The organism is Fibrobacter sp. (genome assembly GCA_024398965.1).
Classification (GTDB): domain Bacteria; phylum Fibrobacterota; class Fibrobacteria; order Fibrobacterales; family Fibrobacteraceae; genus Fibrobacter.
The window spans coordinates 1-43,302 of record JAKSIF010000022.1 but is presented as its reverse complement, the minus strand read 5'-3'; the positions used below and the strand labels follow the sequence as shown (position 1 = coordinate 43,302).

The 43,302-nt window shown below is 49.5% G+C and carries 38 protein-coding genes and 1 tRNA gene; 14 read left to right on the top strand and 25 right to left on the bottom strand.

What is annotated here, in order from left to right; genetic code table 11:
• Nucleotides 1-354 precede the first annotated feature (354 nt).
• Both MJZ26_09850 and MJZ26_09845 read left to right on the top strand, forming a co-directional pair.
• The gene (locus tag MJZ26_09850) at nt 355-1,356 is read left to right on the top strand and encodes a hypothetical protein (protein ID MCQ2106083.1); all 1,002 of its coding nucleotides are present in this window, start codon (nt 355-357) and stop codon (nt 1,354-1,356) included.
• On the top strand, nt 1,350-1,715 hold the full coding sequence (locus MJZ26_09845) for a dihydroneopterin aldolase (GenBank protein ID MCQ2106082.1): 366 nt from the start codon (nt 1,350-1,352) through the stop codon (nt 1,713-1,715). Before MJZ26_09850 ends, MJZ26_09845 begins: the two co-directional genes overlap by 7 nt.
• A 12-nt stretch (nt 1,716-1,727) precedes the next feature.
• Here the strand turns inward: MJZ26_09845 and MJZ26_09840 are convergent, their stop codons facing one another.
• Entirely contained in the window at nt 1,728-3,227 is a 1,500-nt protein-coding gene (locus MJZ26_09840; protein MCQ2106081.1) for a YifB family Mg chelatase-like AAA ATPase, read from the bottom strand.
• 63 nt (nt 3,228-3,290) lie between these two features.
• Nucleotides 3,291-3,611 (bottom strand): SpoVG family protein, encoded by a 321-nt coding sequence (locus MJZ26_09835; GenBank protein ID MCQ2106080.1) that lies wholly within the window; start codon nt 3,609-3,611, stop codon nt 3,291-3,293.
• 251 nt (nt 3,612-3,862) lie between these two features.
• Between MJZ26_09835 and MJZ26_09830 the strand changes: the two genes are divergently transcribed.
• Nucleotides 3,863-4,411, top strand: coding sequence for a hypothetical protein (locus MJZ26_09830; GenBank protein MCQ2106079.1), 549 nt, complete (start codon nt 3,863-3,865; stop codon nt 4,409-4,411).
• Between the two features lie 5 nt (nt 4,412-4,416).
• Here MJZ26_09830 and MJZ26_09825 read toward each other — a convergent pair whose 3' ends face one another.
• The 10 genes from MJZ26_09825 to MJZ26_09780 form a co-directional block, all read right to left on the bottom strand.
• Complete coding sequence (locus MJZ26_09825; protein MCQ2106078.1) at nt 4,417-5,172, bottom strand: thioesterase; 756 nt, start codon at nt 5,170-5,172, stop codon at nt 4,417-4,419.
• A gap of 83 nt (nt 5,173-5,255) precedes the next feature.
• Nucleotides 5,256-5,999, bottom strand: coding sequence for a GNAT family N-acetyltransferase (locus MJZ26_09820; GenBank protein ID MCQ2106077.1), 744 nt, complete (start codon nt 5,997-5,999; stop codon nt 5,256-5,258).
• 196 nt (nt 6,000-6,195) lie between these two features.
• Nucleotides 6,196-7,980, bottom strand: coding sequence for an alpha-1,4-glucan--maltose-1-phosphate maltosyltransferase (locus tag MJZ26_09815; GenBank protein MCQ2106076.1), 1,785 nt, complete (start codon nt 7,978-7,980; stop codon nt 6,196-6,198).
• 127 nt (nt 7,981-8,107) lie between these two features.
• Complete coding sequence (locus MJZ26_09810) at nt 8,108-9,484, bottom strand: carbohydrate binding domain-containing protein (GenBank protein ID MCQ2106075.1); 1,377 nt, start codon at nt 9,482-9,484, stop codon at nt 8,108-8,110.
• Entirely contained in the window at nt 9,484-10,332 is an 849-nt protein-coding gene (locus MJZ26_09805) for a TIGR02147 family protein (protein ID MCQ2106074.1), read from the bottom strand. Before MJZ26_09805 ends, MJZ26_09810 begins: the two co-directional genes overlap by 1 nt.
• A 117-nt stretch (nt 10,333-10,449) precedes the next feature.
• A complete protein-coding gene (locus tag MJZ26_09800; GenBank protein ID MCQ2106073.1) occupies nt 10,450-11,034 on the bottom strand; it encodes a GNAT family N-acetyltransferase in 585 nt (194 codons plus the stop codon).
• Between the two features lie 235 nt (nt 11,035-11,269).
• Nucleotides 11,270-11,353 (bottom strand) — tRNA-Leu (locus tag MJZ26_09795).
• A 53-nt stretch (nt 11,354-11,406) separates the two neighbouring features.
• Complete coding sequence (locus MJZ26_09790; GenBank protein ID MCQ2106072.1) at nt 11,407-12,132, bottom strand: hypothetical protein; 726 nt, start codon at nt 12,130-12,132, stop codon at nt 11,407-11,409.
• Nucleotides 12,108-12,626, bottom strand: coding sequence for a hypothetical protein (locus MJZ26_09785; protein ID MCQ2106071.1), 519 nt, complete (start codon nt 12,624-12,626; stop codon nt 12,108-12,110). The genes MJZ26_09790 and MJZ26_09785 overlap by 25 nt, the downstream gene beginning before the upstream one ends.
• Nucleotides 12,627-12,633: 7 nt before the next feature.
• On the bottom strand, nt 12,634-13,434 hold the full coding sequence (locus tag MJZ26_09780) for a hypothetical protein (GenBank protein ID MCQ2106070.1): 801 nt from the start codon (nt 13,432-13,434) through the stop codon (nt 12,634-12,636).
• A 34-nt stretch (nt 13,435-13,468) separates the two neighbouring features.
• Between MJZ26_09780 and MJZ26_09775 the strand changes: the two genes are divergently transcribed.
• Together MJZ26_09775 and pheS are read left to right on the top strand one after the other, a co-directional pair.
• Nucleotides 13,469-14,695 (top strand): hypothetical protein, encoded by a 1,227-nt coding sequence (locus MJZ26_09775; GenBank protein MCQ2106069.1) that lies wholly within the window; start codon nt 13,469-13,471, stop codon nt 14,693-14,695.
• 77 nt (nt 14,696-14,772) lie between these two features.
• Nucleotides 14,773-15,795, top strand: coding sequence for a phenylalanine--tRNA ligase subunit alpha (gene pheS, locus MJZ26_09770; protein MCQ2106068.1), 1,023 nt, complete (start codon nt 14,773-14,775; stop codon nt 15,793-15,795).
• 73 nt (nt 15,796-15,868) lie between these two features.
• On the opposite strand, the gene MJZ26_09765 is transcribed toward pheS, so the two are convergent.
• The 4 genes from MJZ26_09765 to MJZ26_09750 all read right to left on the bottom strand — a co-directional run bounded on the left by MJZ26_09765 (nt 15,869) and on the right by MJZ26_09750 (nt 21,031).
• Nucleotides 15,869-17,245: a mannose-1-phosphate guanylyltransferase/mannose-6-phosphate isomerase gene (locus tag MJZ26_09765; protein MCQ2106067.1), complete on the bottom strand. Its 1,377-nt coding sequence runs from the start codon at nt 17,243-17,245 to the stop codon at nt 15,869-15,871.
• A 12-nt stretch (nt 17,246-17,257) separates the two neighbouring features.
• A complete protein-coding gene (locus tag MJZ26_09760; GenBank protein ID MCQ2106066.1) occupies nt 17,258-18,394 on the bottom strand; it encodes a polysaccharide biosynthesis/export family protein in 1,137 nt (378 codons plus the stop codon).
• 20 nt (nt 18,395-18,414) lie between these two features.
• A complete protein-coding gene (locus MJZ26_09755) occupies nt 18,415-18,861 on the bottom strand; it encodes a low molecular weight phosphotyrosine protein phosphatase (GenBank protein MCQ2106065.1) in 447 nt (148 codons plus the stop codon).
• 67 nt (nt 18,862-18,928) lie between these two features.
• Complete coding sequence (locus MJZ26_09750; GenBank protein MCQ2106064.1) at nt 18,929-21,031, bottom strand: polysaccharide biosynthesis tyrosine autokinase; 2,103 nt, start codon at nt 21,029-21,031, stop codon at nt 18,929-18,931.
• Between the two features lie 86 nt (nt 21,032-21,117).
• On the opposite strand from MJZ26_09750, the gene MJZ26_09745 reads away from it, so the two are divergent.
• A complete protein-coding gene (locus MJZ26_09745) occupies nt 21,118-23,718 on the top strand; it encodes a DUF3516 domain-containing protein (protein ID MCQ2106063.1) in 2,601 nt (866 codons plus the stop codon).
• 40 nt (nt 23,719-23,758) lie between these two features.
• Here MJZ26_09745 and MJZ26_09740 read toward each other — a convergent pair whose 3' ends face one another.
• Complete coding sequence (locus tag MJZ26_09740; GenBank protein ID MCQ2106062.1) at nt 23,759-24,481, bottom strand: hypothetical protein; 723 nt, start codon at nt 24,479-24,481, stop codon at nt 23,759-23,761.
• Nucleotides 24,482-24,704: 223 nt separating this feature from the next.
• Here MJZ26_09740 and nadA point away from each other — a divergent pair, with 223 nt between their 5' ends.
• The 6 genes from nadA to MJZ26_09710 all read left to right on the top strand — a co-directional run bounded on the left by nadA (nt 24,705) and on the right by MJZ26_09710 (nt 32,139).
• The gene (gene nadA, locus MJZ26_09735) at nt 24,705-25,721 is read left to right on the top strand and encodes a quinolinate synthase NadA (GenBank protein MCQ2106061.1); all 1,017 of its coding nucleotides are present in this window, start codon (nt 24,705-24,707) and stop codon (nt 25,719-25,721) included.
• A 70-nt stretch (nt 25,722-25,791) separates the two neighbouring features.
• A complete protein-coding gene (locus tag MJZ26_09730) occupies nt 25,792-26,478 on the top strand; it encodes a hypothetical protein (GenBank protein ID MCQ2106060.1) in 687 nt (228 codons plus the stop codon).
• A 43-nt stretch (nt 26,479-26,521) separates the two neighbouring features.
• Nucleotides 26,522-27,745 carry a hypothetical protein gene (locus MJZ26_09725; GenBank protein ID MCQ2106059.1) on the top strand — a complete coding sequence of 408 codons (1,224 nt, stop codon included), beginning with the start codon at nt 26,522-26,524 and terminating at the stop codon, nt 27,743-27,745.
• 104 nt (nt 27,746-27,849) lie between these two features.
• Nucleotides 27,850-29,385, top strand: a complete 1,536-nt coding sequence (locus tag MJZ26_09720; protein MCQ2106058.1) for a carbon starvation protein A — start codon at nt 27,850-27,852, stop codon at nt 29,383-29,385.
• Nucleotides 29,386-29,508: 123 nt separating this feature from the next.
• The gene (locus tag MJZ26_09715; protein ID MCQ2106057.1) at nt 29,509-31,662 is read left to right on the top strand and encodes an ATP-dependent RecD-like DNA helicase; all 2,154 of its coding nucleotides are present in this window, start codon (nt 29,509-29,511) and stop codon (nt 31,660-31,662) included.
• An 18-nt stretch (nt 31,663-31,680) separates the two neighbouring features.
• Nucleotides 31,681-32,139, top strand: coding sequence for a TM2 domain-containing protein (locus MJZ26_09710; protein ID MCQ2106056.1), 459 nt, complete (start codon nt 31,681-31,683; stop codon nt 32,137-32,139).
• Between the two features lie 135 nt (nt 32,140-32,274).
• On the opposite strand, the gene MJZ26_09705 is transcribed toward MJZ26_09710, so the two are convergent.
• Nucleotides 32,275-33,309 (bottom strand): branched-chain amino acid aminotransferase, encoded by a 1,035-nt coding sequence (locus MJZ26_09705; GenBank protein MCQ2106055.1) that lies wholly within the window; start codon nt 33,307-33,309, stop codon nt 32,275-32,277.
• Nucleotides 33,310-33,498: 189 nt separating this feature from the next.
• Nucleotides 33,499-34,452, bottom strand: coding sequence for an Rpn family recombination-promoting nuclease/putative transposase (locus MJZ26_09700; protein MCQ2106054.1), 954 nt, complete (start codon nt 34,450-34,452; stop codon nt 33,499-33,501).
• 271 nt (nt 34,453-34,723) lie between these two features.
• On the opposite strand from MJZ26_09700, the gene MJZ26_09695 reads away from it, so the two are divergent.
• Nucleotides 34,724-35,389 carry a hypothetical protein gene (locus MJZ26_09695; protein MCQ2106053.1) on the top strand — a complete coding sequence of 222 codons (666 nt, stop codon included), beginning with the start codon at nt 34,724-34,726 and terminating at the stop codon, nt 35,387-35,389.
• Between the two features lie 34 nt (nt 35,390-35,423).
• Here MJZ26_09695 and MJZ26_09690 read toward each other — a convergent pair whose 3' ends face one another.
• The 6 genes from MJZ26_09690 to MJZ26_09665 all read right to left on the bottom strand — a co-directional run bounded on the left by MJZ26_09690 (nt 35,424) and on the right by MJZ26_09665 (nt 42,131).
• Nucleotides 35,424-36,539 carry a hypothetical protein gene (locus tag MJZ26_09690; protein MCQ2106052.1) on the bottom strand — a complete coding sequence of 372 codons (1,116 nt, stop codon included), beginning with the start codon at nt 36,537-36,539 and terminating at the stop codon, nt 35,424-35,426.
• A 35-nt stretch (nt 36,540-36,574) separates the two neighbouring features.
• Entirely contained in the window at nt 36,575-37,198 is a 624-nt protein-coding gene (locus MJZ26_09685; GenBank protein ID MCQ2106051.1) for an N-formylglutamate amidohydrolase, read from the bottom strand.
• Nucleotides 37,199-37,251: 53 nt separating this feature from the next.
• A complete protein-coding gene (locus tag MJZ26_09680) occupies nt 37,252-38,502 on the bottom strand; it encodes a glutamate-cysteine ligase family protein (GenBank protein MCQ2106050.1) in 1,251 nt (416 codons plus the stop codon).
• Between the two features lie 116 nt (nt 38,503-38,618).
• A complete protein-coding gene (locus tag MJZ26_09675; protein ID MCQ2106049.1) occupies nt 38,619-40,121 on the bottom strand; it encodes a RimK family protein in 1,503 nt (500 codons plus the stop codon).
• Nucleotides 40,122-40,123: 2 nt separating this feature from the next.
• Complete coding sequence (locus tag MJZ26_09670; GenBank protein ID MCQ2106048.1) at nt 40,124-40,822, bottom strand: peptidase-C39 like family protein; 699 nt, start codon at nt 40,820-40,822, stop codon at nt 40,124-40,126.
• Nucleotides 40,823-41,096: 274 nt separating this feature from the next.
• On the bottom strand, nt 41,097-42,131 hold the full coding sequence (locus tag MJZ26_09665; protein ID MCQ2106047.1) for a hypothetical protein: 1,035 nt from the start codon (nt 42,129-42,131) through the stop codon (nt 41,097-41,099).
• 392 nt (nt 42,132-42,523) lie between these two features.
• Between MJZ26_09665 and MJZ26_09660 the strand changes: the two genes are divergently transcribed.
• A complete protein-coding gene (locus MJZ26_09660; protein ID MCQ2106046.1) occupies nt 42,524-43,084 on the top strand; it encodes a GNAT family N-acetyltransferase in 561 nt (186 codons plus the stop codon).
• Nucleotides 43,085-43,302: the final 218 nt, after the last annotated feature.

Sequence of the window (43,302 nt, the reverse complement as noted above, 5' to 3'; positions counted from 1 at the left end):
CAATAGAAAGCTTTGCCATGATTAGCACCTTCTGGTTAGAGTTAAAATTTACGGGCTATAATATAGCAAAGCGACCAGCCAAAGAGCAGCCCCAACCGCCACCTCTAGACGCCCCCACAAACGACGTTCAAACCAGCAATAAAGCCGATCCTCCTGCAGCCCAAAAGGCGTCCCCACACCCCACGCAGAGTCTTCCCACAAGCAAGAAACACCCAACTCATTGACAATCAAAGAGTTACACGTGTGTAACGCAAGTAAAGACATGCCCATTTTAGGGGGTAAAACGCACCTTTTGGGGTGGTATTATCGTCATTTTTTTATATATTTCGCGTAAATAGTCTTATGGAGCACAAGATGAAACGTTCTCTTATTTTGGCAATTTGCCTTTCTGTAGTCTCCGCATTCGCCGGAGCCTACGACATTAGCGACTTTGAAGCCAAGGATGCAGCAAAGTCCGACGATTATATTTCTGCAGAATTCGGTGGTGAACTCAAGACCATTCCTGCAGACGAAGTCGAATCCCTCCAGGATGGCCGTCTGGTTCTTCGCCAGAAGTTCGTCGATCCTTTTGGCGATACCGACCCTGCTTATCAGCTCTACCAGGGTAGCGCAGGCGACCTGAGCTCCATGACCGCTCTTACTGCAGATGGCGTTGACTACTCCAAGCTGGTTACCGCAAAGGTTTACAAGCGTCGCGGCATGAGCGCCGATGAAGATGAAGAAAAGGTTTACTTTGACGGCAAGTCCGTTTTTGCCCCGGGCCTTACCACTGCAATCGCCTTCGTTGACGGCACTCCCGTTACCCTGAAGGGCGACGCACCGGAAGAAGAACCGGTTGCCGAAGCTGCAGCAGCAAGCAAGGACGAATACTGCGACGAAGATGACGAAGATTGCGAAGACGACGAAGACCTCTCCGCATACAGAACCAACGCTCCCGTGGACAACACCTCCGCAGACAGCCGCGACTACGCAGCTAACGACGCCGCTGGCGACGTAGGCGACCGTTTCGGTATCGCAGACGAAGTCCGTTTCTGGAGCGCAGTTGGTCTTGCAGCTCTCGCCGCAACAAGCATTGTTATCGGCGTGATGCAGCACTCCAAGGCAAACGAAGCCAAGGACAACTACGACGAACTTGAAACCCTCAGCACCAGCCTGTTGAGCGCATGCGGTGGCGAAAAGAAGTGCGAGGATGTTGTTATCGAAAATGGTAACCACGACGGTTGGACCCTGTACAACCTCCAGCAGCGCATGAAGGAAAACAAGAAGACCCAGGATTCCTACACCTCCGCCCGTAACATTTGGTTCGGCGTTGCCGGTGCATCTATCGCTGGTGCCGTGGTCCTCTTCGTATGGTAATCAGCTCCGGTAAAATTTCAATCCGGGATCTCACGTTCAATTGTATTATTGGTACGCTCCCCTTTGAACGTGAAAACGAACAGCCTATTGTACTGAACGTTAACCTGTGGTTGGATTTTACCTTGGCCGCCCGTAACGAGGATTTGGCCCACTCCATAGACTATGCTCAATTGGCGGAAGACCTGAAGGGTTTTATCCGCCTTTCTTGTTTCCAGCTAGAAGAAACCCTGGTAGTAGAAACAGCCAAATATATTTTGTCTCACTATCCCAAGGCCGACGCCGTGGAAGTCAGTGTACGTAAGCCTTTGGCAATTCCCGACTGCGCCGGGGCGGAATCATCCATCAAGATCTGCAGATAGGATTCTGCATTTTTACGATCTGAAGGACCGGTAGCGAAGCGCTTCGGCCAGGTCGTTTATTTCTACAGAAGGCGCATTCCTAAGGTCCGCAATGGTTCGCCCGACCTTGAGCAGGCGATAGTAGCCTCGAGCGCTCAACCCCATCTTATCGGCTGCGGAGATGGAGAATCGTTCTGTTCCGGAAGACATCCTGCAACATTCCTTTGCGAATTCAGAGGACATTTCAGCATTGGTCTTGAACCGGGTATTGCGGAAACGCTCTCGCTGAAGATTTCGGGCAGCGCAGACCCTACGGCGAATATCGGCGGAACTTTCCGGAGCCACTGTAGGCTTGGCGAACTGCGACGGGTCTACCGGGGGCACGCTCACCTGAATATCGATTCTATCCAGAAGAGGGCCGGAGATCTTTTCCTGGTAGCGCTTTCGTGCCTCGGGTAGGCAAGTACAAACGCGCTTGGAATCCATAGAATAGCCACAGGGGCATGGATTCATCGCCGCCCCCATCATGAATCGGGCGGGCCATACAACGGAGCCACTGGCACGGGAAACAGAAATACAGCCTTCTTCCATTGGCTCACGCAAAGCTTCAAGAACAGTCCTGTTGAACTCGGGCAACTCATCTAGAAACAACAAACCATTATGGGCTAGACTCGCCTCTCCTGGCCTTAGGCGTGTACCGCCACCCACCAAGGAAACCATGGATGCCGAATGGTGGGGCATACGTATGGGGCGGTTAACCACCGGATTAAAATCACCAAATTCACCCAGGGCCCTTGCGCAGGAATGAATCCGCGTCGTTTCCAAAATTTCCAGTTCAGTCATCTCAGGAAGAATTCCCGGCAGGCACTTGGCACATAAGGTTTTTCCCGCACCTGGGGAACCAACCAGCAAGAAATTATGCGCCCCTGCGGCGGCAACTTCCAAAGCCCTTTTCACCCCTTCCATTCCCACCACATTCTTAAAATCCGGTACATCATTCAAAGCAAGAGCATCCTGCATCTGGTGTAAATTCGACTTTAATCCGGAAGCCTTACGACAAGACGTCGCCGCTCCCGCTTCAATTTTTTCTACGCACTCTCCCAGACTATCGGCGCAAATGTAGCGGATTCCGTCAACAAGGTTGACCTCTCGTTCATTAGCCCTGGGAATTACCATAACACTGTCTCGGTCCGATTCCATCAAAGCCATCGCAACCGAAAGAACTCCTCGAACAGGCTTCAGCAAACCGTCAAGAGAAAGTTCACCCACAAACACAAACTTTTCCAAATCAGGGACTTCAATTTCACCGGTTGCAACAAGCAGGCCCACAGCCAAAGGCAAATCAAGGGCACTTCCTTCCTTACGCAAATCCGCGGGTGACAGGTTTACCGTTGTACGGAAACCCGTCACCACCTTGTCGATGGAACGTATAGCGGAAACCACACGCTCCCTCGACTCCCTTACCGCATTGTCGGGCAACCCTACCAAAGTGAAACCCGGCAGCCCCTGGGATGCATCAACCTCGACACTCACAGGGACAGCCTTTATCCCAAACAGGCAATAAGAACGGATTCTGCGAAACAAGGATTACCTGCCTTAGGCTACAGAAGCCTGGTACTTTTCAAGGACACAATTTTCGATATGATCTCGAAGCTGGCGAGTAACCGGATTGCAAATAGTCTTGAAGTCTTCGCCCTTATAGAAAGGATCGTTGGGATAGCCCACAAAGAGACCGTTCTCGCCATCCATAACACGCAGGCCTCGGATTAGCATCTGGTCGTTAAGAACCACAGATGCCAAGCCTTTAATATGGCCAAAGCAAGAGCCTTCCTTAAAGGGATAAACATTAACGCTGGTGACCGCCAGGCAATCAAATGCCGGAGTCGTAGAATTATTCTTATTTTCTTTTTCAGCCACGATGGCCTCCTAGTTTATATGTAATCTTTATCCCAGTGCACCATTGCACCTTTGTAAAGACAACCCATAAATGCAAAAGCCGTGCCACAATTCAAAAGTCCCAATTTTTCTTCAAAATACGGATTTGTCTGAAAATAGGTCTGATCAATAAGTGATCAAACTCCTTTTTAACCACTGATTAATCAGCGTTTTAATCACCCTGAAAAACACAATCCAAAACCAGGTTTTGTTTTAAAAACTAAATTGGCAACATGATCCTAGAAGCAAACATGAACTGGACTCCCAATCAGGGAATTCAACTGCCCGCAGTCCTTGCAGAAACCGAAATTCAAAAGGACTACTTCGTGGTAAATTTTTCTGTAGAAGAATCAGAAAATTGTTTTCGAGCGGAAGTCAAGGAAGACAACGGTCGTAGCTGGGAAGACTCCTGCGTAGAAATATTCCTGCAGAATCCGGCAAAACCCGAAGAATACTTTAACTTCGAGACAACAAGTCGCGGTTTCTTGCTGGCCGCCCATGGTCCCGACCGTAACAACCGTCAGATACTCGCCCAGGACATTATCAACAAAATAATACGAACCAAGCAAGTGGCCAGCGTCGCCGGCAATCTCATTTGCTGGGGTATGACAGTGCAAATTCCAGCCAGCATTTTCGGCCTGACATCCTTTGAAGGCGTAGCTTTGCGAGGTAACCTTTACAAATGCGGAGACAAGGCGAAGACGCCTCACTACCTGAGTGCCTTCCCTATCGACACAGAAAAACCGGACTTTCACCGTCCGGAATTTTTCCAAGAATTCTAAAGATCCTATTTCATCTTGATTTTCATTTCGAAGACCAGGCGCCCCGTCTCGTCTTCGATTTTCATATAGGTAGCGCCTTTATGGTCTGCACGGAAAATTTTCAACAGCATGCCTTCGAGGGATTCACCCAGAAAATGAACTTCCATTTCTGAGGGAATGCAAAGTTCCCAGTCCACAGAAGGAAAAACGTTCATGGCTAGTTCCACATACTTGATGTTGTTCATGTGGTGGGACATGTCCAGATGCTGAGGCAAAACACGCTGCTGGTAAATTTCCTTATATTCTTCGACAGTAGGCTCAAACTTCGTGAACTTGTCGTCCAGAACCTGTTCCGGAAAGCCTTCTGTAGGGAAATCCACAGCGGACAGTTTCATGGGACGGTGACGGTTCAAATCCAAGCAGCAGGCCTCCTGAACCGCAAGGACAATAGGTTCACCTTCAACCGTAGTAACCGCTGTATTTTCGTAAGTACGAATCAGACCGTTATTCGCCGGGTAGGACGTTGTCACCACCTTATCGCCCCAGAACGGGCGCTGGAAAAACTTGAACTTGGCCTTGGTAATAACCCAGTAGCCACCCTTCTCCTTCACAAAGAAATTATCCTGCTTGATCTTACCGAAGTTCTCAGTAAAATTATCCTGAACCATGAGCACCGTCTGAGCCACGCCCATTTTTCCGGATACGTCAATGTAAGCCGACGTAATGGTACGGGGTTTCTGGAAAACTAGAGGATTCTTGGAGAGAGAGTAGATGTCGATCATGGTAGTGAACAGTGAAATTTTTCTTTCGTCATCTATAATATAAACTGCTTTTTTCCCGTGCGAATGCTTTTCAGGATTTTTATTTAAAATTTCAGTCGTAACACTCGTAGAGGGCGATCTTCGCCTCCATACAGTTCCGGGCAGAGACATTCCTCGCCAGTGGCTATAAAACCGCATTTTTCCATGACACGGCCAGATGCAGGATTGTCTACAAAATGTCCGCTGACAACGCTTCCATATCGGCCCCGTTCACGCATATAATCAAGCATCAACTCCAAGGCCTCGGTGCAGTAGCCCTGATTCCAGTAAGGCTTTCCCACCCAGTATCCAACAGTCGGTTCGTCTCCAACAGCAGGCAGCCCGCAATCGCAGGAAGGGCCATAGCCCATGGCGCCAATGACATCGCCGGATTCCTTAAGCACAATGGCCCAGGTGCTATCGTTTCTAAAGACATTCTGGATAATGCTTAAGCTTTCTTCCGCCGATTCGTGAGGTTTCCAGCCGGCACGGCGACCGATGTCAGGATCTGAAGCCAGTTCAAATAGGCGGGACGCGTCACCGTCTTCCCACGGGCGCAGGAATATTCTTTCGGACTGCAGTCTCAAATATTCAAAGCGATACCGTTGCGAAATCTCGGGATATTTTTCTCGGTCTACTTCACTCAGGAACATTTGCTTCTCGCGAATCCAGCGTCCCTTATCGCCATACATCTTGCGATAGACCACATAGTCTTCTTCCGTTTCGGAATGCTTGGCCACAGACTCTACGCAGTAGTAGAGATTCTTGAAATGACGATAAATACCATTGATAACAAGTTCACGAGTCATGTTTTAAAAATAAGAATAAAGAACGCCGCGGGCCGAATGTCGCGACGTTCTTTTTATTAATTCCTACGAATTCTTCTTAAGCGCAGATTAGATGCGCAGCATTTTCTTAAGCGTAGATAATCAAGCTAGACAAGGCGCGAAAGCTCGTAGCGTATAAGACATACGTGAGAGCTTGAGCAACGAAGTATAGCGTAGATTAGATACGCTTAAGAACCAGCAGATGACCAGGAGCCTTGTTCGGATCCAGACGGACAAAGTTCTTGTTGCCGCGCCAGACGAAGGATTCGTCGGTGATCAGGTCCTTCAGGAAGAAGAAGCTGTCGTTGTCGAGGCCAAGCTTTGCCATGTCCAGTTCCACCATGCCTTCCTGGGCGTTGTCCATGTCCATGTTGCAGACGAACAGGAGAACGTCATCGCCAGTCTTCTTGGAGTAAACCATGAGCTGGTCGTTGGCGCAGTAGTGGAAGTCCAGGTTGTCGTATTCCTGGAGAGCCGGATGTTCCAGGCGGGCGGTGTTCACGCGGCGAACGAAGTCCTGGATGCCGGGGCCAGCCCAGTTGTGAACCTTGTACTGGTACTTTTCGGAATCCTGCAGTTCTTCCTTGATGGGAGACGGAATATTTTCGCAGAGTTCGTAACCGTTGTACATACCGGTAAGGCTAGAAAGGGTACCAGCCAGGAAGTAACGCTGCTTGAAGGCATTTGCACCCTTGTAGGCCAGATACTTGGGGAAGATATCCGGTGTGGTGGGGAAGAAAATACCGCGCATGTATTCCTTGGCGTCGGACTGAGTCAGTTCCTTCAGGTACTGTTCGAATTCCCACTTGGCGCTACGCCATGCGAAGTAGGTGTAGCTCATGTCGAAGCCGGACTTTGCCAGACGATGCATCATCTTGGGGCGGGTGAAGGCTTCTGCCAGGAACACCAGTTCCGGACGCTTTTCCTTCACGTCGGCGATGAGCCATTCCCAGAAGGGGAACGGCTTGGTGTGGGGATTGTCGATACGGAAGATTTCCACGCCCTTATCGGCCCAGAACAGGATGATGTTTTCGATTTCCTGCCACAGTTCCTTGTAGTTCTTGTTGTAGTAGTCGAAGGGGTAAATGTCTTCGTACTTCTTGGGCGGGTTTTCAGCAAACTTAATGGAGCCATCGGGTTCGTGGTAGAACCATTCCGGATGTTCCTTTACGTAAGGATGGTCCGGAGAGCAGTTGAGGGCGATGTCCAGAGCAAGGCGCAGGCCCTTACCGCGGGCGGCCTTTGCAAAGTGTTCAAAGTCCTTCATGGAGCCCAGTTCAGGGTCGGTAGCGTAGTGACCACCGAACTTGTTACCAACGGCGTAGGGGCATCCCGGTTCCAGGGGCTTACCCTTCTTGTCGGTCTTGGCGTGGAGGGCGTTGTTGGCGCCCTTACGGTTGGTAACGCCAATGGGATGAATAGGCACCAGGTAAACGGTATCGAAGCCAAGGTCGGCGATGTAGTCCAGCTGCTTTTCGCAGTCCTTCCAGGTAGCGCTCTTGGTGGGGTCGGTGCCCTGGGACTTGGGCCACATTTCGTACCAGGTACCGGTACGGGCGTAGGCGGGGTCCACACGGAGCTTCATCACCGGACTTTCGGTAGGAACATCCTTAGGTTCCTTGGTCCAGGCACAAATCTTGTATTCGTAGTAACCGATGTTATTGACGGTAAAGGAGCCTTCCCAAAGGTCGTTATCCACGAAATGCATGGGAGCCTGTTCCCACTTGACGGCTGCAGCCTTTGTGGACTTGGCAGTCTTAGTAGTCTTCTTGGCAGGAGCCTCTGCGGGCACATGGCGGAAGAAGATGGCGGCATCGTACTTCTCGTGGCTGTGACGGAAGATGTCTGCCTGCACGGTGACGGTGTCGCCCGGTTCGCGCTTGATCATGAAACGGCCGCCCTCGATGTTCGGGCGGATATTCTCGATAACGAGATTGTCTTTGAGAGTAGGAATAATAGCCATAGTACTATAAAAGTAGAAAGGTTAAAGGATAAAGGATAAAGGCGAAATAAAAAATCCCGCTATTTTGCGGGACAATATAATGTTCAATTTTCTTGGGAAGGCACCCTACGAGCTTTTTGAGATGAAACTACTTCGTGAGTCTCAAGACCTTCACTTCCTTGATCCAGAACTTGCGTTTCTGCTTACCCAGGTTCAGTTCGAAACGGGCAAACGGATCGCTGACTTCGGGCGTGAACTCGATTTCCACAGACTGGCCGCTCTTTCTAACTGGGACATGCTCCGAGAAGCCGATGGTCTTAAACGTGGAGTAAGAACCGATGCGTGCCGTGATTTCGCCTTCCACATCAGACCAGATGGTAAAGATGCACTTATAGCGTACGCCAGCAATCAGGGCCACATTTTCTTGCAGGAGCTGAACACTGAAGGAGCTGTCACCACCAGCGGTTACATTCACGTTCATGATGCTTTCGCCGGACTTTTTCTCCACAACCACGGAGGTGTCAGCCTTGCCGCCAAACTGAGTCACAAGAATCCAGTCGGTAGTAAAGGGAGAAGCAAAGTTTCCGTTAATCAAGGTGTTTTCACCTACATCTGCCGCAATACCCTTCCATATGTCCTTGACATAGGCGGTACTATCTTCACCAGCCTCATTAATGAAGTTGTAGCGCAGCGGCTGGAAGCTCGGAACAAAACGTTCGTTCAACTTCTTCCACAATTCCACGTTATTCTTCATGTCGATATAGATGACACCATCCGGAGAAATTTCGGCCTTGGAGAAGTCGACTCCAGCAGCGAAGATCTTTGCCCTGAACACAACAGAAAGGTTTGCCTTTCCATCGCCAGTGTCAATCTGGGAATAGTGGTAACGCAGCTGCATGGATTGGAAGTTGGAGAGATTGTACTCAAAGGGAACGTATTCTCCATCAATCAGCACACGGCCATAAATATCGTCTGCCACATAAGGCTTGAAGGACACTCCGATTTCCTTGAGATAACCACCGTCCAGCAAGTCGATATTCTTGAAGGCGCTATCGACAAAGGATTCCTTTGTAAAGGAAACAGTGATGGAATGATCTTCCAGAGAATCAAGGACAGACTCATCCGCAACTGGATTGTAAGGCCAAACCTGCATACCCTCTACAGCATTGTAATCCGGGAACCAGATATAGTAGCTAGCGTAGGTACGCACACTATGAAGTTGCAGAGCAAAGGAATCCAGCAGCAGCGGTTCATCCTTTGCAGCAGACTTAGAAAGAACCTTAGCAACCTTTACAGATTCAACATCAGAGTAATCAACAGTAAATTCAGCCGTCAACGGAAGCGCAACAGGGACATCTTCCACAGGAGGAACCACAATAGGAGTATCCGGAATGGTATCCTTGTCCGCAATAGACGGATTGCCAATTTCAATACCAGCAGTGTTCTTGTCGTCGGAGCAAGCAACCGACAACAACCCAACAGATGCTAGGCATGCAAAACTGACTATGGACAAAAAGAATCTCATCACACTCCTCGGGTCAGAGGGAACAGCTGTAAGTTGACCTGAACAACTTCTTCAGCTTCTCCTGCTTTTGCAGAGAAATCTAGTAGTTCTTTTCGCATTAGTTGTAAGTGTTTTTTCAAATTAGGGAAATCTGAGCGCTTAATTCCAAAGGTAAGCGCAGAAATGTCCCTTTCTTCCCCCGGAAGATCGGACAACATCGTTGCAGAAAGCTTCAGCATCTGGAAATGATAAAGCTTAACCATCATGTCTTGCACTTCGTCGTCGGTTGTAATGAGGGGATTGCTCTGGCGGTAACCGTTGGCGGTTTTCACCAAAAGACCCAATTCCAGCAAAAGATTCAAGGATTCTGTAACCTGGGACGGTGTCACCATGCCACGAAGGCGCTTTGAGACCTGTTCGGGAATGGGACGGAAATTCTTGAGGCCAACCATTTCGAGAATGGCTGAATGATGCCATTCCTTGAATATACGAAGCTGAGCTTGATCCATCTTATGAAGCTTGGAACGGGGGCTAGCCTTGACCAACTGGGCGTAATAGACTTTCTTGTCTTCGTCTGTTTCGGCCTGGTTAAAGAATACCAGGCATTCAAAATAAGTAGCTCGCTGGTTAGTAAGACCAAGACCGTGAATAAGCTTTGTTACCGTAATCTTCGTAATATTACGCTTACCATCGATAGTAAGCTTAATGTGGGCATGACTAGAAAGCCCGCATTTTTCAGCAAAATAGCGCAAACTGAAGGCGGGGTTCACCGACTTCTTATATTCGTAATAATCCCGAAGATACACGCGATAATTCGTGTATTGCAACACATCGGGTTCTACGAGTTTTTGAACATCACCGTTTTCCATATCTACAAAGATAGAAGTGTTTACGCAATAAACACAAAGATAACTTAGGATTAGTGTTTACTCAAGTAAACATTCTGCAACCAGAAAAAACAGCGAAATTAAGCGAATTTCGCCAATTCATGCAGTAAGATCGCGTTTTAGAAGCGAAAAACGACGGTGATCCACAAAAGTTTCGCCCACCATTTCGTAATCCCGACAAACGCCTTCTTCCTTAAAACCGGCTCGCAGGGCCACCGCCGCACTTTTTTCGTTATGAACCGAGGCAAAAACTTCCAGTCGATTCAAGCGCAACGTTTTTAATGCAAAATCAGAAAGCAGCTGGAGGGCCTGGGTGGCATAGCCCTTCCCCGTAAACTTTTTTCCAAGCCAGTAGCTAATGGCCGCCGAGCGATTACTCAAGTTCACATCCAGCATAATAAAGCCGACTGGCAAACCATTTTCGTTTTTTTCAAGAATACACCAGCAGCCGCCCTGAGAAAGCTGCTCAGCAAGAATCCAGCCGCGAGCTTTTTTCCTGATGTCTGCAATCGAGGTATCCTTTACCCAAGGAAGATGTGGCGTCAAGTGATCGCGGGATTCCTGCACCAACGCATAAACCGCCTCAACGTCAGACTCCCTAAGGCCAACAAGCGCAACCCGCTCCCCTTTCAGGGTCGCGGTCTCAAAAGCCTGTACAAACTGTTCCTCAAATCCGCAGGACATATGCATAAAGTAGAAAAGATTCTCAACTTTACGTGAAGGACGCGTCCCGAGCGGGATACTCCCCCGCCTTCGGCAACAAAAACGAAATGTAGCCTCACGTGTGGGGTGGGAGTCCAGACTAATGAACACTTGGCAACTTTGTTGCCTTAGTGAGAATGGTCCACTATGTGGATGCGGGGATGCTTCCTCGCCCTCTGCAACAAAAAAGACTCATCTTTCGATGAGTCTTTTTCAGTGCGGATGAGAGGACTTGAACCTCCACAACCTTGCGATTACTAGAACCTGAATCTAGCGCGTCTACCAGTTCCGCCACATCCGCATGTTCGTGAAGCCAAATTTTGAAAAATTATGCCATTTTGTCAAGGGTTCTAGCTAAAAAAACTCTAAAATCCAATTTTTTCGCTTATTTTGCCAATAACCCCAGTCATGTTCACCTTGAGGATCAAACTTCAAGTCACATTCCACACCCAAGTTTCGACAAAAACCTTCTATCCAGGGAACCGTTTCCTGCGATGGATACAGCCTGTCCGCGCCTCCCTGAATAAAACGCCAACGACCGGTTTTAAACGCAGGATCCCTGGCCAAGTCCGACGCAGCCCCCAGCAACCCGCCATAGGAACTCATCAATACCCGAGAAACGATCTTGCGTTTTCCTAGCTTGGAATACGCAATTACGCCCAAGGAGCCATCGGATATGCCCACCAGCGACACTTCGGAAATTTCCTGCCCTCGCCTTTGCGCAACGGAGTCAAGAGCCTCGTCCACCATGGCCATGGTGGTTGGCTCCACCCAGTGATCCTGTCGACAGGCAGACGCGCTTATTACGATGTAGCCTGGAACCATAGAAGAAAAATCGCCCCCGGCAACCAATCCTTTTTGACAATTTCCGCTGGTCATTCCGCCATGGAACCATACAGCTACCGGGGCAATTCTTCGATTCGTATCTTTGGACGGCCACCAAATTCCGGCAGGTTTTTGGCGTACCAGCAAGGTGTCACAAGGCTGCGCTGCAACCGCAAGGGAGGCTATGCAGGCAAGGGCGAGAACAAATACAAGCAAGCCCTTCAAAGTGACTATTCCCGCTTCTTTACGATCCACAGGACAAACAGGACCAACGCAGCGACCGCCATAGCACCCACAATGCAGGCGCCAATGAAGGCGTAGTACACCTGGTAATCCATCACCAGATCATCAAAATCCAGTTCCCCGTCGGAAGAGGCTATTGAATGTACAACGAAACGATGGTCGTCAATCCTCGCCGCGGAAATTTCCAGCGGAATTGTTCCCGCATCCATGGCTGCAAAGCTGAACCATTCGGACATGTCATCCATCATTTCCTGGGAAGCGTACAGAATAAAAGTAGCCTGATCATCCCCGTTAATCTGGAACATGGTCTTATCCATGAACGGAATATCGCTCCCACCAAAAATGCTGGGAATCGAAGCATGGGTTACGGTTCCATAAAACAGGTGGTCTTCGTACAACATTCCCTTTAGAGCCGGGAACATATAGGAGAACAGCCATGAAGCCAGGAAAAGCAGCAGGACCGCAAAGTTGAATAAAGCCGGTTTACGAGACGTGAAAAAAGACAAGTTAGACCTACTGGCGAGAACGGAAAATAAAGAAAAAAGTAGAAAGCATTAGAACCAGGGACAGAAAATAGAAGGCCATGGGAATCTTTGACTTCAGGGCGATTTCATTCTGGTTCGCCTGATGGAAAAATTGCATCAGATCCTCACTATACATGACCGCCATCTCGTTATTAAAACGACTCCATGCAAAGGCGAGTTCTTCGTTATCCTGCAGCAAAGCAATGATTGAAGTCTTGAGCGAATCGGGCACCTCCGTGTACAGGGAATCACCGAAGTTTACTCCAACCGGATATCCAGCCTTAGCGGAATCCAGTGTTCTATGCAACCTGGCGTAGACCGCCGCAGGATGATTCTGAATTTCATCATTGATTTGATTTAGGCGAACCATCCAAGCACAGCGCCCTGTGGCGTAGCGGCGCATTCCGGCTACCTTGCCCAAGACTTCCTTTTCAAACCGGTTGACCATATTGTAGCTTGGCGTCTTGATTCCATGGGAGCTCATCTCGTCCATTTCGCGAGAGAAGGAAACCGCAGATTCTCGAAGACTCATGGTCTGGGTCTGAACCAGCAAGGTATCGCCACCGGTTCCACTTCGAATGCGATCCATGGTCCGCATCACGTAGGATTCCTGAAGCTGGTATTCAGCAAGGCTCTTAATGAACCGCGGATACACCACAAGCTCCGGTTTCTGGGAGAAATAAAACAACGCAGTCAACCCAACGGTAACCACAAGAACAAGCCATACCCATGGGGTACGTACTCTTGCATTTAGCGTATCTGCAATAGGTTTGTTTTTTATTTCAGCCACACCTAGAAATTACCTTTTTTCTACTTTGGAAAATATGATTCAACTTTTTTTTGCACCGATTTTCTGCATTTTCCTTGTTCTTTCTGGATGCACTATTGAGCACGCAGAGGAACAGGTTGTGGCATACCACGCCAATGGTGCGAAAAAAACGTCTATCTGGATTTATCCCGATGGTGAAATCTTAAAGCGAAACGAGTGGTATTCCGACGGAATCAAGGAATTGGAAATTCCCTACAAGGACAGCGTCCCCCATGGCGATTTCAAACGCTGGACAGGCTTTGGTGATCTTGTCATGGAAGGCAAGTACAAGAAAGGGTTGCGCCACGGTAAGTGGACCAGCTACTTCGGAGGGCACTTCAACAAGAAAACCGAAGCTATCCGTTATTACGAAAACGACCATCCCGTTGGCGACTGGACCGGTTGGCACTTCAACGGCGAAAAGGCATTCGAGGAACACTACAGCGACAACGGAGACTCCATTGGCGTCTGGAAAAAGTGGAACGAGAACGGAACCATCGCCGAGGAAAATTCCTGTTTCAGCACCATCGACTCTGGCTTCTATAAAAAGTACAACTTTAGCGGCGTTCTTGAGCTCCAGTTCTATTGCAGACAAGGTAAAAAGAGTGGCGAGCGTCTGGAGTATTACGACAGCGGCAAGAAGGTGCGAGTACGCGAAATGTGGGCAGGCAACATTCTGAATGGCGTACGAGAAATGTACTCCGGCGAAGGCATCGTGCTAAAGCGGGAATTCTGGAGGAACGGACTGCGGGATTCCGTATGGCAGTGGTTCGATGTCGAAGGAAACAAAATCGCAGAAACTGTTATGCGGGATACAGCGCGAACGGACTTCGGCGTATGCGGCGCTGTTGTTTGTGCCGAATCTACCTTCGTAATGAACGAAGGGGGCGAATTCGTCCTAGATGGCACCTTATGGTTTATGCGCGAAGGTAAAGCTCTACGGTACGAAGAAAACTGGGAACACGGAGATATAAAAGTCAGCCGCAGCTTTTATCCGGATTCAACTGCGGATAGCGTAAGTTACACATCAGCCGCCTCCGAAGGTTTCTGGAAAGATGGAAAGCGGGATGGCATCTGGAAAAACTGGTATCGCAACGGAGTTCTGCGAGATTCCCTCACCTACGTCAACGGCGAGCGAGTTGGCGACCAGTTCAGCTATGACTCCACCGGCAAGCTCACCATCCATAAGACCGAGAACGGGAAGAACAGGCCCGTTATCATGCACATTCCAGGAGTCAATTAAAAAATACTCCGTACGCGCAGAAGTTTTCATTATCAATCATCAATCATCCATTATCAATTTCTACATTTTGCCGCACTATGAGTGAAGCTATTAATAACGTGAAACAGGCATTTGACGCAGAACTTGCGCAAACTGACCTTACCAATCAAGAAGCCGTCAACAACCTCCGCGTGAAGTACCTGGGCAAGAAAGGTCTCGTTACCGACCTGATGAAGCAGATGGGTACTCTTCCTCCCGAAGAAAAGCCGGCTTTCGGCAAGCTCGTCAACGAACTTAAGGTGGCCGTCTCCGAAGAAATCGAAAAGGCCATCGCCACCGCCAACGAAGCGGCCCTCCAGAAGAAACTTTCCAGCGGTAGCGTAGACGTGAGCCTCCCTGGCGCAGGCATTCCTGCAGGTTCTACCCACCCGCTGTACGACGTCCGCGAAGAGATCATCGACTTCTTCAGCCAGATGGGCTTTGAAGTGGACTTCGGTCGCGACATCGAAACCGACTGGTACAACTTCGAAGCATTGAACACTCCTCCCGACCACCCGTCCCGCGACATGCAGGATACCTTCTACGTGGACGACAAGGTGATGCTCCGCACCCACACCAGCGGTACCCAGATTCATTACATGGAAACCCACAAGCCGCCTTTCCGCATGATTGCTCCGGGCCACGTGTTCCGCGTCGACAACGATGCCACCCACGCTCCCATGTTCCAGCAGTGCGAAGGCCTGGTGGTGGACGAAAACATTTCCTTTGCCGACCTGAAGGGCGTTCTCCAGGTATTCATGAACAAGCTCTTTGGTGAAGGCGTCAAGACCCGTTTCCGCCCCAGCTTCTTCCCCTTCACGGAACCTTCCGCTGAAATGGATGTGAGCTGCGTATTCTGCGGCGGCGAAGGTTGCCGTCGTTGCAAGGGCACCGGCTGGATGGAAATCGGTGGCTGCGGCTCCGTGGACCCCAACGTGTTCAAGAACTGCGGTATCGATGGCGAAAAGTACACCGGCTTTGCATTCGGCTTCGGTCTCGACCGTATCGCCATGCTGCGCCACGCCATTCCGGAAATTGGCTTGCTTACCGGCAACGACCAGCGCTTCCTGGACCAGTTCTAGCGCTAGCGCGAATTATGAATTATGAAAAAAGGGTCTCGGCGATGCCGAGACCCTTTCTTAATTTCACTGACTCTTAGTTACGGTGGAAGTCGTCTTCCATGCGGATGATGTCGTCTTCGCCGGTGTATTCACCCACCTGGATTTCCACGATGACGAGAGGCAGGCGGCCTTCGTTCTGCAGGCGATGGACTTCGCCCACGGGGATGTAGGTGGATTCATTGGGGCGAACGTAGAACACCTTGTCGCCGACGGTAACGGTTGCTGTACCGCTTACGACCACCCAGTGCTCGGAACGATGCAGGTGCTTCTGCAGGGAGAGGCGCTTGCCCGGCTTCACCACGATGCGCTTCATCTTGTAGCGTTCGGTGGATTCCAGCACAGAGTAAGTACCCCAGGGGCGGTTCACAGTCTGCGGAACGCTGATGAGGTCGGAGCCGCGGACCTTCAGTTCTTCCACCACCTGCTTCACCTTCTGGCTGCTGCTGAGAGGAGCCACGAGGAGAGCGTCGGGGGTATCCACGATGAGCATCTTGTCCAGATCGATGGTAGCGATAGCACGCTGGGAGCCCATGACCAGGGAGTTCTTGGAACCTACGGCAATGTGACGGGGGTTCACGTTGTTGCCGTTTTCGTCGTGAGGGTATTCGCCATACAGGCTGTCGAAGGAGCCAAGGTCGCTCCAGCCGATATCGCTGGGCACAACCTTCACGATGTTGGACTTTTCCATGACGGCGTAGTCGATGGAGTTGGAAGGGATGGCCTTCATGTCGTCCATGCCCACGCGAATCGGTTCACCGGCTTCGATAGCGGTATTTGCGAGAGCCATCTTGGCGGCTTCCAGAATGTCGGGAGAATGCTTCTGCAGTTCAGAAAGGAAGGTCTTAGCCTTGAAGCAGAAGATGCCGGAGTTCCAGTAGAAGTTACCAGCCAGCAAATACTTTTCGGCGGTAGCGCGGTCCGGCTTTTCCACAAAGCGCTTGACGTTTTCGCCTTCGGCCTCGATGTAGCCGTAGCCAGTTTCGGGACTGGTGGGAGTGATACCGAAGGTCACCAGGTTGCCTTCCTTGGCAAGTTCCTGGGCGCGAAGAAGAACGTTCTTGTATTCGTCCTTCTTGCGGATTACATGGTCGGACGGGGAAACCAGGACGATTTCCTCGGGATCCAGGGTCAGGCAGGCCAGGGCAATGGCAGGCGCGGTATTGCGACCCACCGGTTCCAGCAGGAACTTGCAGTTGTGCTTGCCTTCAGCTTCCAGCTGGTCCTTTGCAAGGAAGAACTGGTCGGCATTGGAAACGATGAACTGTGCTTCGCAAACTGCGGAATTGGTCACCACAGTCTTACGGAACAGGGACTGTCCGTCAAACAACGGAGCGAACTGCTTGGGCATGAGGGAACGGCTTACAGGCCAAAGACGAGTGCCGTTACCACCACAAAGAATCAAGTTAATCATACAAAGCCTCTATTACTTACCCCAGGTACCATTGCTGATCTGCTGGACAGTACGGACCGTCAGCACATCGTAGTAGACAGCCTGCTGAGTGGGCCACAGAAGACCAATCAGGCGGTTCCAAGTTGCAAGGTCGGAAGCATCAACATAAACGATGTCGTGCGGGTTAAGATTGAAACGGTCTGCCATGGCAAGGGCCATTGCGTTCTTTGCATTCAACTGGTAAACGTCAATCTGCTTTTCAGAGGTATTACGGATAACGTAAATACCGCGGGAGGTGGCGTTAAGAGCCTGCAGGCCACCAGCGGTGGACAAGGCTTCAGCAAGGCTCAAGTTGCCATCATGAATATCAACCACACCTACGCGGCCGACTTCACCCATGACGTAGACCTTGTTTTCCTTCTGGGTCTGGACCAAGGAAGGAATATAGAGCTGGTCATTGGGGAGAATAACGATCTTTTCGAGCTGAAGATTGCTCTTGAATGCATCGGTATAATTGATGTTGTAAACCTTTTCACCACGACGAAGCTGGATGGCAGAAAGATCTGCATCGTTAGCGAAACCGCCTACAGCGGCGATTGCATCGGGAATGGTGATGGGGTTTTCGTCAAAGGCGACAAAGCCCGGCTTGGAGACTCGGCCAGACACGAATGCGCGACGGCTGTTGTAACCGGTAACGCGGACATCAACCTGAGGATCGTTCAAGATCTTGTCAGAAAGACGCTTGGTAATTTCAGCACGAAGTTCCTGAGCGGTAAGGCCAGCGGCCTGCAGTTCACCAGCATAGGGGTAGAACAGCTTACCATCGGTGGTAACCTTCTGACCGGCAGGCTGGTACTGACCCATAGGCGAGGTCAGTTCGGGATGTTCCCAAACCACAACCTGAACCATGTCCAGAGGTCCAATGCGATATTCCAGCTCCGGCATGGAATCGACCATCAGTTCCTTAAGATCGCCTACTTCCGTAGCAGCAGTTTCTGCAGCGGCAGCGGAACCTGTACCAAAGTCGCCTTCTTCAATGGCATGGAGGCGAACCTTTACACCATTGTATTCGGCTTCGTCACCAGGAACGGCCATTTGCATGTGGGGACCCAGGGAGCAACCTGCAAGCAGGAGCATGGAGCCAAGTAAACCTACACTCAATTTTTTCATAGTTTACCTCAGGTCTATCCTTAGACCTTTCCTTCGCTTTGTTTAATCTTTTCAACCCAATACGGAGTCAGCTTGGAGATATAGTTCCAAGCCAGCACAAAGGCACTTTCCGGACGACGGTACGGGTCGGGTACATCCACCTTCATGGCTTCACCGTAACGGAAAACCTTGCCTTCCATAAAGGGATAGCGGGCAAGAATATCCATCTTCTGACCATTTTCCATAGCGAGGACAAGGTCTGCCCACTTCACAATATCCAGGTTGATCTGACGAGCGTGGTGTGCACTCATATCCACCCCGTGTTCCAGGGCGATCTTTTGACTGGTTTCATGAGCAGGATGGTCAACGAGAGCCCCAAGTCCGGCGCTCATCACGTTAAAATCCGGGCCCAGTTCCTTCTTCAGGAGGTACTCCCCTGTGGGACTGCGGCAGATATTTCCGGTACAAACAACGAGAATATTCTTCATAATACGAAATGTAAAAAATGCGTTATAAAGTTTACAAAAAAACGTTCTAAAACACGGCTATTATCGACTAATATTTGCCATACTTGTAGCCATAGCCTTCGGAACGGCTATGTTCGTACTTGTTAATGACAATAGACGCATGAGCATTACCGTTACCCTTAAGGATTTGGCCCATGCCATCCTGGATTGCTTCGATGGAGTGCTTGTTGTATTCAATGACCATGACAATCTGTCCGGCAACACGGCAAGCCAGGGCCGCATCAGTAACAAGCATGATAGGCGGAGTATCCACGATGATCAGGTCGTATTCCGTCTTGAACTGTTCAATCAGTTCGCCATAGTGCTTGGATCCGAGAAGTTCAGCCGGATTGGCAGGCACATTTCCACAGGGCATCACGAACAAGTTTTCAACTTCGGTCGGATAGGTAACCGCGCTCGGTTCAACCTTACGGAGAAGAACCTGGGAGAAGCCTTCTCCGCGCTTGATTCCAAATTCCTTATGGAGTCGGCCCTTACGTAAGTCGGCGTCAATAAGCAGGACCTTCTTTCCAAGACCGGCAAACAAGGCGGCCAGGTTTACAGAGATAAAGCTCTTACCTACGCCAGGGATAAGGCCGCTGACACCGATGACAGACGCGCCTTCATCCATCATGGAGAATTCCAGAGACGAACGCAAGGCTCGCAATGCTTCCACAGCCACATCGCCAGGTTCCACCACGGCCAGCGGTCTAGTGCCCTTGGTTCCCTGAGGATTACCCTTGGGCACCTTGGCATACACGGTAAAGCCGGTTTCCTTTTCAATAAAGGATGCACTCTTTACGCCGCTGCTAAACTTAGTCAACAGAGAGGTGATGGCGGCTCCAATCAAGAAACCAATGAACAGGGCCAGGCACAGGATGATTCTCTTTTTCGGTTTTTCGGGCTTGGTCACTTCTTCGGCGAAGTCGATAACTCGGACGGTACCCACTTCACCAGCAGATACAAGACGAAGTTGCTGAATGTTATTCAGCATGGTTGTATAGATGCTCTTGCTCAATTCAACTTCGTTGGAAAGACGGAGCACTTCCTGCTGGGTTGCCGGAAGTTTCTTCACCTCGCTGGAAGTTCCGGCAAGTTCCCTTCTAAGAGCGGACTCCTGGTCTTCGAGAGTTTTTACCGTGGGATGTTCGGAATGGAACAAGCGGATTGCATCCTGCTTACGCTGCTGGAGGGAAAGAATATCCTGCTGCAGCTTCATTCTACGCTGGAGTACCAACTGGGTTTCCGCATTGATGTCGACGGAGCCCACCTGGTTACGATAGGCATTCAGGTTCATGAGGGCGGAATCCATGCGAGACTTCACATCGGGCAACTGCTTTTCAAGGAAATCCAAAGTCTTCTGGGCTTCTGCATTACGTTCTTCCACGTTCTGGCGCAGGTAGGAGGATGCCACCTCGTTCAAGACCTCTACGGCACGATCAGGATAGATATCCTGATAGGAGAATTCAAGAACGCCGGTCTTTTTGCCCTTTTCCTTGACATTGAACGCAGAGCGGAACTGATTGATAGCGTCGAGACGGAGTTTCTTGCTTACAGCGAAGGACTGGCCTTCCCTTGCTTCCATTCTAAAAATGCCAATAACAGCAGTGTCGCCAGCATAGGGGAAACGATAGGTTTCACCAGCATTTCCTTCCAGGACTAGCTTTTCGTTGTGGTCATACAACGAGAAGTTTCCTACGGAATCCTTGGCAACAACCGTCCATACCTGATCTTTCACTTCTTCCTTGGGAAGATTGTCCCAGGGGACTTCAAACTGAGTCAGTTCCAAACGGCCTTCCTTGTGGAGAAGGCGGTCCATAAAGTTCAAAGGTTCTGCATCGTACATCAGGTGGAGTTTTTCCACTGCAGAGCCCATGACCTGGCGGCTCTTGATCAGTTCAATTTCCGTTTCTGCCGGGCTGCTGGTGGCAAACAAGGAGCCAAGTCCAGCCATCATTCCCATGGTGCCCTTATTATTCTTGGATTCAATCTGCAAAAGTGCATCCACCTGGTAAACAGGGCGAATCCACATCGCAACAAAAACACCAACAGCTGCGGCGATAATCAAGCAGGGAAGCATAATAAACCAATGCTTCACCAGATTTTTCATCAATTCGCCAAGATCTGTTTCTTCCGTTTTCTTAGAAGCCATATAATCCTTCAACTTCAAACAATGAAATTATTCCATTTGCAAATTTAAAAAACAGAAGCACCGTCAAAGAAAGCTATCTTTTAAATATGACTGAAAACGCCCCTATCTGCCTAAAAGACTACTTACAAAAAACTGACAACGGACAGGTTCCCTCCTCCGAAGAGCTACTGGAATCTTTCCTAGCCTGGGCAGAAGCCAAGGGAACAACCCTATACCCCGCCCAGGAAGAAGCCATATTGGAACTTTTGGACGGAAAGAACGTCATTCTAAATACACCCACGGGTTCCGGAAAATCCATGGTGGCGCTGGCACTGCATTTTGACAGTCTGGCCCACGGCCGACGCAGCATTTACACCTGCCCCATCAAGGCCCTGGTCAACGAAAAGTGGATGGCCCTTTGCAAGGAATTTGGTCCTGAAAATGTAGGACTTTCTACAGGCGACGCAACCGTCAATCGAGACGCACCCATCATCTGCTGCACCGCAGAAATCCTCGCGAACATGGCCCTTTGCGAAGGGGAGCAAACGACCATTTCCGACGTAGTGATGGACGAGTTCCACTACTACTCCGACAAGGAACGCGGAGTAGCCTGGCAGGTACCTCTTTTGACCATGCCCAACACACGATTCCTGCTCATGAGCGCAACCGTAGGCGCCACGGAATTCTTTGAAAAGGAAATGACCAAGCACACGGGCAAGGAATCTGTTACCGTACGCTCTACACAACGCCCGGTGCCCCTGGATTTTACCTACTCCGAAACCGAAATTTCAAATACAGTACAGCGTTTGATTAACGAGGGCAAGGGGCCCGTTTACGTGGTCCATTTTACCCAGGCCGCAGCAGCCACCAACGCCCAGAATTTCATGAGCCTGGACCTGTGCAACAAGGAAGAAAAACAGGCCATCAACGAAGCCATCAAGGAAATACGATTCAGCAGTCCCTACGGCCCCGAAGTGAAGCGCTGGCTCAAGCAAGGCATCGGCCTGCACCACGCAGGTTTGCTTCCGAAATACAGAATCCTTTGCGAAAAGCTGGCCCAGAAAGGATTGCTTAAGGTCATCTGCGGTACAGACACCTTGGGCGTAGGCGTGAACGTTCCCATTAGATCGGTTTTGTTCACCCAGCTCTGTAAATATAGCGGCGACAAGACCGCAATTCTTACGGCCCGCGATTTCCACCAGATTGCAGGCCGGGCCGGACGTAAGGGTTTTGACGACATCGGTTACGTTGTGGCCCAAGCTCCCGAGCACGTTATCGAGAACTTGAAACTTGAAGCCAAGACGAAACAGACTGGAAAGAAATTCCAGAAGAAAAAGCCGCCTGAGCATGGTTACGTTCCCTTTGACAAGGGAACCTACGAACGTTTGATTCAGGCACAGCCTGAGCCGCTGACTTCCAGCTTCCAGGTGAGTCACGGGATGCTCCTGAACATTCTCAGCCGCCCTACGGATGGTTGCCGCGCCATGCGGAACCTTATCAAGGATTGTCACGAAAGCGCAGCCAGCAAGCGTAAGCTGGAAAAACGCGCCTTCCAGCTGTTCCGCGGCCTGGTAGAAGGGCATATCATCGAGTTCGCCCCGCAGGTAGCGCCAGGCTATAGCAAGCTTCGTGTGAACATGGACCTGCAGGACGATTTCTCCATGAACCAGCCCCTTTCACTTTATCTGCTGGACACGTTGCCCAAGCTAGACAAGGAAAGCCCCGAGTACGCCCTCGACGTCATTACTTTGTGCGAAAGCATCGTTGAAAATCCGGACTCCATCCTGCGAATCCAGCAGAACAAGGCGAAGAACGCCCGTATGGACGAACTGAAGGCGCAAGGCATGGAATTCAACCAGCGTATGGAAGAGCTGGAAAAGGTGGAATATCCCAAGCCCCTCCGAGATTTCATCTACGATACTTACAACAGCTTTGCAGAAACTCACCCCTGGGTGGATGTAAATGTGGAGCCAAAGTCCATCGTTCGCGAGATGTTCGAGAACTTCAGTACCTTCAGCGGATACATCAAGCAGTACGGCCTCCAGCGCATGGAAGCCATCTTGTTGCGTCATCTGAACGGCGTATACAAGGTTCTGGCCCAGACCGTGCCCGACAGCTACAAGAACGAGGAACTGCGGGACATGGAAGAATACCTTGGCGACATGATCCGTCGTACAGACAGTAGCCTGCTGGAAGAATGGGAAAAGATGGCCCACCCCGAAGACTACCAGAAACGTATGGAAGAAGCCGGCGCCACCGAAATGGAAACCGCCTTCGGTGCAGACAAGGTTGCCGCCGACATTACCTACGACAAGAAGCGTTTTGTGAACATGGTCCGCCAGCGTATCTTCCAGCTTATGGGCGCATTGCAGAAACAAGCCTTCGGCGACGTTTTGGACATGCTGGCAGACGACCTTGCAGAAGGCCAGATGCTTGTGGACGGCGAAGGAAAGCCCTGGACCGAGAACCGCCTGATGGAAATCATGGCAGCCTATGTGGCCGAGCATCACAAGTTCCGCCTGGATGTGGAAGGCAGATCCATCCACCATAGCATTATCACCTATGACGGTGACATCATGCACATCCAGCAAATGCTGCAGGACGAAGAAGATTTCAACGACTGGAGTATCGATTTCGATATCGACATGAAGGAGTGCCGTGAAGCCGGCATGCCTCTCATCAAGATGATGCGAATCGGAGAAGTCTAAAAATTAAAGGGCAACCCGCAATTCAACAAGTTTTGCCAAACTAGCGGTCCTTTACACAACGAATTGCGTACGCGTCACTCTTGTAGGTGTAATCCGCGCCGATTTTTCCGCCACGGAAACTGATGCTTCGGTACCTGGCATATTCATGGGATACGCTGGTTGACGTCCAGTAGTAGGCAGCTCTGTTCAAGTCGTAAAAATAGCCCATGCTGTACCTGCCGCCAGAAGGCAGCGAGGCAAAACCAACGCTATCATAGCCATCGACAGAGCCCAGACAATCTTCCCAGTAGTTCGCCGCCTTCAGCATAGTCCCCGGAATACCCGCCTGCATGCTGCGAAGGTATTCACAAAGCTCGTGCCATTCGTCTTCGGTCGGGATATGCCAGCCTTCCGGTGCGATGCCCTGGTATGTCCCGGACGCAATTTTCGCCTGGATTTCACCATCCAGTTCGGCATCGTTATAGCGGGAATCAAGATCCATTGCGGCAGCCCAAGTGTAAAGTCTGCCAAATTTCCCAATATTCTTGGCAACCTCGCCATAGGCAAAGCTACCCACATCATCGTCTGCGTTTCCCTTCACCGTTACATAACGAAGATTTTCCGCCATCCAAACCTGATTGCCGATTTTTACGGTGCTGTATATTTCACCATCTCGATCATCGACCAAGGTGCCATAACCAAACTTGGCCCCATTTTCCATCAAGAATGCTGCGTACTCTTCGTCTTTTACATTTTTTGTCATGTCGGCACCGGCAAAAAGCATACTTCAACCCATATTTTTTACACAAAATGAAAATTTTTCATTTATTTCCTTGTTTTTCACGCCATGTAAAGCAAAATATGTGCCAAGGAGAGGTTTAAGCGGAAAGGATAAAGGATAAAGGTTAAAGGGGACCAACCATTTTTTCTATCTTTGGGTCAAGAGCGTCCTTTGTTCGACATTACCTTCGAACAGGAGTCTCGAACCTCGAACCTCGAGTTTACACATGACCGCAGAAGAACTTTACAACCGTCTTAAGAGTATCCAGCCTGGCGCTGTCCTTTGCACCTATTCCATGGAAAAAGTGGAACAGATGCTTCCCATCATCAACGAAATCAACGAACTGAAGAAGGAACGCGACGCCGTCATTCTCGCCCACAGTTACGTTGCCCCAGAAATCATCCTGGGCGTTGCCGACTACGATGGCGACTCCTTCAAGCTGAGTCAGGACGCCACCAAGGTGGAAGCAAAGACCATCGTGTTCTCCGCAGTCCGTTTCATGGGCGAAACCGCAAAGATCTTGAACCCCACCAAGGACGTTCTGATTCCGGGTCCGCTGACCGGTTGTAGTCTCGCCGACTCCATTACCGGCGCCGAAGTCCGTGCACTCCGCGAAAAGTATCCGGACCACACCTTCGTCTGCTACATCAACACCACCGCCGACGTAAAGGCAAACTGCGACGTTTGCGTTACCAGCTCCAACGTGATGAAGATCGTAAGCTCTCTCGAAAACGACAAGATCGTGTTCGTTCCCGATGGACTCATGGGCCAGAACCTCATCGACGAAATGAAGAAGCGTAACATCAAGAAGGAAATCGTTCTCCACAGCGGTTGCTGCTACGTGCACGAAACCTACGATTCCGAACTGATCAACTTCTTCCGCAGCCAGAATCCGGGTCTGAAGGTGGTAAGCCACCCCGAATGCCACCCGGGTGTCGCTCTCCTCAGCGATTACGTGGGCAGCACCGGCCAGATGGTCACCTACATCAAGGACCAGCCCGAAGGCACCCCGTTCCTGCTCCTCACCGAATGCGGTCTCAATGCCCGCATGCAGTACGAATTCCCGAACAAGACTTTCATCGGCAGCTGCAGCATGTGCAAGTACATGAAGAGTAACTCCCTGGAAAACATCCTGGAAACCCTGCGCCATCCGGAAAAGGCCCAGCATGTGGAACTGGACGAAGCCACCCGCGTCGCCGCCAAGAAGTGCATCGACGCCATGTTCTATTACGCCGCCAAGTAGACGAAATACCGGAGCTTCTTCGCAACAGACTTCACGCTTGCGCGAGGAAGCCCTTACCTAAAGGTTATTCATGAGGAAACTTGTTTCAAAGATTTGCCTACTGTTGTTGGCTCTGTTCTGCACGCAAGCCCTGGCCGAAGGCTATAACGAAGGCTATTGGCCCAAATCCTATTTTGTGGAAGCCGGCATCGGCGCCATGGTGACCAAGGGCGACTTGAACAACAGCATCATCAAGGCGAAAGACTCCCTGGACCGCAAGGTGATTATCCATCCACCTGCAATGGAATTTATCGCCATGTCCGATTTTACCGTCGGTGCCAACATCAGGGATTTCACCCTGGCGTTGAATTTCCAATACTGGAAGACGGACGAGACCCTTGGCGGTTATCCCGATGCAACCCATGAAGCATCCAACCGTATTTGGAGACTCGGCTTTGAATTCACCTACAATCTCTTCTGGCCAGACTTCTTCCAGATTGGCCTGGGTGGAGGTTTTTCCTTTACCAATGTAAAGACCCAGGACGCAGCGGTCTTTGAAGACGAAACCTCCACTGCGGAATTGTATGGTTCTGCAGTCGCATTCATTGCAAATCTTCATTACTACATAACCAAGAATATCGCCATGGTGCCATCCATCAAGATTTACGAAAACTGGTATCGCAACGTCTATACCTCCCAGACAGACAATTGCGATCTTGACCCCTATTTGTGGCAGTCTTTTGTTTTCGCATCGGTGGCAGTACAATATCAGTTCTAACAAGAAAGCGGGGAAAAGCCCGCTTTTCCTAATCTAGGAACCTATGAAAAACTTTGTAAAATGGACTTCAGTTATAGCACTCTGCGCATCCACAGCAGCCTTCGCCATGGATGAAAACGGGTGGGCATCTACATTCGAATCCATGGCTGCATTCGACAGCAAGATTCCCGGTCTCGGCAATCGCCCCGGCTACGTGAAGCCAATCATCGCCAACCTGGGCAACGTTCTGAACAGCAACTGGTACGTCAGTGCAGAAGTTCCTAAGAGCCCCGTTTTTGAAGCAGGCCTTCCCATCTCCCTTATTCCCATTGGCGATGACGACAAGACTTTCAACGAAAGCCTTCAAACAGGCGATCCGTTCAATCCTGTAGTCAAGATGGAAAATCCCACCATCTTCGGCGACCATCATGACATGACCCAGCCCTACGACGGACGCGTCTACGGTAACGAGACCTTGAACGGACTTGGCGTTTTCACGTACCCCTACCTGCAGCTGGCAGGAAGCATGTTCCATGCCCGAGTCGTACTGCGAGGCATGTGGCTTCCCGCTATTAGCGAGCTGAAGGGCTTTAGCGAACTCGGTTTCGGTTTGCAGTACAGCTTCGGCCATCTGTTCCAGTACATGTTGCCGCCTGCAGCCCAGGGTCTGAATGTGAGCTTGGTGTTCGGCTACAACTCCAGCAGCATCGGCTACCAGCCCGAAGATTACGAAGGTCAGATGGACCTGGATATTTCCACCCTCAATTTTTCCCTGGTCATCGGCTACAAGCCTGTCAGCTTTGTGGAAGTGATGATGTCTCTTGGCTATCAGTCCGCCGAATTGGAATCCAGCGGAAGCATTACCTGCATGGCAAAGGATAAGCTTACCGGTGGCCCCGGCGCCTACTATGGCCAGACAATCAACCCCGACATTACAGTCAAGGGCAACAACGGATTCCGCTTTAGCCTCGCCGTAGCCTTCCAGATCGGCTCCAGCTTCCACCCGGTTCTCGGCTTTGATTACGCCGGCAAGTCCAGCTTTACCACCAACGTTCTGTACTTCAAGCAGCAGATTGGCACCGACAAGACTCCCGATGAAATCGCACAGGAAAAGGGATACGTTCGCGGAGCAAAGAACGACAAGGTGGAAACCAAGGAAGAGGTTCAGGAAGAAGTGGCTGATTCAAGCAACGACGAAACCTCTGAATCCGAAAACAACTCTACCCGTAATCAAGCAGATGACGCATACAGCGATTTTTCTGATGACGAAACAAATAATGAAGAATGAATGATGAAAGTTTAAAAATGATGCAAAAGGCGGCTACGCCGCGACTATAAAATTATTTTTCCCTTTTCATATTTCATTTTTCAATCATAAAAGAAGGCATAAAGATGATTACATTCCTTATTGGCGTTGCCATCCTTATTGGAGGCTACTTCACTTACGGAAAATTCGTTGAAAAGGTATTCGGTCCCGACGACCGCAAACCGCCTGCACTTGAAAATCCCGATGGCGTAGACCGTCTGGTTCTCCCCCACTGGAAGAACATGCTGATCCAGCTTTTGAACATCGCCGGTATCGGTCCTGTCATTGGCGTGATTCTTGGCATCAAGTTCGGAGCCATTGTCTTCATTCTTCTGCCGCTGGGAAACGTCTTAGGCGGCGCCGTTCACGATTACTTCAGCGGCATGGTAAGCATGCGTAACAATGGTTACAACGTGCCCGCACTTTCTCGCAAATTTTTGGGCAAGGGACCGTCCAAGATTGTCATGACATTGATTTCCGTGGCATTGATCCTGGTTGGCGCCGTTTTCACCAACACTCCCGCCCAGCTGATCAACACCCCGATTCTTGTCGGCAACGCCGTTTCTCCCACTCTGTTCTGGGTAGCCGTGGCTTGCATTTTCATTTACTATTTCCTTAGCACCTTCTTCCCTATCGACAAGATCATCGGCCGCATCTACCCCATCTTTGGCGGTCTTTTGATTCTCGCATCCGTCGCAATTCTTATTGGCATTGCCCCGAACCTGAACGTTCTGGACAACATCAACTTTAGCGACTTTGGCAGCAACTTCACCCAGCATCCTGCTCACCAGCCCATTCTCCCCATGCTGTTCGTGACAATCGCCTGCGGTATCATTAGCGGTTTCCACAGCACCCAGAGCCCTCTGGTGGCCCGCACTGAATTTACCGAAAAGACCGGCCGTCAGACTTTCTACGGCATGATGATTCTGGAAGGCCTTATCGGCATGATCTGGGCTGCAGGCGGCATGTACATCTACCACAAGTTCCCGGAACTGATTACCGGCGCCAGCGGCGTCAAGGTTTTGAGCACCCTGGTTTCCGACGTTCTGCCCTTCGCTCCCATTTCTGTTCTGGTGGTCATTGGCGTTATCGTCCTTGCTATCACTAGCGGCGACACAAGCCTCAGAAGCCTTCGTCTGACCATCGCAGAACTGTTCGGCATCGACCAGGCTTCTACCAAGAACCGCCTGCTTCTGACCGTACCCATGTTCGCCATCTGCCTTGCCATCATCTTCTGGAGCAACCTGGACAAGGAAGGCTTCAACATCCTGTGGAATTACTTCAGCTGGAGCAACCAGCTCATGGCCGTATGCAGCCTCTGCGTTACAGCAGTCTATCTCCGCAGCAAGAGCAAGAATTTCTGGATCGCCCTTCTGCCCTGCATGTTCATGACCTTCATTACCGCAGATTACATTCTATGGGTAAGCCCCACCAACCTGAAGGGCGCTCCCGTAGGCTTCGGTCTGGACTACAATACCGCTAGGGCCCTGGCAATATTCATCGCAATCGCCTTGGGCGTTTGGCTTGTAAAGCGCGGCAAGAAGCTCTCCAAGATGGACAATTTCGATCCGGACAAGTGGAACGATTCTCAAGACGTCAAGAATAACTACCAGCCGAAATAGCGGAAAGATTAAAGGATAAAGCGGAAAGGATCATTTAGCCTAAAGCAGAAAGGTTAAAGCGTAAAGGAAAATCATTATCCTTTAACCTATAACCTTTATCCTTTAACCTTTATCCTATAAACTATGCATATCCAGGGGACCGTAAAATCCATTACATTTCACAGCCCGCAAAATGGCTTTACCGTCTTGCGGCTGGTGGACGATGAGTCCAAGAAAGTGGTGGTGGTCACCGGAACCTTGCCAGAGCTGAACGTAGGCGAAAAAATCAAGTTCACCGGAGACTGGGGCAGTCATCCCAAGTACGGCAAGCAGTTTAAATGCGACCATTTCGAAATGGTTTCCTCCGCCGACGACATGGACATCGTCACCTACCTGGGAAGCGGAATCTGCCCCGGCGTTGGTCCCAAGACAGCCCAGAATATTTTTGACATTTTCGGCGAAGAAACCTTTGATATTTTGGACAACGATCCAGAACGTTTCCGCAGCGTAAAAATCAAGGGGCTTCCCAAATCCAAGGTGGAAATATTTCTTGCCCGATGGCAGGAGACCCGACATAGCCGCGACACCATGATGTTCCTCTACAGCCATGGAATTGTCGGAAGTGTCGCAAAAAAAATCTGGATGAAGTTCGGCCAGGGAACAATAGAGAAACTTCGGGAGAATCCCTACATTCTCTGCGAAGAAGTCTACGGCATCGGTTTTCTGAAGGCAGACGAAATCGCCATGAAGGTAGGCATTCCAAAGGACAGCCCCATGCGTCTGGAGGAAGCGCTGCTTTACACTCTGCAAGAAGCTTCACTCACCGACGGCCACACCTACCTGCCGCGAGAAGCGCTTCTTTCCCGCACCATCAAGAACATGCGAATCGAGATGGAGGACGAAGACTCCATCAATCGCCTGCTGGATATTTTTGAAAAGACCTGCAACGTCGGAAGAATCCGCCGCGTCAATGACGACTGTTTCTTCCCCCCACTATTTAACGCCGAGCAAAAGATTGCCGACTGCGTCAAGTCCCAGATGGAGGACTTTGTCACCGAATCCGTCAGCGCTGACTTTGTCAACCGCGAGCTCCGCGACTGGGAACAGGAACAGAAGTTCGCCTTCCACCCCATCCAGCGAGAAGCAATCATCCAGGCGTTGAGCCACAGGGTCTTTATCATTACAGGCGGCCCCGGAACCGGTAAGACAACCATCCTGAAGGGCATTCTCCACCTGGCACGAAAGCTTGGGGAAAGCATCCTGCTTGCCGCCCCTACAGGCCGCGCCGCCAAGCGCATGGGAGACTGCTGCGGCGAAAAGGCGAGCACAATCCATCGCTTACTGGAAGTGGATCCTGTATCCAAGAAATTTTCCAAAAACGACCAGAACAAGCTGGACTGTTCCCTCCTGGTGGTAGACGAATTCAGTATGGTGGACACCTGGCTTTGCGCTTCTTTGCTGGAAGCGGTCAGCTGCAGGACCCGTATTATTTTCGTAGGGGATGCAGACCAGTTGCCAAGCGTGGGCCCAGGCAACGTGTTGAACGACCTACTCCGAACGCCAAGCATTCCAAGCATCCGCCTGCAGCACATTTTCCGTCAAGCTGGCGACAACGACATCGCCGATAAGGCAGCCAAGATAAACCAGGGCATTACCCCCGCCCCGCTGGACGGTCCCAACTTTCATTTCATGCCCTTCGAGACCGACGAGGAATGCAAAAAATACCTGCAGCAACTCATTGCCACAGGCATCAAAAGCAAACTGGACATCAATCTCAAGGAACAAATGCAAGTTCTTGTTCCCATGCGAAAAGGCCCTCTTGGCATCTTTGAGTTGAACCCGTTCCTGCAGGGGCTTTTAAACCCCGGCGTTCCCCGTCACAAGATGATGGGTGTTGAATGGAGCCAGGGAGATCGCGTTATGCAGATCAAGAACAACTACGAAAAGAACGTCTTCAACGGCGACGTGGGTATCATCTGGAAAGTTGATGCCATCAACAAGAAAATCACCGTTTTCTATGATGACAAGGTTGTTGATTACGAAGACGATGAAATGGAGGAACTGACCCTCGCCTACGCCTGCACCATCCACAAAAGCCAGGGCAGCGAATACCCCGCAGTAGTTGTAGTTCTTGACTCCAGCCACTACGTAATGCTCCAAAGAAACCTGATCTACACTGCAATTACCCGCGCCAAGGGACACGTGTGGATTCTTTCAGCCCCTGGAGCCTTCCACCAGGCCGTTCGCAACGTCCGCAGCACCCGCCGCTACACACGGCTTACCGAAAGGCTTTCCTAAAATTCTACACTTTATCTCATGATGGAAAAAGACGACAACAATCTTGAGATGAGTTTTCCCGTAGAAACTCCGCGGAAAAAATCCTGCAAGCCAAAAGAGCCTAAGCAAATTCTTACCGAATCCATGGTAAAGACGTTGGACGGAACCACGGCAACACCCCAGGATAAAGCAAGCCTCGTTGCCATACTTTCCATCATCATGGGAACCTTAGGCGTTCACGATTTCTTCTGCGGCAACAATCGTAACGGCATCATCAAACTGGTTTGCACCATCATCGGCATTACCGCATTCATCTCCGTCATTTGGAACCTAATCGATCTATACAAAATCGGCAACGGAACCTACACAACCCAAAACGGAATGAAGCTCGCACCCTGCCCCTGGTGCAAGAAAGTAGGCCTTGTCATGGCGGCAGTCAACATCGCTGTTTTTTCCATCTTTCTTACTCAGCTTCTAAGGTTCTTGAAAGTCTTCTAGGATCGTTTATACAAAACAGATCCTGCGCATTCAATATGCAAAAAAAGACCCGCGACATTCATCGCGAGCCTTTTAAATTTTTGAGAATTCCTTGGGCCAGAAGCCCGGAACCTCGTGCCTGGAGCCTCGAGCCTATTACAGGTCGACCACTTCAGTCCAGCCGAACGGGTCTTCAGCTTCGCCGAACTGGATAGCGGTGTACTTGGTGAAGAGTTCGGTGCAGACAGGGCCCGGATTCTTGCCATCGCCGTAGGTGAATTCCTTGCCGGCAACAGGGTCCACGATCTTCTTGATCGGGGTGATCACAGCTGCGGTACCGCATTCTGCAGTTTCAGAGAATTCAGCCAGTTCTTCGAAAGCCACCGGACGCTTTTCAACAGTGTAGCCAAGGTATTCAGCCAGCTGCTGCAAGCTCTTGTTGGTGATAGACGGCAAGATGGATTCGGACTTCGGGGTAATGTAGGACTTGCCCTTGATACCGAAGAAGTTTGCCGGACCGCATTCGTCGATGTACTTCTTTTCCTTGGCATCCAGATAGATGGTGCTGGAGTAGCCCAGCTTCTTGGCTTCGGCAAGAGACTGGAGGGATGCAGCGTAGTTACCGCCAACCTTCACAGTACCGGTACCCTGAGGAGCGGCACGGTCGTAGTTACGGCTGATCATCATGTCAACGGGCTTGAAGCCGTCCTTGAAGTAGGGGCCAACCGGGCAGACGAACATCATGAACAGGTATTCGTCAGAAGGCTTCACGCCAACTTCTGCGCCAGTACCGATGAGGAGCGGGCGGATGTAAAGGGTTGCGCCATGGCCATAGGGCGGAACGAAGCGAGCGTTCAGCTTGGTTACCAGGTGAGCCATTTCGCGGAAAAGTTCGATAGGCGGAACAGCCATGAGGACGCGGTTTGCAGTGCTCTGCATGCGCTTTGCGTTTTCATCCACGCGGAACAGACGGACCTTGCCATCCTTGCCGGTGTAAGCCTTCAGGCCTTCGAAACCTTCCTGACCGTAGTGGAGGCAGGTAGCGGCCATGTGAATGCTGATGTTCTTGTCGGAGGAGACTTCAATCTTGCCCCACTGACCATTGCGGTAGTAGCAACGAACGTTGTAATCGGTGTCGGAGTAACCGAAGGGGAGAGTCTTCCAATCCACGTTATTCAAATCAATCTGCATATTGCGACCTTTTATAAGGCGTCACAAGGCGCCAGAGTTAAAAAATTTCTGCTTGAAATTTATAAAAGTCTTGAGAAAACGAACAAAAATTATTGAAAAAACGATGCTTTTTGGAGTTCATTACAAACAATTCACGATAAAAGCCCCGATAAACCATCGGAGCCTTATCGTCAATGTTCAAGAACAGAATTAGCGTTTCGCATTCCCGGAGGCAATCTTACTTGCCAGTTCCTGTACCTTTTCAAGAGGCAACTTGAGAACCAGGGAAACTTTTTCTACGGAATCTCCGTAACGAAGGAGCGCTTCGGCGTCACCCAGTCTCGCTTCGTCGCGGCCTTCTTCACGGCCTTCGCGGCGGGCGGTTCCGATTCGTGTCTTGATTTCAGCCTCTGTGACCATACCTGCTGCAATCTCCTTGATAAAATTCTTCTCGAGGGCGTTCACCATCATCCGGCGGTAGACATCCGCAATGACGGGATCCTTCGTCTTGGGGGCATCCTTCGCAGAAGCCATCCTGGTGAAGAGTTCCAGCCATTCCGTCTCGGCGGTGTTCAGGTTCAAGACCTTCGCATCCACCTTGCTCAAATCCACGATAATATACCTTTTTTTATCATATACAGGCAAGGCGTCAGGGTTGCCCAGGCTGGAAAAACGGAAGAGTCCCAGTTCCTCACGGTAGCATTCGCAAAAGCGGACCGGGAAATTGCAGATCCAGATGCTGTAGGTGGTGGGCATCAGGTAGGGGTGATCCTCCTTCTCGGTCTCGGTGCGCTGGCTGTCAAAGTGAATCTTGGATTCGATGGAGAGCTGACTTGCATAAAGCTCCACACGGTCCACAAAATCCTCGTGAGTCGCCCGCTGCATCTCCAGATCCACGTATTCTTCATTGTTGAGCTTCGCGTGTACGTCAAAGCGGACCTCCTCCACATCGATTGCGGAAGTCAACGTCGACGCAGGCTTCTTGCGTTCGATACTCACGATTTTGCGTTCCTCGGGCAGGTGCAAGATTGCGTTCAAGAAATGGATTAGAGTCGCATCCTTCGAAAAGATTTCCTTGAAGACCCTGTCCCGGGTCGGATCCAGGAACGTATGCTGCTTTAAAATTTCAACTTGCTTTTCGACTTTTTCCTCAAAAGTTGCCATAGTTTTATCCCGGCGGGAACGCCCCCGCAATAGCGCAAGGCGGTTTCGCCCTACATACTATAACACGTTTTGAACGAGGAAATGTTGCATGATTTTATGTAAAATAATTGTAAAAATGGGAATCCTCAATTTGTATATTTACTTCAGTCGGAAACGCCGTTTTTGCAACATCTCGTTATAGCTCTTTCAAAAAAAAATGAAACCAATACTATTGATTCTTATTTTTTCAATTTCTCTTTTACAAGCGAAAACATGGAGTTCATACACATCGATGAACTGTGGAACATCCTACGCATTTGGACAAGACTCGCTTGTCCAAATACGCTCTACAGAAATCAATCAAGATGTTGTATTGTCAATAAGCTGCACCGATAACGGTTTTGACGATACATTTCCTATAACAGATTCTATCGGCAACATTATTGATTGGGAAGAAAAACATATTTCTGTCACAGGTTACTCTATTCATTTTTTCGATGAATCAAATCCGGCAGAAGACTCATTGTGGGCAAAGCATCTTAACACATGGGACACCATCGATACAATCGATATAAAAGAGTTCATACTATTTAATAACGACTCGATTTCATTCGATTCCATTTATCGGAAAGATTTGCGAGCGTCCAGCAATTTCCTAATATTGTATAAAGGGGCGAATTATAATGCATTTTGCCATATCAAATCTGGTTTATGCACGGGAAAATATTCAATTTCTTGTCAATATCAAGATGACGGCAGTCTTCGTTTTGCTCCATTTCCTAAGATGCCTTCAGATTGCAACTATTCAGCTAAAATAAATTCAATAAAAAAAGAGAATACTAAAAAGTTGCAGAAAAAAGAGTCCTATTTCGTCAATGGCACCCATCCCATTAAGAGCTCATCAAATGTCGTTATAGAGAACAAACAACCAACACTTCAACTAAAAGGAGTACGTTAAATAAAACTGCTAAATTAAAATTTGAGATTTTTGCCTATTCAAATTGGGTGACAATATCCAAGGAGCCACCTCGGCCATACTGATCCATATAGGTCAATTTCCACTGGACAGGATTTTCAGGGACCTTGTCAGAAATGTTGATTAGGCGATAGGAAAACACCTTTGCGTCTTCGGGGATTTTCCAGCCTTCACAAAGTCCAGCCAACATAGCCGTTTTATAGGATGTCGACACAACGCCGCAGCCAAAATCATTAATCTCTGCTTTAATCGTTTGGTTGGAGATATCAAGTCCTCTATCTGGAGCATATTTCAGTTCACTGTAACATCCTTCCATGAGTTTGTTGTAAGAAGACTTTTCACCTTGACCAACCTCATAAATGCGCGCCTTTACGGTGGCCAATTCATCCTTCGGGAATAAAGCCGAATAGTATTCCCGAGAATCTCCACGCCCCTTAATTCCCTGACCATCGCGATAAAGTACAATTCCTTCAGGCAATCCATCCGCCTGCAATAGATAATTTCCTTCAAAACGAAATAAAGTTGAACATGGCTCGGCAGGTAAAGCAGAGAGTTGTTCCAAGATGCCATCCCTATCAAACTCGGGAATGTCAGCAAACGGAATGAATGTAGTAAGCGCGCTATCGCCAAAGTTTATATCCACCAGTCGCGTTATATCTGTGCTGGTGTAGAAATACTCACTATATCCACCATCTCTATTTTTTGCGTCAACAGCAAGAATGCCATAACTTTGCGGGATATCAATTTGACCACCTTCAACGGGAACACAGGACCTTTGCATACAACTAAACTTTCCGTCCATTTCGACGCTGCATTCGTGACCATTGAAATAGCCCGTATCTAAGGACATGTCTGCGCGGGGATACAGGAATCGATAAATGGTCAGGCGAGAGGAATCCTCTGTATCTTCACGCAACTGGACGAAGCTGCAGGAGGAATACGCTACAGGCTCAAGATTCGATGATGACGAAAGGATTGGATCTTCATTAGTGCTGGAACTGCCCGTCCCCTCATCCGTAGCGCTGGAGCCATTATCGTCGCCGCAGGCAATAAGCAGAGCCGCGAGCATCGCAAAGGAAACTGCGGCGAATTTCGTCACGTTCAGAATGTTTCTTGAGAATAATTTTTTCATAACACTCCTAATATTCTCTCAAGAAAGATAATAATCTACAGCAATTTCTGGTTGATTTCTATTTCAAAGCCCACATAACAGCCTGTTTTGTGGGGGTCGAATTTCTTGCGGAGGGCAGTACACAGGCCATCGGTTTTACCCAGGTAAGGATAGTTGCGACGTACCTTGTACTGCGGGTAATCGCGGAGAATCTCGTCCACGATAACATCAGCGTAAGCTTTTTCTGCCGAGCGGCTAGGGTCGTAAAGAATACCAATATCCGCATTTCGGACGATGCCGTTTAACTCCGGAGTAAAACTGTGGATGGCCAAGTGCACGATTGCAGGCGAAGCACTCTCCTTTTCGGGTAAGTTCTGCGCCACGAATTTTTCCACTTCACCCCAGTAGGATTCGTGATAGGCGATTCCCGCGGGGCTCGCGAACTTGTTATTCCGCAAGCTACGATTCAAGTCCACAAAAAGTCGGGAGTAGCGCCCAGAGCTGTAGAAATCCGGTTTGAACTTTGACACAAGTTCTTCGTACACAGCGAAGGCGCCGATGTCGTAACCTCGGTGAGAATCGAGATCTTCTTGGGAGATTCGCAAGTCCTTCACCCGGGCAGGCAATTCGTTGCTGGCGTGCTCGCAGGTGATCATCAATTTGAAATCATTTTGAGACATGCATTAGATCCTTCGACTTCGCGCTCCGCGCTTCGCTCAGGATGACACAGGGTTTATTCTTCAGCGTCATACAGTTCATTCTCGGCAAGGCAGCGGGCAAGGCGTCCGTATTCGCATACGAAATCGTCGCGGCCTGGGTCTGCGCCAACGTTCTTTACCAAGGCGCTTGCGAGGGTCCCGCGCTTGAACATTTTGCGGAGCAATTCCTGGGAGTGTCCTGAGATTTTTCCCTTGACCACCTGGAAAATATGCTGCACGATTTCGCCAGCGGTGATTTCACTTGCGTCAATGCCCCACACATTCAAGAAAGCCTTGTCGCGGATAATGGTCTTTTCTGCAAAGCGGGTGGTGTCCAGCAAGATCTTTGCGAGGGCGGCAGTATCCAAAGCACGAACCTTCTTTGAAATTGCATCAAGAGATGCTCCGCTAAAAGCACCTTCCACCATCCCCTTCAAGGCTGCCACTTCCCATTCGGCGATGGCGATATCCGCATCAGGGCATTCCTGAATATCCACCAGACGAATTTCAATGGCTCCACGGTCAAAGCGGGCGATGGCACCACGGCTATTCAAGAAGAAATGATTCAGCAAATGTTCCGTGTCGTAGGGGGCGATGTCGGCCTTCACCTTCTCGAAAATCTGCTGGTTGTATTCGTCATAAGTGAATGCGGCCTCAGGAATTACAAGCCCCGCAATGCTAGGAACCCGATCCTGATTGTGGCGATAAGTTTCAATACGTCCATCCAGGTAACCGCAGTACTTTCCATCCAAAAACGGGCTAGACGCAGCGATTGCAGGAATCAAGGGCAGCAGCGCACGGATGGCGGCATGGAGTTTTCCGAATTCTTCGTCACCGTTAAAACTCAAATTAATGTGGGTACTCTGCAAGTTAGCCCAGCCATGGCCCTTGCAGTTGAAAATGCGGTCATACGTCTCGTAAATTTCATTGCAATCGTAGGGCCACAACTGCATGGTCGCAGGATCCATAAAGGGGTGGGCCGCACTTGGCAAAAGCATTGCGTTAATGGATTTCAGTTTTTCGTTAGCAACAAGAATTTCCTTATGAAAAGTCTTGCCCAAGTTCTTCAAGGAATCCACGGGATTGGCGCATTTCAGTTCCAGCACATGGCTTACCAATTCGTTGGAAAGTCCGATGGGACCATGTTCCACGTCGGAAAGCTGTTCACCGTTCTTGTCCTGTCCCAGGGGCACATCAGCACGAGGGAGAACATCCAAAGTATCACGGTCAACGATCATGTATTCCATCTCGATGCCGTATTTTTGCCAAAGTTTGTATGCGTTCATAATTATTCTCCACTCGTCATTCTGAGCGCAATGCCGAAGAATCCATAAGGCATTTCACTGGATCCTTCATTTCGCTGCGCTCCATTCAGGATGACGTATTCAGTGCACCCTTATTCCTACAGGTAAAACTCTCTTTCGTGTTGAAGGATTTTTTGTTGTGCTGCATTCAGGCGGTCTTCGATGCGGTGACGCAGAGAGCGCATGACAGCGGTGTAAATTTTCTTCTTGCCCACCTGATCTTCTATCCCTGCGTCAATGCTGGGGTTGTCATTGACTTCGACTACGATGGGCTCCCCCTTCCATTCTTTAAGATCCACGCCGTACAAGCCGTTACCAATCATGCTGCAAATTTTCAAGGCCGTTTTCACAATTCCATGGGGCACACTTTCGATGGGCAGGCAATCAAACATTCCGCAGATTTCATCCTTGTCCTTACTTTCCCAGTTGTAAATCTGCCAGTGGTCTTTTGCCATGTAATACTTGCAGGCGTAAAGAGGCTTGCCATCCAGAACGCCGATTCTCCAGTCAAAATCCGTGGGAGTAAATTCCTGGGCAATGAGCAGGTCACTATGTTCAAACATCTGGTCCAGAATCTTGTCCAGTTCTTCCTTATTGCAGGCCTTTTTCACACCCATAGAAAAACTGGAATCCGGAGACTTGATAACCATAGGGAATCCGATTTCCTTGGCAAGCGTGTGGCGGTTTTCAGAATGTGCGATAATGGTCTTTGGCGAATGGATTTTTGCAGCCTGCATCAGCTCCTGCAAATACACCTTATTAGAACAACGTAATATGCTATCAGGATCATCAATTACAGCAATTCCAAGGGACTGGGCGCGACGGGCAAAACTGTAAGTATAATGATTGACGTTTGTGGTTTCGCGAATAAACAAAGCATCAAATTCACCGACGCGGGCGTAATCCTTCTTGGTGATCATTTCAACACGGAAACCTGTTTCCTCTGCGGCCTTGATAAAATTCTGAATCGCCTCCTTGTTACTGGGCGGCTCCTTTTCATCGGGGTTCGTAAGGATGGCCAAATCATACAGGTAGTCTTCATCGGGGGCGCTGGCGTAGCGGTTCTTGGTAAAGTATTCCTGGGCAAACTTGTTCACCATTTCCATGTGGGCTTCGGGAATTTCATCTACACAAATGGGGCGAATGCTCTGAATAAACCACTTCTGCTTAAACACGAACTTGGCACGAAGCAACGGAGCCTGGAACAGCTTGTAAAGTTCCTGGGAAAGTTCCAGATATTGTGGGCTTACATTCTGGCCGAAGTAAATGCTCAGCACGAATTCCGTGCCGGTCAGCTTGTGCAGACTCTTCTGAATCAAGTTATCGATTTCATCGGAGATATGCTTGATGACCGCGGTGGTCTTGAAGTCACGCATGTTCTTTACGCCAGGAATAACCTTGTGGCCGCGGGCTTCCGCCAGCAAGGAAACGTAGTAGCCCTTGCTCTGGTAGCTGTAATCGCGGCAAAGGTTGAACACGCGGGTGTTCTTGTCGGCCATGTACTTCTGGGAAATCAGGTAGTCCTGTGCGGACACCACATCAACGCCTGGAACATTCAATTTCCAGTTCTTAGGATTGTTTACGACTATAATTTTTTTCATGATTAAACCTTTTCAACAACCAGCACGTTGCCGTCGTAGGTCATGACCCCAAGCAGAATGCTATGTAAGAATCTGAATTTGTCCACCTTGTAATAGGGACTTTTATGAAGGGGATTGGAACAGTCCGGATCCGCTACCAGGAACTGCTTGTTTTCATCTAAACCGTACGCCACCACAAAATGACCGCAGGGCTCCCCGTGAATATCGTCAAAGACGGATTGGTCGTTTTCGTCGGTGTATTCTCGCTTGCACTGGTAAAGGTAAGTGGCCGAAAGTCCGCAAAGAACGGGAACACCTTTCTTGAAATATTTCTCGAACATGGCCGCCCGCAAATCTGTCATGGCGACGGTTCCGCCCAAGTCGATAAACCGGATGTACGCCTCAATGGCCTTGCGCAGTTTCGGAGCAGTCTTTGTACGGCGCAACTGCGTTAGCTTTCCCCGAAGTTCAGGCATTTTCAGCTCACTCCAGGTAGGGTCGAAAATCTTGAGATTGTAAGAATGGATGGTCGCCTTGAAACCCCGCTTCAGCGCGTCAATTCCCAGGAACACCCCGAGAGTACCACCTTCTTCCAGGAACTCAATTTCAGAAATTAGCTTTTTAAGGGGAATCTTGTAACCAAGATACTCGTACACGGCATGCAAGCTCGTGGGGCCGCAGGTGACATCGTCGGGTTGCGGCAAAATTTTGATGTCCATCATTGCCTTCTGTTTGGAGGCTCTAGCAGGGCGCCATTGCCCCGAGTTGCCTGATTTGCCTTAGGGGGCGGCTGTCAGGAGGTTTTCCCGGGGTCGTCGACTGGACAGGCATAAAGCTAGGTATTTAAAATTTTTAGGCAAGGGGGTACAAGATAAAAAAGCAAGTTTTTTTGAAACGCTAGACTGAATTTTCAGGTTGTCATTTAAACTTGGGAATGGGAGCCCTCTATGGAGGGTTCCCTAGAATCTTTTTTGGGGATGTATTAGGAGATTGGAGTTATTCTTCGGTTTCTAGCTTTACGCAACGGACAGAGAGACCATTAGTCTTATCAACAGCACTTAGCTCGAAACCAGTGCCTGTATCACTCGTAGAAGACACTCTTCCCCTAGTGGGAATACCCTCTTCGGGATAATACCAATATGTAATTGTATTTACATTTACAAATCTTTTATCCCACAGATACCCGGCGCCTACTAGGGAGTACCCGGTAGTGTTATAGCCACCGAACGGAACAGAACGAACGCCCTCGACACCATGATTATTTCCATCAGCATGTACGATGGTGTACATGTCGTTGTAGGTCAGCAAACGCCAGCCATCGGGGCAAATTCCTTGGTGATTTTCCTTGATTAAATCGGCACAGCTTTCCGTATTGCAACGGCTAGGCAAGGCCATCATTTCAGCCCACTGGTAAAGGCCACCGTACTTATCGCAATAGGTGGTGTCATTATCATAGCAATATCGTTCAATTTTTGAATCATCTTCCTGATTCTTTCTACCACGAACCATTTCTCCGATGTTCAAATTTTCAGCCATGACGGTCACAGTATTTACTTTATGACTGGTGTCCTTACCGGTAATGGTGATGTAGTAATAGCTGCGGCCAGTGCGTTCGTCAACAAAAGATTTGTACACTCCATCTTCATACTTTGCTTTTGACAAGAATTTTGCATGATCAAACGGCACGTACGAGCTGCTGCTAGAAATCTTCACAGAACTGGAGGAAGACTTAGCACTGGAACTAGAAGCAACAGAAGAACTGCTCTTTGCTGTGCTAGAAGAGGACTTTGCGCTAGAGCTAGAAGCAACAGAGGAGCTGCTCTTAGCCGAGCTACTGGATCCTTCGCTCGATGAGCTCAGGATGACGCTGGAAGAGCTGCTGCTCTTTGCAGAGCTGGAGCTGCTCCTGGCTTCGCTGGAGGAAGAACAGTCAATTTCGTCGCCACTGGCGCTGGAGCCATTATCGCCACCGCAGGCAATAAGCATGATCGCGGCGATGGACATCACGGCAAGATTCTTGAATATATTCATATGTTCTCCTATTTTATTCCCTTTTCAAAGGGAATATAACAAAAAATCTAAAAACTAAAACGCAATCTGAATTTGTCTCACCGTACTTGTTGACAAACGTTTCTTTGATTTTGTATATTACGAGCACCACCCTTTGGTGCGTTGCCGGGTTCTGGCCTGTTTAGCCTAGCCCCAAAGTTTTATTATATGAAACATTCCTATTAAGGAGAGGGCTATGGCACGACCGATTAGAGAAACACCCATTCTTTTTGGTGAAGACGCCCGGCGCTTTGAAGCGCTCATGAAAGCAAACAAAAAAATCCTGCAGAACGCGAACGTCTGCAAAAGGTTTTCAAGATAGGCATGGAAATGCTCAAGCGTGGAGAAGAATCGCAGCGAAGGGAGGCCGAACTTTGTCAAAATCATTAGATTTCCAAAAGTTTGAAATACGCAGACTAAATGAAAACAGCATTGTCAAGTCCTTTGACTGCGGCGATGCCGACATCAACGAATTTGTCCTAAAGGAATCCTCCCTTTACAGAAAATCACTACTGGCAGTAAGCTACGTCCTTGTTGACAAGGATACGCCCACTGATGTCATCGGATTTTTCAGTATGGCCAACGACAAGGTTGCCCTAGGTGATTTTGAAAGCAAGACCGAATTCAACCGTTTTCGAAAACAACAGGGATTCCCTCAACCAAAACGATTAAGAAGCTATCCAGCAATAAAGCTATGCCGTCTTGGTGTATCCAACGCATATAAAGGTGAAAACGTCGGCACATTTCTCCTGGATTTTGTAAAGACTTACTTCACGTCAGACAATAAATCCGGTTGCAGATTTTTAACCGTGGACGCCTACATAAACGCGGTTCCTTTTTACGAGAAAAACGGATTTTGCATGCTAGGATCAGGCAGGGACGACAATCCTTATACTCGTCTAATGTTCTACGACCTAAACGAAATCGTGGCGTAGCCCCCCTAAAAACCACATTTTTCTTACAAACAAATATTGTATTACGGTTTGTGAAAAAGCAGAACATTTTTTTTGCCGTTTTTTGGCTGTTTTTGAGTTCACGGAAGTCCCCTCCTACCTTGCGAGCAGGGGCAAAAAAAACTAAATTGCCCCCGGTTAAACTAATTTTTCAACAGGAAACGAAAAATGAACTACAATCCTCTCGCAGTTGCCTTGAA

Coding starts and splice junctions, on each gene's coding strand:
- MJZ26_09850 (MCQ2106083.1), top strand. CDS start 355: ATGAAACGTTCTCTTATTTTGGCAATTTGCCTTTCTGTAGTCTCCGCA.
- MJZ26_09845 (MCQ2106082.1), top strand. CDS start 1,350: ATGGTAATCAGCTCCGGTAAAATTTCAATCCGGGATCTCACGTTCAAT.
- MJZ26_09830 (MCQ2106079.1), top strand. CDS start 3,863: ATGATCCTAGAAGCAAACATGAACTGGACTCCCAATCAGGGAATTCAA.
- MJZ26_09825 (MCQ2106078.1), bottom strand. CDS start 5,172: ATGATCGACATCTACTCTCTCTCCAAGAATCCTCTAGTTTTCCAGAAA.
- MJZ26_09820 (MCQ2106077.1), bottom strand. CDS start 5,999: ATGACTCGTGAACTTGTTATCAATGGTATTTATCGTCATTTCAAGAAT.
- MJZ26_09815 (MCQ2106076.1), bottom strand. CDS start 7,980: ATGGCTATTATTCCTACTCTCAAAGACAATCTCGTTATCGAGAATATC.
- MJZ26_09810 (MCQ2106075.1), bottom strand. CDS start 9,484: ATGAGATTCTTTTTGTCCATAGTCAGTTTTGCATGCCTAGCATCTGTT.
- MJZ26_09805 (MCQ2106074.1), bottom strand. CDS start 10,332: ATGGAAAACGGTGATGTTCAAAAACTCGTAGAACCCGATGTGTTGCAA.
- MJZ26_09800 (MCQ2106073.1), bottom strand. CDS start 11,034: ATGTCCTGCGGATTTGAGGAACAGTTTGTACAGGCTTTTGAGACCGCG.
- MJZ26_09775 (MCQ2106069.1), top strand. CDS start 13,469: ATGATTCAACTTTTTTTTGCACCGATTTTCTGCATTTTCCTTGTTCTT.
- pheS (MCQ2106068.1), top strand. CDS start 14,773: ATGAGTGAAGCTATTAATAACGTGAAACAGGCATTTGACGCAGAACTT.
- MJZ26_09765 (MCQ2106067.1), bottom strand. CDS start 17,245: ATGATTAACTTGATTCTTTGTGGTGGTAACGGCACTCGTCTTTGGCCT.
- MJZ26_09760 (MCQ2106066.1), bottom strand. CDS start 18,394: ATGAAAAAATTGAGTGTAGGTTTACTTGGCTCCATGCTCCTGCTTGCA.
- MJZ26_09755 (MCQ2106065.1), bottom strand. CDS start 18,861: ATGAAGAATATTCTCGTTGTTTGTACCGGAAATATCTGCCGCAGTCCC.
- MJZ26_09750 (MCQ2106064.1), bottom strand. CDS start 21,031: ATGGCTTCTAAGAAAACGGAAGAAACAGATCTTGGCGAATTGATGAAA.
- MJZ26_09745 (MCQ2106063.1), top strand. CDS start 21,118: ATGACTGAAAACGCCCCTATCTGCCTAAAAGACTACTTACAAAAAACT.
- MJZ26_09740 (MCQ2106062.1), bottom strand. CDS start 24,481: ATGCTTTTTGCCGGTGCCGACATGACAAAAAATGTAAAAGACGAAGAG.
- nadA (MCQ2106061.1), top strand. CDS start 24,705: ATGACCGCAGAAGAACTTTACAACCGTCTTAAGAGTATCCAGCCTGGC.
- MJZ26_09730 (MCQ2106060.1), top strand. CDS start 25,792: ATGAGGAAACTTGTTTCAAAGATTTGCCTACTGTTGTTGGCTCTGTTC.
- MJZ26_09725 (MCQ2106059.1), top strand. CDS start 26,522: ATGAAAAACTTTGTAAAATGGACTTCAGTTATAGCACTCTGCGCATCC.
- MJZ26_09720 (MCQ2106058.1), top strand. CDS start 27,850: ATGATTACATTCCTTATTGGCGTTGCCATCCTTATTGGAGGCTACTTC.
- MJZ26_09715 (MCQ2106057.1), top strand. CDS start 29,509: ATGCATATCCAGGGGACCGTAAAATCCATTACATTTCACAGCCCGCAA.
- MJZ26_09710 (MCQ2106056.1), top strand. CDS start 31,681: ATGATGGAAAAAGACGACAACAATCTTGAGATGAGTTTTCCCGTAGAA.
- MJZ26_09705 (MCQ2106055.1), bottom strand. CDS start 33,309: ATGCAGATTGATTTGAATAACGTGGATTGGAAGACTCTCCCCTTCGGT.
- MJZ26_09700 (MCQ2106054.1), bottom strand. CDS start 34,452: ATGGCAACTTTTGAGGAAAAAGTCGAAAAGCAAGTTGAAATTTTAAAG.
- MJZ26_09695 (MCQ2106053.1), top strand. CDS start 34,724: ATGAACTGTGGAACATCCTACGCATTTGGACAAGACTCGCTTGTCCAA.
- MJZ26_09690 (MCQ2106052.1), bottom strand. CDS start 36,539: ATGAAAAAATTATTCTCAAGAAACATTCTGAACGTGACGAAATTCGCC.
- MJZ26_09685 (MCQ2106051.1), bottom strand. CDS start 37,198: ATGTCTCAAAATGATTTCAAATTGATGATCACCTGCGAGCACGCCAGC.
- MJZ26_09680 (MCQ2106050.1), bottom strand. CDS start 38,502: ATGAACGCATACAAACTTTGGCAAAAATACGGCATCGAGATGGAATAC.
- MJZ26_09675 (MCQ2106049.1), bottom strand. CDS start 40,121: ATGAAAAAAATTATAGTCGTAAACAATCCTAAGAACTGGAAATTGAAT.
- MJZ26_09670 (MCQ2106048.1), bottom strand. CDS start 40,822: ATGATGGACATCAAAATTTTGCCGCAACCCGACGATGTCACCTGCGGC.
- MJZ26_09665 (MCQ2106047.1), bottom strand. CDS start 42,131: ATGAATATATTCAAGAATCTTGCCGTGATGTCCATCGCCGCGATCATG.